The 57,671-nt window shown below is 67.2% G+C and carries 49 protein-coding genes and 5 pseudogenes (2 of these 54 cut by a window edge); 30 read left to right on the forward strand and 24 right to left on the reverse strand.

The annotated features are described in order from the left end of the window. The 7 genes and pseudogenes from gyrA to dnaA all read right to left on the reverse strand — a co-directional run. Positions 1-1,821 carry the 5' portion of a DNA gyrase subunit A gene (gene gyrA / locus NVV57_05565; GenBank protein MCR6712181.1) on the reverse strand. Its footprint begins 708 nt before the window's first position, so 1,821 of the gene's 2,529 nt are visible here — the first part of the coding sequence; it begins with the start codon at positions 1,819-1,821; its stop codon lies beyond the left edge, outside the window. Further along, entirely contained in the window at positions 1,811-3,916 is a 2,106-nt protein-coding gene (gyrB, locus tag NVV57_05570) for a DNA topoisomerase (ATP-hydrolyzing) subunit B (protein MCR6712182.1), read from the reverse strand. The genes gyrA and gyrB overlap by 11 nt, the downstream gene beginning before the upstream one ends. Before the next feature lie 66 nt (positions 3,917-3,982). Next, a complete protein-coding gene (locus NVV57_05575; GenBank protein MCR6712183.1) occupies positions 3,983-4,756 on the reverse strand; it encodes an aminoglycoside phosphotransferase family protein in 774 nt (257 codons plus the stop codon). A gap of 46 nt (positions 4,757-4,802) precedes the next feature. Next, on the reverse strand, positions 4,803-5,273 hold the full coding sequence (locus NVV57_05580) for a DciA family protein (GenBank protein ID MCR6712184.1): 471 nt from the start codon (positions 5,271-5,273) through the stop codon (positions 4,803-4,805). Beyond that, positions 5,266-6,406 (reverse strand): annotated as a pseudogene (recF, locus tag NVV57_05585) (DNA replication/repair protein RecF). Before recF ends, NVV57_05580 begins: the two are co-directional and overlap by 8 nt. 16 nt (positions 6,407-6,422) lie before the next feature. Beyond that, positions 6,423-7,551: pseudogene (gene dnaN, locus NVV57_05590) on the reverse strand (DNA polymerase III subunit beta). A 393-nt stretch (positions 7,552-7,944) separates the two neighbouring features. Further along, positions 7,945-9,333: a chromosomal replication initiator protein DnaA gene (gene dnaA, locus NVV57_05595; protein MCR6712185.1), complete on the reverse strand. Its 1,389-nt coding sequence runs from the start codon at positions 9,331-9,333 to the stop codon at positions 7,945-7,947. A 241-nt stretch (positions 9,334-9,574) separates the two neighbouring features. Here dnaA and rpmH point away from each other — a divergent pair, with 241 nt between their 5' ends. The 8 genes from rpmH (at position 9,575) to NVV57_05635 (ending at position 14,984) form a co-directional block, all read left to right on the forward strand. Next, complete coding sequence (gene rpmH / locus NVV57_05600; GenBank protein ID MCR6712186.1) at positions 9,575-9,712, forward strand: 50S ribosomal protein L34; 138 nt, start codon at positions 9,575-9,577, stop codon at positions 9,710-9,712. Positions 9,713-9,714: 2 nt separating this feature from the next. Then, positions 9,715-10,059: a ribonuclease P protein component gene (gene rnpA, locus NVV57_05605; GenBank protein ID MCR6712187.1), complete on the forward strand. Its 345-nt coding sequence runs from the start codon at positions 9,715-9,717 to the stop codon at positions 10,057-10,059. Beyond that, a complete protein-coding gene (gene yidD / locus NVV57_05610) occupies positions 10,056-10,358 on the forward strand; it encodes a membrane protein insertion efficiency factor YidD (GenBank protein ID MCR6712188.1) in 303 nt (100 codons plus the stop codon). Before rnpA ends, yidD begins: the two co-directional genes overlap by 4 nt. Before the next feature lie 14 nt (positions 10,359-10,372). Next, complete coding sequence (gene yidC, locus NVV57_05615) at positions 10,373-11,479, forward strand: membrane protein insertase YidC (protein ID MCR6712189.1); 1,107 nt, start codon at positions 10,373-10,375, stop codon at positions 11,477-11,479. An 8-nt stretch (positions 11,480-11,487) separates the two neighbouring features. Beyond that, positions 11,488-11,976, forward strand: coding sequence for a hypothetical protein (locus NVV57_05620; GenBank protein ID MCR6712190.1), 489 nt, complete (start codon positions 11,488-11,490; stop codon positions 11,974-11,976). Between the two features lie 15 nt (positions 11,977-11,991). Next, entirely contained in the window at positions 11,992-12,690 is a 699-nt protein-coding gene (gene rsmG, locus NVV57_05625; protein ID MCR6712191.1) for a 16S rRNA (guanine(527)-N(7))-methyltransferase RsmG, read from the forward strand. Between the two features lie 357 nt (positions 12,691-13,047). Next, positions 13,048-14,025, forward strand: a complete 978-nt coding sequence (locus NVV57_05630) for a ParA family protein (GenBank protein ID MCR6712192.1) — start codon at positions 13,048-13,050, stop codon at positions 14,023-14,025. Beyond that, entirely contained in the window at positions 14,022-14,984 is a 963-nt protein-coding gene (locus NVV57_05635; GenBank protein ID MCR6712193.1) for a ParB/RepB/Spo0J family partition protein, read from the forward strand. The genes NVV57_05630 and NVV57_05635 overlap by 4 nt, the downstream gene beginning before the upstream one ends. 36 nt (positions 14,985-15,020) lie before the next feature. Here the strand turns inward: NVV57_05635 and NVV57_05640 are convergent, their stop codons facing one another. The 3 genes from NVV57_05640 to NVV57_05650 all read right to left on the reverse strand — a co-directional run bounded on the left by NVV57_05640 (position 15,021) and on the right by NVV57_05650 (position 18,401). Continuing rightward, positions 15,021-15,956: a D-alanine--D-alanine ligase gene (locus tag NVV57_05640; protein ID MCR6712194.1), complete on the reverse strand. Its 936-nt coding sequence runs from the start codon at positions 15,954-15,956 to the stop codon at positions 15,021-15,023. 22 nt (positions 15,957-15,978) lie between these two features. Then, entirely contained in the window at positions 15,979-17,298 is a 1,320-nt protein-coding gene (locus tag NVV57_05645) for a PLP-dependent aminotransferase family protein (protein ID MCR6712195.1), read from the reverse strand. A 71-nt stretch (positions 17,299-17,369) separates the two neighbouring features. Beyond that, a complete protein-coding gene (locus NVV57_05650) occupies positions 17,370-18,401 on the reverse strand; it encodes a LacI family transcriptional regulator (protein ID MCR6712196.1) in 1,032 nt (343 codons plus the stop codon). A 425-nt stretch (positions 18,402-18,826) separates the two neighbouring features. On the opposite strand from NVV57_05650, the gene NVV57_05655 reads away from it, so the two are divergent. The 6 genes from NVV57_05655 (at position 18,827) to NVV57_05680 (ending at position 25,819) form a co-directional block, all read left to right on the forward strand. Next, entirely contained in the window at positions 18,827-20,143 is a 1,317-nt protein-coding gene (locus NVV57_05655; protein MCR6712197.1) for an extracellular solute-binding protein, read from the forward strand. Between the two features lie 139 nt (positions 20,144-20,282). Beyond that, on the forward strand, positions 20,283-21,038 hold the full coding sequence (locus tag NVV57_05660; protein ID MCR6712198.1) for a sugar ABC transporter permease: 756 nt from the start codon (positions 20,283-20,285) through the stop codon (positions 21,036-21,038). Beyond that, positions 21,035-21,178, forward strand: coding sequence for a hypothetical protein (locus tag NVV57_05665; protein MCR6712199.1), 144 nt, complete (start codon positions 21,035-21,037; stop codon positions 21,176-21,178). The genes NVV57_05660 and NVV57_05665 overlap by 4 nt, the downstream gene beginning before the upstream one ends. Next, positions 21,171-21,980 carry a carbohydrate ABC transporter permease gene (locus NVV57_05670; GenBank protein ID MCR6712200.1) on the forward strand — a complete coding sequence of 270 codons (810 nt, stop codon included), beginning with the start codon at positions 21,171-21,173 and terminating at the stop codon, positions 21,978-21,980. Before NVV57_05665 ends, NVV57_05670 begins: the two co-directional genes overlap by 8 nt. Next, positions 21,977-24,997, forward strand: coding sequence for a DUF4981 domain-containing protein (locus NVV57_05675; GenBank protein ID MCR6712201.1), 3,021 nt, complete (start codon positions 21,977-21,979; stop codon positions 24,995-24,997). Before NVV57_05670 ends, NVV57_05675 begins: the two co-directional genes overlap by 4 nt. Positions 24,998-25,054: 57 nt before the next feature. Next, entirely contained in the window at positions 25,055-25,819 is a 765-nt protein-coding gene (locus NVV57_05680; GenBank protein MCR6712202.1) for an SDR family oxidoreductase, read from the forward strand. On the opposite strand, the gene trxA is transcribed toward NVV57_05680, so the two are convergent. The 6 genes and pseudogenes from trxA to NVV57_05710 all read right to left on the reverse strand — a co-directional run bounded on the left by trxA (position 25,816) and on the right by NVV57_05710 (position 32,735). After that, entirely contained in the window at positions 25,816-26,172 is a 357-nt protein-coding gene (gene trxA, locus NVV57_05685; GenBank protein ID MCR6712203.1) for a thioredoxin, read from the reverse strand. The two genes, NVV57_05680 and trxA, sit on opposite strands and share 4 nt — an antisense overlap. A 54-nt stretch (positions 26,173-26,226) precedes the next feature. Next, positions 26,227-27,159 (reverse strand): annotated as a pseudogene (gene trxB, locus NVV57_05690) (thioredoxin-disulfide reductase). A 70-nt stretch (positions 27,160-27,229) separates the two neighbouring features. Continuing rightward, complete coding sequence (locus tag NVV57_05695) at positions 27,230-28,507, reverse strand: hypothetical protein (GenBank protein ID MCR6712204.1); 1,278 nt, start codon at positions 28,505-28,507, stop codon at positions 27,230-27,232. 34 nt (positions 28,508-28,541) lie between these two features. Further along, positions 28,542-30,269 (reverse strand): murein biosynthesis protein MurJ, encoded by a 1,728-nt coding sequence (locus NVV57_05700; protein MCR6712205.1) that lies wholly within the window; start codon positions 30,267-30,269, stop codon positions 28,542-28,544. Further along, positions 30,262-32,205, reverse strand: coding sequence for a DUF6049 family protein (locus NVV57_05705; GenBank protein MCR6712206.1), 1,944 nt, complete (start codon positions 32,203-32,205; stop codon positions 30,262-30,264). Before NVV57_05705 ends, NVV57_05700 begins: the two co-directional genes overlap by 8 nt. Continuing rightward, positions 32,202-32,735, reverse strand: a complete 534-nt coding sequence (locus NVV57_05710) for an NUDIX hydrolase (GenBank protein ID MCR6712207.1) — start codon at positions 32,733-32,735, stop codon at positions 32,202-32,204. The genes NVV57_05705 and NVV57_05710 overlap by 4 nt, the downstream gene beginning before the upstream one ends. Before the next feature lie 64 nt (positions 32,736-32,799). Here NVV57_05710 and NVV57_05715 point away from each other — a divergent pair, with 64 nt between their 5' ends. Further along, a complete protein-coding gene (locus NVV57_05715; GenBank protein MCR6712208.1) occupies positions 32,800-34,257 on the forward strand; it encodes a CCA tRNA nucleotidyltransferase in 1,458 nt (485 codons plus the stop codon). Positions 34,258-34,338: 81 nt separating this feature from the next. Here NVV57_05715 and NVV57_05720 read toward each other — a convergent pair whose 3' ends face one another. Beyond that, a complete protein-coding gene (locus tag NVV57_05720) occupies positions 34,339-35,253 on the reverse strand; it encodes an endonuclease domain-containing protein (protein MCR6712209.1) in 915 nt (304 codons plus the stop codon). 144 nt (positions 35,254-35,397) lie between these two features. Further along, positions 35,398-36,705: an MFS transporter gene (locus tag NVV57_05725; GenBank protein MCR6712210.1), complete on the reverse strand. Its 1,308-nt coding sequence runs from the start codon at positions 36,703-36,705 to the stop codon at positions 35,398-35,400. A 37-nt stretch (positions 36,706-36,742) separates the two neighbouring features. Between NVV57_05725 and NVV57_05730 the strand changes: the two genes are divergently transcribed. From NVV57_05730 to NVV57_05750, 5 genes are read left to right on the forward strand one after another with little or no spacing between them, the layout of a single operon-like run. Then, complete coding sequence (locus NVV57_05730) at positions 36,743-38,110, forward strand: acyltransferase (protein ID MCR6712211.1); 1,368 nt, start codon at positions 36,743-36,745, stop codon at positions 38,108-38,110. Further along, entirely contained in the window at positions 38,107-38,739 is a 633-nt protein-coding gene (locus NVV57_05735) for a DUF805 domain-containing protein (GenBank protein MCR6712212.1), read from the forward strand. The genes NVV57_05730 and NVV57_05735 overlap by 4 nt, the downstream gene beginning before the upstream one ends. A 29-nt stretch (positions 38,740-38,768) precedes the next feature. Then, a complete protein-coding gene (locus NVV57_05740) occupies positions 38,769-39,185 on the forward strand; it encodes a DUF805 domain-containing protein (protein ID MCR6712213.1) in 417 nt (138 codons plus the stop codon). A gap of 48 nt (positions 39,186-39,233) precedes the next feature. Next, a complete protein-coding gene (locus NVV57_05745; protein MCR6712214.1) occupies positions 39,234-39,785 on the forward strand; it encodes a sigma-70 family RNA polymerase sigma factor in 552 nt (183 codons plus the stop codon). Then, entirely contained in the window at positions 39,782-41,095 is a 1,314-nt protein-coding gene (locus NVV57_05750; GenBank protein ID MCR6712215.1) for a hypothetical protein, read from the forward strand. Before NVV57_05745 ends, NVV57_05750 begins: the two co-directional genes overlap by 4 nt. Before the next feature lie 200 nt (positions 41,096-41,295). Here the strand turns inward: NVV57_05750 and NVV57_05755 are convergent. Beyond that, a pseudogene (locus NVV57_05755) lies at positions 41,296-42,389 on the reverse strand (inositol-3-phosphate synthase). 392 nt (positions 42,390-42,781) lie between these two features. Further along, a pseudogene (locus NVV57_05760) lies at positions 42,782-42,943 on the reverse strand (PadR family transcriptional regulator). Between the two features lie 266 nt (positions 42,944-43,209). On the opposite strand from NVV57_05760, the gene NVV57_05765 reads away from it, so the two are divergent. Then, positions 43,210-45,405 (forward strand): penicillin-binding protein, encoded by a 2,196-nt coding sequence (locus NVV57_05765; protein MCR6712216.1) that lies wholly within the window; start codon positions 43,210-43,212, stop codon positions 45,403-45,405. Between the two features lie 394 nt (positions 45,406-45,799). Further along, positions 45,800-48,508, forward strand: coding sequence for a hypothetical protein (locus NVV57_05770; GenBank protein MCR6712217.1), 2,709 nt, complete (start codon positions 45,800-45,802; stop codon positions 48,506-48,508). Between the two features lie 39 nt (positions 48,509-48,547). Here NVV57_05770 and NVV57_05775 read toward each other — a convergent pair whose 3' ends face one another. The 3 genes from NVV57_05775 to NVV57_05785 are packed head-to-tail and all read right to left on the reverse strand — an operon-like array spanning position 48,548 to position 49,712. Next, positions 48,548-48,742 (reverse strand): IS3 family transposase, encoded by a 195-nt coding sequence (locus NVV57_05775; protein MCR6712218.1) that lies wholly within the window; start codon positions 48,740-48,742, stop codon positions 48,548-48,550. Beyond that, positions 48,742-49,419 carry an IS3 family transposase gene (locus tag NVV57_05780; protein MCR6712219.1) on the reverse strand — a complete coding sequence of 226 codons (678 nt, stop codon included), beginning with the start codon at positions 49,417-49,419 and terminating at the stop codon, positions 48,742-48,744. The genes NVV57_05775 and NVV57_05780 overlap by 1 nt, the downstream gene beginning before the upstream one ends. Continuing rightward, positions 49,419-49,712 carry a transposase gene (locus NVV57_05785; GenBank protein MCR6712220.1) on the reverse strand — a complete coding sequence of 98 codons (294 nt, stop codon included), beginning with the start codon at positions 49,710-49,712 and terminating at the stop codon, positions 49,419-49,421. The genes NVV57_05780 and NVV57_05785 overlap by 1 nt, the downstream gene beginning before the upstream one ends. A gap of 130 nt (positions 49,713-49,842) precedes the next feature. Here NVV57_05785 and NVV57_05790 point away from each other — a divergent pair, with 130 nt between their 5' ends. After that, a complete protein-coding gene (locus NVV57_05790; GenBank protein ID MCR6712221.1) occupies positions 49,843-50,568 on the forward strand; it encodes a hypothetical protein in 726 nt (241 codons plus the stop codon). A gap of 841 nt (positions 50,569-51,409) precedes the next feature. After that, positions 51,410-52,534, forward strand: a complete 1,125-nt coding sequence (locus NVV57_05795; GenBank protein ID MCR6712222.1) for a DegT/DnrJ/EryC1/StrS family aminotransferase — start codon at positions 51,410-51,412, stop codon at positions 52,532-52,534. Here NVV57_05795 and NVV57_05800 read toward each other — a convergent pair. Beyond that, complete coding sequence (locus tag NVV57_05800; protein MCR6712223.1) at positions 52,524-53,753, reverse strand: hypothetical protein; 1,230 nt, start codon at positions 53,751-53,753, stop codon at positions 52,524-52,526. The two genes, NVV57_05795 and NVV57_05800, sit on opposite strands and share 11 nt — an antisense overlap. A 41-nt stretch (positions 53,754-53,794) precedes the next feature. On the opposite strand from NVV57_05800, the gene NVV57_05805 reads away from it, so the two are divergent. The 6 genes from NVV57_05805 to dnaB form a co-directional block, all read left to right on the forward strand. After that, positions 53,795-54,721 carry a peptidoglycan bridge formation glycyltransferase FemA/FemB family protein gene (locus NVV57_05805; GenBank protein MCR6712224.1) on the forward strand — a complete coding sequence of 309 codons (927 nt, stop codon included), beginning with the start codon at positions 53,795-53,797 and terminating at the stop codon, positions 54,719-54,721. A 420-nt stretch (positions 54,722-55,141) separates the two neighbouring features. Next, positions 55,142-55,432, forward strand: a complete 291-nt coding sequence (gene rpsF / locus NVV57_05810) for a 30S ribosomal protein S6 (protein ID MCR6712225.1) — start codon at positions 55,142-55,144, stop codon at positions 55,430-55,432. 35 nt (positions 55,433-55,467) lie between these two features. Then, the gene (locus NVV57_05815; protein MCR6712226.1) at positions 55,468-55,953 is read left to right on the forward strand and encodes a single-stranded DNA-binding protein; all 486 of its coding nucleotides are present in this window, start codon (positions 55,468-55,470) and stop codon (positions 55,951-55,953) included. Between the two features lie 35 nt (positions 55,954-55,988). Continuing rightward, complete coding sequence (gene rpsR / locus NVV57_05820) at positions 55,989-56,225, forward strand: 30S ribosomal protein S18 (protein ID MCR6712227.1); 237 nt, start codon at positions 55,989-55,991, stop codon at positions 56,223-56,225. A gap of 13 nt (positions 56,226-56,238) precedes the next feature. Beyond that, the gene (rplI, locus tag NVV57_05825) at positions 56,239-56,685 is read left to right on the forward strand and encodes a 50S ribosomal protein L9 (GenBank protein ID MCR6712228.1); all 447 of its coding nucleotides are present in this window, start codon (positions 56,239-56,241) and stop codon (positions 56,683-56,685) included. A gap of 893 nt (positions 56,686-57,578) precedes the next feature. Beyond that, positions 57,579-57,671, forward strand: the start of a protein-coding gene (gene dnaB / locus NVV57_05830) for a replicative DNA helicase (GenBank protein ID MCR6712229.1). The gene runs 1,275 nt beyond the window's last position; only the first 93 of its 1,368 coding nucleotides appear in the window; its start codon is at positions 57,579-57,581; its stop codon lies beyond the right edge, outside the window.

The following is a 57,671-nucleotide window of genomic DNA, read 5'->3' on the forward strand; positions in this document are numbered from 1 at the left end:
AGCGATCTCCTCGCCCGGCTGGAACGCGAGCATGTTCGCCACGTGCTGGCCCTTGGAGTCGCGCCCGCCCTCGGGCAGTTCGTACGCCTTCGCGCGGTACACGCGGCCAAGGTTGGTGAAGAACAGCAGCCAGTGGTGCGTGGTGGTCACGAAGAAGTGGCTCACGACGTCATCCGACCGCAGTGTTGCGCCGCGCACGCCCTTGCCGCCGCGGCGCTGCGCCCGGTACTGGTCGGACCTGGTGCGCTTCGCGTACCCGCCGGAGGTGATCGTGACCACGACCTCCTCCTCGGCAATGAGGTCCTCGAAGTCCACCGAACCGTCAAAGGGCGAGATCTCGGTGCGCCGCTCGTCGCCGTACTTGCGCACGATCTCCGCAAGCTCCTCGGAGATGATGGTCCGCTGACGCGACTCGGAGGCGAGGATCGACTTGAGCTCCTCGATCTCCGCCATGAGCTTTGCGAAGTCGTCTTCGATCTTCTGCCGCTCGAGGGCCGCGAGGCGGCGGAGCTGCAGGTTGAGGATCGCGGTGGCCTGCACCTCGTCCACGTCGAGCAGCTTCATGAGCCCCTCGCGCGCCTCGTCCACGTTGGGCGAGCGCCGGATGAGCGCGATGACCTCGTCCAACAGGTCAAGCGCCTTCACATAGCCGCGAAGGATGTGGGCCTCGCGCTCGGCCTCGCGAAGGCGGTACTCGGTCCGACGCTGGATCACCTCGATCTGGTGCGTCACCCAGTGGCGCACGAAGGCATCGATGGAAAGCGTGCGCGGCACCTCGTCCACGAGCGCCACCATGTTGGCGCCGAAGGTCTCCTGCAGCTGGGTGTGCTTGTAGAGGTTGTTGAGCACCACCTTGGCAACCGCGTCGCGCTTGAGCACGATCACGAGGCGCTGGCCCGTGCGGCCGGAGGTCTCGTCGCGGATGTCCGCGATGCCCGTGACCTTTCCGTCCTTGACGAGCTCGGCGATCTTCAGCGCGAGGTTGTCCGGGTTCACCTGGTACGGCAGCTCGGTGACGACGAGGCACTGGCGTCCCTGCAGCTCTTCCACCGTGACAACCGAGCGCATCGTGATGGAGCCGCGACCGGTCCGGTACGCGTCCTCGATGCCGCGGCGGCCGAGGATCATCGCTCCCGTGGGGAAGTCCGGGCCCTGGATGCGCTCAATGAGCGCCTCGAGCAGCTCCTCGCGCGATGCCTTGGGGTGCTCGAGGTACCACTGCACGCCAGACGCGACCTCGCGCAGGTTGTGCGGAGGGATGTTCGTGGCCATGCCAACCGCGATGCCCGCGGAACCATTGACCAGGAGGTTGGGGAACCGAGCCGGCAACACCGTCGGCTCTTGGGTGCGGCCGTCGTAGTTGTCCTTGAAGTCCACCGTCTCTTTGTCGATGTCCCGCACCATCTCCATGGCGATGGGGGACATGCGCGACTCGGTGTAGCGGTGTGCGGCCGCGGGGTCGTTGCCCGGCGAGCCGAAGTTGCCCTGGCCATCCGCGAGCGGGTAGCGCAGGGACCAGTCCTGCACCATGCGCACCAAGGTGTCGTAGACTGCGCCGTCACCGTGCGGGTGATAGTTGCCCATCACCTCGCCGATGATGCGGGTGCACTTGGAGAACGCGCGGTCGGGCCGGTAGCCGCCGTCGTACATCGCGTAGATGACCCGACGGTGGACGGGCTTGAGCCCATCCCTCACGTCTGGCAGGGCGCGCCCCACGATGACGGACATGGCGTAGTCCAGGTAGGACTGCTGCATCTCCACATTGAGATCGACCTGCTCGATCGCTCCGTGGTTGTGCGGTTCGGTGATGTCAGATGTCAAGGAACCTCACGTCCTTCGCGTTTCGCTGGATGAAGTTGCGGCGGGACTCGACGTCGTCGCCCATGAGGACGGAGAAGGTCTCGTCCGCGAGGGCCGCGTCGTCCATCGTGATCTGGGACAGGGTGCGGGTCTCCGGGTTCATCGTGGTCTCCCACAGCTCGGAGTAGTCCATCTCGCCGAGGCCCTTGTACCGCTGGATGCCGTTCTCCTTGGGCAGCTTCTTGCCGTTGGACTTGCCCAGTTCGATCATCGCGTCGCGCTCGCGGTCGCTGAACGCGTAGTCGTGATCCGCGTTGGACCACTTGATGCGGTACAGCGGCGGGTTGGCGAGGTACACGTACCCGGCCTCGATGAGCGGGCGCATGTAGCGGAACAGGACCGTGAGCAGCAGGGTGCGGATGTGCTGGCCGTCGACATCGGCATCGGCCATCAGCACGATCTTGTGATACCTGGCCTTCTCGATGTCGAACTCGTCGCCGATGCCGGAGCCGAACGCGGTGAACAGCGCCTGGATCTCGGTGTTCGCGAGCGCGCGGTCGAGGCGCGCGCGTTCCACGTTGAGCACCTTGCCGCGCAGCGGCAGGATCGCCTGGGTCTCGGGGTTGCGGCCGCGCACGGCGGAGCCGCCGGCGGAGTCGCCCTCTACCAGGAAGATCTCCGAGATCGAGGGGTCCTTGGACGAGCAGTCGCGCAGTTTGCCCGGCATGCCGCCGGACTCGAGCAGGCCCTTGCGGCGCGTCGCCTCGCGGGCCTTGCGCGCGGCCTGGCGTGCCTGCGAAGCCTGCAGCGCCTTGCGGATCACGTCGCGACCCTCGTTGGGGTGGGAGTCGAACCAGTCGGTGAGGCGCTCGTTGACCACCTTCTGCACGAACGTCTTCGCGATGGTGTTGCCGAGCTTGGTCTTGGTCTGGCCCTCGAACTGCGGCTCGCCAAGCTTGACGGAGATGACCGCGGTGAGTCCCTCGCGGACGTCGTCGCCCGTGAGGTTCTCGTCCTTCTCCTTGAGCAGCCCCTTGTCGCGCGCGTACTTGTTGACCAGGGAGGTCAGCGCCGCGCGGAAGCCCTCCTCGTGGGTGCCGCCCTCCGTGGTCGAGATCGTGTTCGCGTAGGTGTAGACCCCCTCGCTGTAGCCGTTGGTCCACTGGAGCGCGAGCTCCACCGAGATCTTCGCCTCGGTGTCCTCGGCCTCGAGCGAGATCACCTCGGGGTGCACCACCTCGACCTTCTTGGCGGCGTTGAGGTGCTTCACGTAGTCGATCAGGCCGCCGTCGTATTTGTAGGTGACCGTGCGAGAAGCCGGCGCTTCATCGCCAGTGTCGTCAGCGTCGGGCGCAATGTGCTCGGGGCGCTCATCGGTGAGCGTGATGCTGAGGCCCTTGTTCAGGAACGCGTACTGCTGCAGGCGCGCGCGCAGGGTCTCGAAGTCGAAGACCGTGGTCTCGAAGATCGCGGGGTCGGGCCAGAAGGTCTGCTGCGTTCCGGTCTCGTCCGTCTTCTCGCCCTTGACCAGCGTGGTCTGCGGCTTGCCGCCGTCGGCGAAGCTCTGCCGCCACACGTGGCCCTGGCGCTTGACCTCGGTCTCGACCTTGTAGCTGAGCGCGTTCACGACCGAGATGCCGACGCCGTGCAGGCCGCCCGACACCGCGTATCCGCCGCCGCCGAACTTTCCGCCCGCGTGGAGGATCGTCATGACGACCTCTACCGTTGGCTTGCCCTCGGTGGGGTGGATGTCCACGGGGATGCCGCGGCCGTTGTCGGTGGTGCGGACGCCGCCGTCTGCCAGGAGCGTCACCGTGATCGTGTCGCAATAGCCCGCGAGCGCCTCATCGACCGAGTTGTCGACGACCTCGTAAACTAGGTGGTGCAGGCCGCGCTCGCCGGTGGAGCCGATGTACATGCCGGGTCGCTTGCGGACAGCTTCGAGGCCCTCAAGGACCGTGATGTTCTCCGCGCCGTAGGCAGGGGTCGTTTCCTTCTTGTCCTTCTGGGCCACGAATTCGCCTTCCAAGCGCGTGACGCGCGCCAATACGGCACGCGTGCTATCTCGCTCAATTCTAGCGCGTTCTGGCGGCGATTCTGGGCTATTGAGGGCTATCTGTGGACAGTTCCGCCATCCGCAGATTTTGGGGTCCCGGCCCGACGCTGTGGCTGGGCGCCGCTCCTACCGCCCCCAGCGCTCGAGGATCGCCTCCCGCTCGGCGTCGGGAATGTGTTCGTCTACCCTCGCCACGGCGATCACCCGGTCCCACTCCCGAGAAGCCCCAACCAGCCCCGGCGCCAGCTCCTCCGTGCGCGCGATGTACGCGGCGAGCGTCTCCGACATGATCCCGGCGTCCCCCGGCGTGTAGAACTGCTCGTTGCCCACGACAAGCCGGGTGCGCGCCACGTCCGCCTCCGCCGGAGCGGCCGAGGCGTTCATCCAGTCGATCACCACGGGGCCACCCGGCGACTTGATGACATTGTTGTCGTGCAGGTCCATGTGGCACAGCACGCGGTCGCCGTGGGAGGTGAGCCGCTCGAGGTCGCGCCGCGCGGCGTCCCGCAGCCGCTCGGGGACTTCCACTTGCGACAGCTGGAATCCGAGGAAGTCCTCCACCCGGATCACCTCCGGGTTCGGCACTTGGCGGATCTGGTGCTGCAACTCCGCGAGGATGCGGCCGATGAGCGCCGGCCCAACCTCGCGCGACTGCATCGCGTAGGTGCGCCCCTCCACAAACTCGAAGGTCAGGGTTGGCGGGTCGCCCTCAAGGTCTGCGGCCAGTAGGGCCGGCGCCGGCAGTCCCGCGGCCATCGCGGCGCGCGAGCCCGCCGCCTCGAGTGCCATCACAATCGCGGGCAGTTGCCGCGTCAGCGTCTTGACCACCGTGCCCGGCTCGCCGCGCGTGATGACGGCGGTCGCGCCCCGCGCGACCTCGGACCCCACTACCCAGCTCATCCGTACGTATCCCTCGGTCCGCGGCCCGGCACCGTGCGCGGACCCTTCACCCACGACCGCGCCGCCGGCCGAGCACCACGAGCTCGCCCACGATCTCGCGACCGAACTCCTCGTTGATGCGGTGCCGGATCTGCCCCGACATGATCGCCAGCTGCGTTGCCCACGCCGAGGACGACGCCCGCACCGTGAGCTTCCCGTCCTCGAAACCGAGCGGCTCGCAGTGGTCCGCGATCTGATCGCCGATCACCTCTCGCCACCGCGCGGTCACCGCCGCGACCTCCACCTGCTCGGTCCAGCCCATGCGGCTCAGCAGCGTCTCGACCGCGTCGGACATCGGCTGCGGATCGCGGCCGCTCGTGAACGGCTGGGTCGAGCGCTGGGCTTGCTTTTTCGCCGCGCGCCCCCGCGCCGCGGAGCTGCGGGTCGCGCCCCGCTGCCGGGCCGACGCTCTGGCTCGCTCCATCGCCTCCCTCGCCATGGCCTGGGGATCCTTGGGCGCCGCGCCTTCCTCAGTCACGTCGGGTGACCGTCCCATCCGCGACCTCGAAGACGGAGCCGGCCAGGGTGTCGGGCACGTCCGCGCCAACGGCTGCGGTGATGAGCACCTGGCTTGCGGTGCCGATCCGCGCGGCGAGAGCCGCGCGGCGGCCGGAATCGAGCTCGGCGAAGACGTCGTCCAGTATCAGCACGGGCTCGCCGTCCGCGTCCGAGTCGGGACCGCCGTCTGCCGTCAGCAGGTCATACGACGCGAGCCGCAGCGTGAGCGCACACGACCAGCTCTCGCCGTGGCTCGCGTAGCCCTTCGCCGGAAGGTCGCCGATCGCGATGTCGACGTCGTCGCGGTGCGGCCCCACGAGACACACACCGCGCTCTATCTCTTGGGCCCGACGCTCGCTCACCTTGGCGAGTATCTCGCCGGAGAGGGCCGCGGCCTCCGCGCTCGACGTGTCGAGCGCGGTCGAATATTGCAGCGAAAAGGGTGCACTGCCAGGGGGCGACGTCCTGGTACGCGATCTCCGCGAACGGGGAAAGCGCGGCGAGCGCAGCGAGCCGCGCGGCGACGATTTTGCCGCCGAGCTCGGCGAGCTTCTCGTCCCAGATGTCCAGCGTGGTCAGATCCACGCGCGCGTTCCTCGCCGTCTTGAGCAGCGATGTCCGCTGCCGCAACACGCGCTCGTAGTCCGCGAGCACGCCGGCATGCACGGGGGCAAGCGCCACGCACAGCTCATCGATGAACGCGCGCCGCCCGGACGGGTCCCCTTTGACGAGCGCCAGGTCCTCGGGAGCGAAGACCACCGTGCGCAAGATCCCCACGAGGTCCCGCGGCCGCGCGGCCGCCCTGCCTAGCCGCGCCGCCTTCGCCCTTCCCGGCTGGATCGTCACCTCGAGCGTGAGCGAGCGGCCGCCCTTGAGAACCTTGGCGCCCACGACCGCGCGCTCCGCTGTGACACCTCCAGCGCCCGCCCGGATGAGTGGAGCGTCGGAAGCGACCCGGTGAGAGGAGAGCGTTGACAGATAGCGGATCGCCTCGACGAGGTTCGTCTTGCCCTGGCCGTTGCGGCCCACGAACGTGGTGACGCCCGCGTCCAGCGCCAGGTCTAGCTCGGAATACGAACGGAAGTCGGCTAGTTGGAGATGGGCGACGTGCACGGCGAGACCGCGAGCATCACGACGTGATGCGGATGGGAACCAGCAGGTAGCGGAACTCGGCGGCGACGGTTCCGCCCGGCTTGTCGATACCGACGAACTCGACGGGCTTGGTCTCCTGCAGGAACCCGAACTGGACGTACTCGGTGGACAGCGCGCCCAGCCCGTCCAGGAGGTACTGCGGGTTGAAGGCCACCGTGATGGGGTCACCGTCGAGCGTGGCCTCGAGCGCCTCGGACGCCTGGGCGTCGTCGCTCTGACCGGCGTCGAGCACCACCTCACCCTCGGCGAAGCCCATGCGGACGGACGAGTTGCGCTCAGCCACCAACGACACGCGCCGCGTCGCGTCGATGAGGTCCTGCGTCCGCACCACCGCGGTGATCGGGTTCTCGTCGCGGAAGAGTCTGCGCACCGGTGGGTAGTCGCCGTCCATCAGCTGCGAGGTGGTGACGAGGCCGCCGGCGGAGAAGCCGATGAGGTCCACCCCTGTTCCCTCGCCGAGCGAAAGGTCAACATCGCCGGCGCCGAGTGCCTTGGCCGTGTCGCTGATCGTCTTCGCGCGCACGAGCGCGACTGTCGAAACATCGGACTTGGCAGGCTTCCAGGTCAACTCGCGAAGAGCCAAGCGGTAGCGGTCGGTCGCCAGCAGGGAGATCGTCGAGCCCTCGATCTCGAGGCGCACCGCCGTGAGGATCGGCAGGGTCTCGTCGCGTGAAGCGGCCGACGTGACCTGCGACACGGCCAGCTGCAGCGCGGAGCCGTCGACGACTCCCGCGCGCTCCGGCAGCTCGGGCAGGTTGGGGTACTGATCCACGGGCATGGTCGCCAGGGTGAACCGGGAGGCGCCGCACGTGACCGAGACCTTGGTGCCGTCGAGCACGAACTGCACCGGCTTGTGCGGAAGCGCGTTCGCGATCTCGCGCAGCAGGCGACCGGAGACGAGCGCCTCCCCCAGCAGACTCGACGTCGGCCGCGAACTCGCTGCGCGCCGCGACCTCATAGTCGAAGCTCGAGAGCGTCACGGTGCCGCCGTCGTCCACGACGATCCGAACTCCGGCCAAGACCGGGACCGGGGGACGAGCGGGGACGGCGCGCGAAACCCACGCCACAGCGTCGGCTAGAACATCGCGCTCGACGGAAAACTTCATTGCTCACTCCTCGCGTAACTGCGCCACAGACTACGCCAAGGAGGTGACGCGCGAGCAAGCGGCCGTCAGGCCGCGGCCGGGCGGACGTGATGAAGGTCCAGTGGATGAATGACTAGAGATGTAAGAAGTAGTCATAGGGGGCGTCAGATCTGTGGAGAGTCAACATCTACCCTGGTAAACGACAACTATTGGTTGTGATATTCGTGCGGATGAAAGCTGTGAACCACAGAATGAGCTGTGGGAACGGGATCGGCCGTCCCCAGCGTCGGCCCGTTTTTCACAACTGTTCCCCTGTGGACAAACCGTCCGTCCACGCAACTCCACAAAGTTATCCACAGGTGTGAACGGCGTGTCGCAGCGCGTGTCGTGTGAGGAATGTGACGGGAGTGACGATCAGCCGCGAGATCGCTGCTTGATGCGAGCGTGAATCTCATTGACCTGGTTGTAGGTCTGACGGCGCTGGCCCATCTGCTCTTCGATCTTCTTGACCGCGTACATGACCGTGGTGTGGTCCTTGCCGCCAAAGTGCTCGCCGATCTTGGGCAGCGAGAGATCCGTGAGCTGCCGGCACAGATACATCGCGATCTGGCGCGCCGTCACGTAGACGCGGCTGCGGCTGGTGCCGGTGAGCTCGTCCATGGTGATGCCGTAGTACTCGGCCGTGGTGCCGATGATCATCGACGCCGTGATCTCCGAGTCGTCGTCGCTGATGAGGTCCTTGAGCACCACCTGCGCGAGGCTGAGATCCACGGGCTGCTTATTCAGTGCGGCGAAGGCGGTGACGCGGATGAGCGCGCCCTCGAGCTCGCGAATGTTGCTCGTGATGTTCGAGGCGATGTACTCGAGCACATCGGAAGGCGCCTGAACCGCGTCGGCCGCGGCCTTCTTGCGGAGGATCGCGATGCGGGTCTCGAGGTCCGGCGGCTGCACGTCCGTCATGAGACCCCACTCGAAGCGCGTGCGCATGCGCTCCTCGATGCCGTCCAGGTTCTTGGGGCTGACGTCGGAGGTGATCACCACATGCTTGCCGGCGTTGTGCAGCGCATTGAAGGTGTGGAAGAACTCCTCGAGAGTCTGCTCCTTGCCCTGCAGGAACTGGATGTCGTCGATGAGCAGCACGTCCACCTCGCGATAGTGCCGCTTGAAACCGAGGCTGCGGTCGTCGCGAATGGAGTTGATGAAGTCGTTGGTGAACTCCTCCGAGTTCACGTACCGCACCTTCGCCTGCGGCTTGAAGCGGAGCGTGTAGTGGCCGATCGCGTGCAGCAGGTGCGTCTTGCCGAGCCCAGAGTCCCCGTAGATAAAGAGGGGGTTGTACGTCTTGCCCGGGCTCTCGGCCACGGCAAGGGCTGCGGCGTGGGCAAAGCGGTTCGAGGGTCCAATGACGAACGTGTCGAACGTGTAGCGCGGATTGAGATGGGGGTCATCGCTCGGCGTCGCGGCCGCCTGCCTGCCCGACGGCTTGGCTGGGGCCTCGTCGTGCGTCACCTCGGGCGCGGGAGGCGGGGTGATGGAGGCGTCAACGGTGACGGCGATCCGCACCTCGCGGCCGAGAACCGACGAGAGCGCCTCCGTGATGGAGCCGCGCATGGCTGTCTCGACATAGTTCTTGGTGAAGTCCTCCGCGACCGCGAGGAACACGTTGTCCTCAACCACGGCGAGCGGCTTGACGAGCCGCAGGAAGGAGCGGTGCTGCGGCGAGAGCTGGTCGTCACGCACCAGGTGCTGGACCGCTCGCGACCACACCTCATCGATGGGCAGGTCGCTGGCCGCGTCGGTCATGCCGTCCCCTCGTAGTCGAGTGTCTTCCACAGCGTTCTTCACAGGCGGTTGAGGCGCCGTCACCGGTTCGTAACTTGGCCCACTCGGCGTGTCGTACGCTTATATGCGCCGTGATGGTGGAGCCTAGCCTGTTCGCGGCGTACCACCAACGCGAGCGACAAGATTTGACCCAAGGCCCATTTTCGCGTAACGTTAATGCGCTGTTTGACCACCCCCCAATGATCGTTTCAGGAGCCATGCCGTGAGCAAGCGGACCTTCCAGCCGAACAACCGCAAGCGCGCCAAGACGCACGGCTTCCGCCTGCGCATGCGCACCCGTGCGGGCCGCTCCATCCTGGCGGCTCGTCGCCGCAAGGGACGCACCGAAATCTCGGCGTAGGGGTGCTGCCTGCAGCCTCGCGACTGACGTCATCCGACGAGTTCTCGACGGTGATGCGTCACGGATCGCGGGCGGGCAGGAACACTGTCGTAGTGCACGTGGCGTTGACCGGCGATGCGAAGAGCATGGCCGGTTTCGCTGTTTCTAAGGCTGTAGGAGGCGCAGTGGTGAGGAACCGCGTGAAGCGTCGCCTCCGCGCGATCATGGCCGACGTTCTCCCCACTCTCCCTGCAGGGTCGGCGGTCGTTGTGCGCGCCCTTCCCCCCTCAGCCGGCGCGAGCTTTGTTTCGCTGGGCGCGGACGTGCGCGGGGCCGTCGGGCAGGCACTGGCTAAGGTGAGCGCATGATCACCCAGCTGCCTCGCCAAGCGGTGATGGGCCTCATCCGTGGCTACCAACTCGTGATCTCGCCGATGACCGGTCCGAGCTGCAAGTACTACCCCTCGTGTTCCCACTACGGGATGGAGGCCGTACGAGTGCATGGCGCCTTCGTAGGGAGTGGACTGGCACTGTGGCGCATCGTGCGCTGCAACCCCTGGAGTGTTGGCGGTGTGGACGACGTCCCCGCCCGCGGAGAGCGCCTGTTCCGGCTGCACCGCAACAATCGTGCGGTGAACGCACCTGACCGCGAGCAGCAGCTCGCCTGACATCAAGGACGCTCGTGAACTTTCTGAACACCATCCTGGCCCCGCTCGAGTGGGTGGTCGCGGCGATCATGGTGATCTGGCACAGCATCTTCACGTTCTTTGGGCTGGATCCCGCGGGTGGCGCCGCGTGGTCGCTCGCGATCGTGGGACTCGTGGTGACGATCCGTGTGATGCTGATTCCGCTGTTTGTGCGGCAGATCAAGGCGAGCCGCGCCATGCAGATGATCGCCCCCGAGCTCAAGGCCGTGCAGGCCAAGTACAAGGGCAAGAAGGACCAGGCGTCGCGCGAGGCGATGAGCCGCGAGACGATGGAGCTCTACGCGAAGCACCGCACGAATCCGTTCTCTTCGTGCATGCCCATGCTCATCCAGGCGCCGATCTTCTTCGCCCTGTTCCGGGTGCTCAATCAGAAGCTCAAGACCGGTGGCATCGGGCTCCTGACCCCGGAGCTGGCGGAGCAGGCCGAGTCCGCGACCATCTTTGGCGCGAAGCTCTCCGAGTCGTTCACGACGTCCGTTGGCGCCGCCGCGAAGATCGTGTCCGCGGTGCTCATCATCGCGATGGTGGCGACCACGTTCACCACGCAGCGACAGCTCACGCGCAAGAACATGCCCAAGTCCGCGCTCGAGGGCCCCATGGCTCGCCAACAGCAGATGATCATGTACGCGCTGCCGTTCGTGTTCATCATCACCGGCCCCAACTTCCCCGTTGGTGTGCTGATCTACTGGACCACCACCAACCTGTGGACCATGGGCCAGCAGTACTACGTCATCAAGCGCAACCCCACGCCGGGCTCTGAGGCCGAAGCGCTCTACCTGGAGAAGAAGACCGCCAAGGAGCAGGCGCGAGCCATCAAGCGCGGCGAGACCACCCTGGAGCAGATCGAGGCGGAGAAGCAGGCGGAGATCGAGGCCGCCCGCGGTCAGCGTCAGCAGCCCAAGAAGGGCGCCCCGCGCGCCAAGCGGGCCGGTGGCCCCAAGCCCGCGGAGAGCACAGCAATCGTCCCCGAGCCCGAGGGTGAACTTGAGGCGAGCGCGGAATCCGAAGAGACCACTGGCCCGGCAGCGCCCACGCCCACCAAGGGCCCAGGGCAGCGGAACCAGCCGAAGAAGAAGAGGTAGAACCGACCATGACCGAAGAGACTTCGCGCGCCAAACTCGACGCCGAGGGCGATGCCGCCGCCGACTTCCTCGAGGAGCTGCTCGACATCCTTGATATGGACGGCGACATCGACATCTCGGTGGAGGCTGGGCGCGCCAAGGTGGCCATCGTGTCCGAGGGCCCCAACCAGAACCTCAAGCGCCTCGTTGGTCCCGACGGTGAGGTTCTCGACGCGCTGCAGGATCTGGCGCGCCTCGCGGTGCAGTCCGAGACCGGCGAGCTCAGCCGCCTCATGCTCGACATCGCGGACTTCCGCGCCGGCCGCCGCGAGCGTCTCGCGGAGCAGGCTCGCGAGGCGATCGCCGAGGTGAACGGCGGGGCGGAGCGCGTGGCCATGAAGCCGATGAACGCATACGAGCGCAAGGTGGTTCACGACGTCGTGCTCGAGTCCGGGCTTGCCTCCGAGTCCGAGGGCGAGGAGCCGAACCGCTACGTGGTCGTGCTCGCCAAGGCCTGACGTTTCACGTGAAACATGAGCGGTGACGGTGGCGTTGAGGGCAGCGGCGTTGGGGCCGGTGGTGTTGAAGCCGGCGGTGTTCGTGACCTCGGCACTGATCCGCTAGATGGAGCGCCAGAGGTCCGCGCGTACCTTGGCGACCGCTACGACGCCGTTAGGGCCTTCGGGTTGCTGCTCGCCGACCAGGGAGAACTCCGCGGACTGATCGGCCCACGCGAGCTAGGGCGCATATGGGAGCGACACCTCCTCAATTCTGCAGCCGTGGTCCCCTTCCTCGGCGATGGTGTGGTGGTCGATATCGGCTCGGGAGCCGGACTTCCTGGTCTTGTCATCGCGTCGATGGAGCCCGAGCGCCGTGTGGTGCTCGTGGAGCCCATGGACCGCCGCTGCGCCTGGCTGCGCGAGGCCGCGGAGACGCTCGGATTGAGGGGCGTGACGGTGCTGCGCGGTCGCGCCGAAGAGGTCCGGGATGCCGTCGAGGGTGACGTCGTGACGGCGCGCGCCGTCGCCTCGATCGACAAGCTCGTCAAGTGGTCGGCGCCGCTGCTGGCGCCCGGCGGGCGCATGGCGCTCCTCAAGGGCAGGAGCGCCGCCGAGGAGCTCGAGAAGGCCAAGTACGTGTTGCGCCGCGCCGGCCTCGTCGGTGAGGTTCACAGCGCTCCAACCGTGCCCGGCCTTGAGGCGACGACCGTCGTCACGCTAGCCCGCGCCTAGCGACGCCGCACCTGCGTCCCCAGCGCTGTCCACAGCGTTTTCGTGCGCAGATCGGAGTTATCCCCCGGGGTCTCCACAAGCGGGATCGGGCCGGTAGAGTCGGTCATCTATGTCACGGACGTTCGCCTTCGCGGCCAGGTTGCGGCGGCACCGTTTCACGTGAAACATTGTCTTGAAGGCAGGGAGGGCTCCTACGTGTCGGAACGCGAGAACGCGCATCACCGCGCCGAGATGCCCGCGTATTCCGTAGTCGCCACTGGCCTCACCGAGGACTCGGTGAACGAGCTCGTCGTCGCGGAGTTGGTCGATGAAGGCCCTGTCGAAGAGGGCCTCGCGGACGAACAGCCCTCCGATGGGCTGCCCGCCGAGCCCGGTGGCCGCGACCCACTACCCCCAGCCGACGTTTCACGTGAAACAGCGCCATCGCCGGGCGACGCGTTCGCCGGGCTCGGCGTGAGCGATGACAGCCCTCTCGCGGCCGAGATGATCGCCACGGAGCGCCTGCGCAGGGAGCTCGAGTCACGAGACTTCCCTAGACCAAAGCGGACCAGGGTCTTCGCGGTCTCCAACCAGAAGGGCGGCGTCGGGAAGACCACCACCTCGGTCAATCTCGCGGCGGCTCTCGCCCAGCACGGGGCCAACGTGCTCGTCATCGACGCGGACCCGCAGGGGAACGCGTCGACGGCGCTTGGCGTGTCCCACCACAGCGGCACCCCGTCGATCTACGACGTGCTGCTCGACGAGGTGCCACTCGCCCGCGTCGCGCAGCGATCTCCCCACGTCCGCACCCTGTGGTGCGTGCCGGCCACGATCGACCTGGCGGGCGCCGACATCGAACTGGTATCGATGGTGCGCCGCGAGTTCCGGCTTCACGATGCGCTCAAGGACCTTCTCGCAGGGGCGGGCAAGGATCTGGACTACGTCTTCATCGACTGTCCGCCGAGCCTGGGGCTGCTCACCCTCAACGCGATGGTCACCGCAGGGGAGGTGCTGATCCCGATCCAGTGCGAGTACTACGCGCTCGAGGGGTTGACCCAGCTCATGCGGACCGTGGAGATGGTCCAGAAGCATCTCAACAGGGACCTGCACGTCTCGACGATCGTGCTGACGATGTACGACGCTCGCACCAACCTCGCCCGCGACGTCGCCGACGAGGTCCGTACGCACTTTCCGGAGCAGACGCTGGAAACGACAATTCCGCGCTCAGTCCGGGTATCCGAGGCCCCAAGTTTCGGCCAAACCGTCATGACCCACGACCCTCACTCGCCGGGCGCTGTCGCCTATCTGGCGATAGCGTCGGACATCGCCTCTCGAGACCCAGGAGACAGCACGTGAGCACCAAGCGCGGATTGGGACGCGGGCTAGGCGCCCTCATACCTACTGAGGCCACAACGGAGACGGCGGAGGTGCGGGTAGACCGCCCCCGCGATGTCTTCTTCGGCGGTGACTCGCCGCGCACGAGCGAGGTGGAGCTCGTACCCGTGCCTGGCGCGCGCTTTGCGCAGCTCGACGTCGCGAGCATCATCCCGAACCCGCGGCAGCCGCGCGAGGTCTTCGACGAGGACGCACTCAGCGAGCTGATCGGATCCATCAAGGAGATCGGCGTCCTCCAGCCCGTTGTGGTGCGGCCGGCCGGCGACGGCTACGAGCTCATCATGGGCGAGCGCCGCCTGCGCGCCACCAAAGCCGCTGGTCTAGCCACCATTCCGGCGATCATCAGGGACACGGACGACACCAACCTGCTGCGCGATGCGCTCGTCGAGAACCTGCACCGTTCGCAGCTGAATCCGCTCGAAGAGGCCGCCGCGTACCAGCAGCTCATCGACGACTTCGCCCTCACCCACGAGCAGCTCGCCGAGCGCATCAGCCGCTCGCGGCCACAGATCTCGAACACCCTGCGCCTGCTCAAGCTCCCGCCCAAGGTGCAGACCCGCGTGGCCGCAGGCGTGCTCAGCGCGGGCCACGCTCGGGCGCTTCTTGGGCTCGACGACCCGGAGGCCATGGATCACCTGGCGCAGCGCATAGTCAACGAGGGCCTCTCCGTGCGCGCCACGGAGGAGGCCGTAGCGCTCGGGGTGGAGGCGCCGAAGGCAAAGAAGGGCTCCGTGCGCGCAGGCGGCCACACAGCGGCCCTCGACGACCTTGCAGCGCGACTCGGCGACCACCTCGACACGCGGGTGAAGGTCACGCTCGGCCGATCAAAGGGTGCGGTGGCGATCGAGTTCGCGACCGTGGAGGACCTCAACCGGATCATCGGGATCATCGACCCCGAAGACCCGGGGGTGTTCTCGTAGGTCCTGCGATCCGCCGCGCGGCCGCAGGTTGACCGTCTAGGCGCGCTCGGCAGCCGCGATGATGATCTCGCGGTAGAGCTCGCCTAGCTCCAAGCCCGCGGCGGCAACCGCCTGCGGGAACAGCGACACCTCGGTGAGCCCTGGCGCCACATTGATGTCGATCACGTTCGGCGTGCCGTCGGCGGCCACGATGATGTCGATGCGCGAGAGGTCGCGCAGCCCCATCACGCGGTGCGTCAGGAGCGCCGCGGCCTCCACGGCCTTCGCGGTGGCCTCGTCGAGGCGCGCAGGAGCGAAGTACTCGACGCGGCCGGGGTTGTAGCGGGCGTCGTAGTCGTAGGCGCCCTCGCACACGATCTCCACGGCGGGCAGTGCCCTTGCGGAGTCTCCCGTGCCGATCACGGACACGGCGACCTCAGTACCGGTCACGGCGCGCTCGATCAGCGCCATGTCTCCGTACGCGAAGCAGTGCACGAGCGCCTGTGGCAGCTGGCCGCGCTCGGTCACGAGGGATACGCCGAGCGCCGAGCCCCCGCGGGCGGGCTTGACGACCACCGGCAGTCCAAAGTTCGTGGCGAGCACGTCCATCACCTGCTCGGCCCCGACCTCGAGGAACAGCGACTGCGGCAGGGTGACGAAGTCGGGCGTCGTGATGCCGACTCGGCCGAGCACGGCCTTGGCAACCGACTTCACCCACGCCACGCGAGCCTCCTTGGCCGCGGTGCCCACGAACGGGAGCCCCAGGAGCTCGAGGAGGCCTTGGAGCGAGCCGTCCTCGCCCGAGGCGCCGTGAACGATGGGCCAGACCACCTGAGGCTTCTCCTCGCGCAAGGAGGGGATCAGGGACGGGTCAACGTCGTGCACGGTGACGGTGTCGCCGAGCGCACGCAGCGCCTCCTGCACGCGCCTGCCGGAGCGCAGCGACACATCGCGTTCGTGTGACAGGCCCCCTGCCAGGATCATCACGTCCATGCCAGCCTCCTTAGAATTCTGCCTAGGCCAAATCGGGTGAGGGGAAGTCCACGATCTCCGAGCGGGACCCGCCCGCTGTGCCGAAGATCCGCACGGTCTCGAGTTCGGCCTCCACCACGCCCGCGAGACGGCGAACCCCCTCGCGGATGCGCTCGGGCGTCGGATAGCAGTAGCTCAGCCTCATGAAGTCGGCGCCGGACCCGTCGGTGAAGAACGCGGTGCCCGCGACGTACGCCACGCGGGCCGTGACCGCGCGGGGGAGCATGGCCTTGGCGTCGAGCCCCTCGGGGAGCTTGACCCACACGTAGAAGCCGCCGTCCGGCACATTCCACGTTGCCTCGGGGATGAACTCCTGCAGCGACGAGATCATCGCGTCCCTGCGCTCGCGATACTGCTCGCGGAACGCCTTGATCTGCCCCTGCCAATCGAAGTGATCCAGGTAGGTCGAGATCGCCATCTGCGAGATGTTGGAGGGCGACAGGATGGCCGCCTCCGACGCGAGGACGAGCTTCTCGCGCACCGCGTGCGGCGCGACAGCCCACCCAACGCGATACCCCGGGGCGAAGGTCTTGGAGAAAGACCCCAGGTAAACGACCCCTTCGGGGCTCAGCGAGCGCAGAGCGGGGAGCGGCTCGCGATCGAAGCCGAGCAGCCCGTACGGGTTGTCCTCAAGAATCAGCACCCCAAAGCGGGCGCAGATATCGACGATCTGCGGCCGCCGCTCGAGGCTCAGCGTGACGCCCGCGGGGTTGTGATAGTTGGGCACCGTGTAGAGGAACTTGACCCGGCGCCCCGCGGCGGCGAGCGAGGCAAGCGTCTCCTCGAGCGCGGACGGGACAAGACCGTCGGCGTCCATGGGCACGTGCACCACCTCGGCCTCCCGAGCACGGAAGACGCCGAGCGCCCCAACGTACGACGGGGCCTCGGCGACCACGACGTCGCCCGGGTCGATGAAGATGTTGGTGACGAGGTCCAGGGCCTGCTGGGAACCCGTGGTGACCACAACGTCGTCTGGGTGCGCCGTGATGCCCTCGAGCGCCATCACGTGCGTGATCTGCTCGCGCAGCTGAGGGTCGCCCTGACCGGACCCGTACTGCAGCGCGACCTCGCCGCGCTCGCTCACGATGCGGTTCATCATCTCGCCGATGTCGGCAAGCGGAAGACCGCCGATGTACGGCATGCCACCGGCGAGCGAGACCACCTCTGGTCGGCTTGCGACGGCGAAGAGAGCGCGGATCTCCGAGGCGCGCATCTGGTGCGCGCGTGCTGCGTAGGAGTCGAACCAAGGGTCGAGGCGCGTGCCCTCGGTGGCCCGGGGCACGCGAGGCGTGCTCTCATTCATGCCCAGAATTGTCGCATGCGGCGCCTAGCAGGCCGGACGCTCTGGTCCGATGCCGTCGTCCGACGCCGTGGTCACCTGCGCGGCGAGGCGGTGGATCCGCGCAGGATCAGTTCGGTGGGGATCACGATATGCGGGGTGGTGTCGGGCGACTGGCCGCGCACCTGATCGAGCACGAGCCGTACGAGCTCGGCGCCCATGCGGTTGAAGTCCTGGCGAACCGTCGTGAGGGCAGGGCTGGCGAACCGCGCTAGCGCGATGTCGTCGAATCCCACGACCGACACGTCGTCGGGCACCGTTCGCCCCGCCGCTTGGAGGGCGGCCATCAGGCCGATGGCCATCTCGTCGTTTGCGCACACGACGGCGGTGACGCTCGGGTCGTCCGCGAGGATCTGGCCGGCGCGGTGGCCGGAGTCGACCGTCCAGTCGCCGACGATCGGCTTGGGTGGGGCGACGCCCGCCCGCTCGAGCGCGGCCCGCCACCCGACCGTTCGCAAGCGAGCGGGCTCGGAGTCCACCGGGCCGGCGACGAGGTGCACGGTGGCATGGCCAAGGGCGAGCAGGTGCTCAACCGCCGCACGCACGCTGGCGGCCTCGTCGGCCACCACGCAGGGGTAGAGGCCGGCCGCGCGCGAGTCCGAGACCGCGACGGGGAAGCGCGGCGGGAGCGCGATCAGGTCCGCCGATCCACCCTCCGCCCTGATGATGATGAGGCCGTCGACGGTCTGGTGCTGGAGGCGGGCGGCCGCCGGGGTCCAGTCGCCCGTGTCGGCCGTCGGCACGGTGAGCAGCGTCACCGTGTAGTCCTCGTCGTGGGCGGCGCGGAGCACGGCGTCGGTCGTGAGCGCCTCGCCGGTGCGCCGGAAGTCGTGTGCGAGCAGCCCGATGGTCCCGTAGTGGCCGTTGCGGAGCGCCCTCGCTGCACGGTTGGGGGAGTAGCCAAGCTGGTCCATCGCGCGCAGCACGCGGTCGCGGGTGTCCGGGCTGACGTACTCGGCGCCGGTCGCGGTCCGGGACACGGTCTGGGCCGAAACGCCAGCCAGGCGGGCGACGTCGGCAATGGTGGGGCCCCGCTTGCGGGCGCCGCGTGCTCCTGAGGCCGGCATGGTGGGAGTCTAGGCGCGCCCCGCCGTCGCCCGCACCGCCCCCGGGCCCGCGGGCTTCCGGCCCGACGCTGCAAACAGTCCCGTTTTCCGGCCCGTTTGCTCGCGGTTGAGTCGTGGTTCCGTCGCGGTTTGGCGTGCGCTAACACGCCTGCAAATGCCACATTTCCGGCGCCGAGCGGGCGTTTGGCGTGGCAGTCTCCCCAATGCCTGTTACCGGATTGTGACCAAACCGGGCTCGCACTCGCGCCGATCCTGACGCTATGTTGACGTTAACAGTTCGGCCTGTACCAATCCAGCGACAACGAAGTCTGCAGGGACTTTTCGTCAATGGTGACGTAAACGTGAACGAGCTGTTGATCCCCGGCGGGTGCTCGACGTGGAGCTCCCAGTGGTCCGGGTCATGGCGACTCAAAGGGGTACAACAAGTGAAGAGAATCCGAAAAGGCGCTGTGGTGGCGGCGACGGCCGTCGCGACCCTCGCGCTCGCCGCGTGCAGCGGCAACAGCACTGACGACGCGACCGGCGGCGGTGGCGGAAACGGCGAACCGGAAGGCAACGAGCTCACCGTGTGGGCGTGGGACCCGGCGTTCAACATCGCCGCGCTCCAGGAGGCCGAGAAGATCTACCAGCAGGACCACCCGGACTTCAAGCTCAACATCGTGGAGACCCCGTGGGATGACCTCCAGACCAAGCTCACCACGATCGCGCAGTCCCAGACGTACGACGAGCTCCCCGACATCTTCCTGGTGCAGAACAACGCCTTCCAGAAGAACGTCATCAACTACCCGGACCTGTTCTCCGACTTCTCGGGCTCGGACGTTGACTACAGCGAGTTCCCGGCTGGCGTGACGGCCTACTCGACCGTCGACGGCGCCAACTTCGGCGTTCCGTTCGATAACGGCACGGCGATCGACGCCCTCCGCACCGACGTCCTGCAGCAGGCCGGCTACACGGTCGACGACTTCACGGACATCACGTGGAGCGACTACATGACCAAGGCCAAGGACGTGCTCGCGAAGACGGGTCAGCCAATGCTGTCCGGCCAGGCAGGGTCCTCTGACATGGTCATGATGATGCTGCAGTCCGCTGGCGCGAGCCTGTTCGACGCGGACGGCAACCCGACCATCGCCAACAACGACGCGCTGACGAAGGCCGCTCAGGTCTACACGCAGATGGTCAAGGACGGCACGTTCCTCGAAGTCAACTCGTGGGACGAGTACATCGGCACGCTCGTGAACAGCAACGTCGCGGGCACCATCAACGGCGTGTGGATCGTCGGCTCCATCCAGTCCGCTGAGGACCAGTCGGGCAAGTGGGGAATGACCAACCTGCCGAGCCTCGACGGCGTGGCCGGTGCCACCAACTACTCGGCAAACGGCGGCTCGTCATGGGCCGTCAGCTCCACGGCAGACGTTGCGCTGGCTCAGGACTTCCTGAACGAGACGTTCGCCGGTTCCACCGAGTTCTACGACGCGATCCTCCCGTCCACGGGAGCGCTCGCCAACTGGCTGCCCGCCGGTGAGAGCGATGTGTACGCGCAGCCGCAGGAGTTCTGGGGTGGCGACGCCATCTTCCAGAAGGTCGTCGGCTTCGCGGGCAAGGTGCCCTCGAACAACACGGGCGTCTACTACTACGAGGCTCGCGACGCCGTCAGCGCCGCGCTGACCGAGATTGTGAACGGAGCGGATCCCGCTACCGCCTTCCAGAAGGCGCAGGAGACCGTCGAATTCGCAATGCAGTAACACCTGCTGAAAGGGGAGGGGGCTGGTCCGCCGCCCCCTCCCCCGCACAGGCCACTGCGAGTCAAGGGAGTAGGCAGTGTCAGAGCTGACACAAGACGTACTAGCACCGAGCGCGAAACCGGCACCAGCGTCGGGCCGCGTGCCAAAGCCAAAGATGTCCGCCATGGCGCGGCGCCGGAGCCTTACGGGCTGGGCGTTCATCGCCCCCGCGGCCATCCTGATCGCGCTCATGAACTTCTGGCCAATGATTCAGGCGTTCATCCTGTCGTTCAAGACGGGTCGCGGGAACAAGCTCTCGCTCGCTGACCCGCTCTGGTACAACTACGAGCGGCTGCTGCACGACGACATCTTCAAGCAGACGCTGCTGACCACGCTGATCTACCTGATCGTGCAGGTGCCGATCATGCTGGGTCTCGCGATGCTGCTCGCCAACATGCTCAACTCGCCGACGCTGCGGTTCCGCGGCATGTGGCGCACGGCGATCTTCCTTCCGGTCGCGACGTCGCTGGTGTCGTACGCGATCGTGTTCCGCACGATGTTCGCCAATGACGGCTTCATCAACGACCTGCTGACCAGGCTGCACATCATCGACGCGCCGGTGAATTGGCTCGGCCAGACCAACACGGCTCGCCTGGTCATCGTGCTCGGCCTGCTGTGGCGCTGGACGGGCTTCAACATGATCCTGTACTTGGCTGCGCTGCAGAACATCGAGCCGGGCACGCATGAGGCGGCCAAGCTCGACGGCGCCGGCCCCATCCGGACCTTCTGGTCGGTGACGATGCCGCAGATGCGCCCGATCATCCTGCTCACGGTCATCATCTCGACGAACGGCACTATTCAGCTCTTCGACGAGTCATACAACCTCACCGGCGGTGGGCGGCGTATACATCGATGACGATGTCGCACTACCTCTACGAGGTGTCGTTCCACCGGAACCCCAACTTCGGATATGGCGCCGCCATGTCCTACGTCATTCTCATTCTGGTGGCGATCTTCGCCGCCATTCAGGTACGACTGGGAGACAAGCGTGACTAGCGTGCTGCGGCCGATGGGCCGTTACGTATTCCTTGGCATCGCGGCGGTGCTGTCGGTGTTCCCGCTGTACTTCATGGCGGTCTCTGCCACGAATACCAGCCAGGATGTCCTGGCCTCCCAGCTCACGCCAGGTGGCCACCTGATTGACAACATCAAGGGCCTCTTCGCCATGCAGGACGTCGGCAGCGCCTTCTACCACTCCACGGTCAACGCGGTGGTGACCACGGTGTTCGCGCTGATCGTGAGCTCGATCGCGGGCTACGGGTTCGAGGTTTACCACTCGAAGGCCAAGGACCGCCTCATGTGGGTGCTGCTGCTGACGATCATGATCCCCTTCGCTGCCACGATGATCCCGCTGTTCCAGGTCTTCGCGAAGCTGGGGCTGGTGAACTCGACGCTCGCCGTGGTGCTGCCCGTGATCGCCACGCCGTTCCTGGTGCTCATGTTCCGCCAGACGGCACGCAGCTTCCCGCACGAGATCATCGAGGCCGCGCGCATGGACGGGCTCGGCGAGCTCAGCATCTTCTTCCGCATGTTCATCCCCACGATGCGCTCCGCCTACGTCGCGGCGACCGTCATCACCTTCCTCGCGGCCTGGAACAACTTCCTGTGGCCCAAGGTGATTCTGCTCAACAACGATTACCAGACCATGCCGATGCTCATCTCCAACCTGCTGTCCGGCTACGTGACGGACTACGGCGCGCTCATGCTCGCGGTGCTCATCGCGTCGCTCCCGACGATCATCCTGTTCCTGCTGCTCCAGCGGAGCTTCGTCCAGGGCTTCACGGGGGCTGTCAAGTGATCTTTGACGTTCGCCGCATCAGCGACCCGGAGTTCATCAACCACAACAGGCTTCCCGCTCATTCGGACCATCGCTGGTTCCGTGACCGCGGGGAGGCCGACGCCGGCACCAGCGGCTTTGAGCAGTCGCTGAACGGCGCGTGGAAGTTCCACTTCGCCGCGAACCCGGGCGCCACGGTGCCCGGCTTCGAGCGGCCGGGGTTCGACGTGGAGGCGTGGGAGGAGATCGCGGTCCCCGGGCACATTCAGCTCCAGGGCCACGACCGACCGCAGTACTCGAACGTCCAGTACCCGTGGGATGGCCTCGAGGAGGTCACTCCCGGCGAGGTGCCCCAGGTCTGGAATCCCGTCGGCAGCTATGTTCGTGACTTCGAGCTCGACGCGCCCCTGGGTGATGGCGAGCGCCTGTCCGTGATGTTCCACGGCGCCGAGAGCGGCATCGCCGTGTGGTGCAACGGCACGTACGTGGGATGGGCCACGGACTCTTTCACCCCGTCGGAATTCGACCTCACCCCGCACCTCTCGGAGGGCGCCAACCGCCTCGCCGCGCAGGTGTTCAAGTGGACCTCCGGCTCATGGCTCGAGGACCAGGACTTCTTCCGGTTCTCCGGGATCTTCCGCGACGTGGTCCTCTATCGCCGTCCCGCCGCGCACCTCGAGGACATCCGCGTGACGACCACCCTGAGCGACGACTTCGGCGGCGCCGAGGTCGCCATTGACCTGAGGCTCGCGGGCAGCGGCACGGTTCGCGCCACGCTTGAAGGAGTCGGGCAGCTGTCCGACGCTGGGGCGAGCAGGCTGGCCGTCCAGTTCGGCGCGCCTCACCTGTGGAGCGCGGAGGACCCGTTCCTGTACACGCTTGTGCTCGAGGTGATCGACGACAAGGGTGAGGTCACGGAGGTGGTGACCCAGTCCGTCGGGCTGCGGCGTGTGCAGATCGTGGACGGAATCTTCCTCGTGAACGGCAAGCGCGTGGTGTTCCACGGCGTGAACCGGCACGAGTTCGGCCGCAACGGGCGCGCGATGACCGCGGACGAGATCGAAGAGGACATCCGCATCATCAAGCGCGGAAACATCGACGCGGTGCGCACCAGCCACTACCCAAACTCGAGCGCGTTCTACGCACTGTGCGACCGCTACGGCCTCTACGTCATCGACGAGATGAATCTCGAGACCCACGCGATGTGGGACCGCATCGCGATGGGGGGCGCTCCGATCGAGGAGGCGCTTCCCGGCGACAGGCCGGAGTGGCGCGCGGCCCTGTTGGACCGCGCGGAGAGCATGGTCGAGCGGGACAAGAACCACCCGAGCGTGGTCATCTGGTCGTGCGGCAACGAGTCCTACGGGGGCGGGCTGCTGCTCGAGGTCTCCGAGTACTTCCACAAGGCCGATTCCTCGCGTCCCGTGCATTACGAGGGCGTTCAGTGGGACACGCGCTTTCCGCACACCTCGGACATCACGAGCCAGATGTACACGCCGGCCGCGGACATCGAGGCGCACCTGGCGGTGCACAGGGACAAGCCGTTCATCCTGTGCGAGTACGCGCACTCGATGGGCAACTCGTTCGGCGCCGTGGACAAGTACCTGGACCTCGCCGACCGGGAGCCGCACTTCCAGGGCGGCTTCATCTGGGACTTCGCGGACCAGGCGCTTCCCCTCGTTGACCGTTACGGAGTCCCCTTTGAGGGCTACGGCGGCGACTTCGGCGAGGCCCCCACCGACTACGACTTCAGCGCGAACGGCATCGTCTTCGCCGACCGCTCCACCAAGCCCGCCTACGAGGAGATGCGGTACCTCTACCAGCCCTTCCGCACGCGAATCGACTCGGAAGGCGTGACGATCGAGAACCGGCGCCTGTTCACCAGCACGGGTGACGTCGACCTGCGCGTAGAGCTGGCCCGGGAGGGCGAGTCGCTCGCGATCGTCGTGACCGACACCGCCGTGGCGGCGGGCAGCAGCGAGACCTATCCGCTTCCCTTCGCTCTGCCCACCGACGGCGGCGAGTTTACCGTGACGGCCGAGTATCGGCTGCGCGCGGCCACCGCCTGGGCGCCCGCTGGCTATGTGGTCGGCTGGCAGCAGGAGGTCTTCACGCCCGACGCCGCCTCGGCTCCCGTAGGCGCCTCACCGCCGCCGCGGGTCGCGAACGGGATTCACAACGTGGGCGTGCACGGCGAGAACTTCTCCGCCCTCTTCTCCCGCCTCTATGGCACCCTCGTCTCCTACCGCATTGGAAGCCCCGATGGGGGCGGTACGGAGCTGCTGCGGGATCGTCCCTTCCCCAGCTTCTGGCATGCCCCGACTTCTAATGAGCGCGGTTGGGGCATGCCAGCGCGGGACGGTCACTGGCTGCTGGCCTCGCGCTACGCACAACCGCGGCGCGGCGCCCAGTGGCCCACGGTGATGCAGCACGAGGACTCCGTTGAACTTGGCTTCGAGTACGACCTCCCGACGTCCCCGCCAAGCACCTCGACGGTCGCGTACCGAGTGTTCGGCGACGGCCGCGTAGAGGTGCACGTGACCCTGGATCCTGGCGAGGGGCTGCTCGCTCCGCCGGAGTTCGGGTTCCCCATCACCGTGGACGCGAGCGTGCGCCGTTGGCGCTGGTACGGCGACGGTCCGCATGAGTCCTACGCGGACCGTCGGGGCTCGGCGCGGCTCGGGGTGTGGGAGGCCGACGTGCACGATGCGCTCACGCCCTATGTCCGTCCGCAGGAATCGGGAAGCCGCACGGGCGTGCGGTGGGCCGAGGTCGTTGACGACCACGGCGTCGGCCTGCGTTTCGAGTGTGCCGAGGGGATGGAGTTCTCGGCGCTGCCCTGGACCCCGCACGAGGTCGAGAACGCGCTGCACCCCAACGAGCTGCCGCCGATTCACCGCACCACGGTGCGTCCCGCGCTCGCGCGCAGGGGAGTGGGCGGCGACAACTCGTGGGGCGCCATGACACACCCCGAGTTCGAGCTCCCGACGGGACCGCTGAGCTTCCGTTTCAGCTTCCAGGGGGTGCAGGGAAGGTAAGTCACCCTGCGCGTTGGTCGCCCTGCGACTCGCTCCGCTGTGTGCTTGGCTTGGCGCATGGGTGTTCTGGACAAGTTCTCGCTGGCCGGCAGGCGCGCTCTCGTGACCGGTGGAAACAGGGGCCTCGGATTCGAACAGGTGGTCGCGCTGCGCGAGGCGGGCGCGGACGTGATGTTCGTGTCGCGGGACGCCGAAGTCAATGCGCAGGCCATCGCGGAGATGGGCAGCCCCGCGGGGGTCACCGCGCTCGCGGCGGACATCACCGAGAGCGGGGCCCCGGAGCGCGTGGTCGCGGCCGCCGTCGAGGCGCTCGGCGGCCTCGACATCCTCGTCAACAACGCGGGCGCGTGCTTCCACAACGCGTCCGTAGACGTCACCGACGACGAGTGGGACACCGTCATGGACCTCAACGTCAAGGCGGTCTTCAAGCTGAGCGTCGCGGCGTACCCTCACCTGGCAGAGAGCGGTGTGGGCAGCATCGTCAACATCGGCTCAATGTCCGGAGCGATCGTCAACCGCCCGCAGTGGCAGCCCGCGTACAACGCGTCCAAGGCCGCCGTGCACCACCTGACGAGATCGCTGGCCGCGGAGTGGGCGCCGGCCGGCATCCGCGTGAATGCCGTGGCACCCGGCTACGTCGCCACCGAGATGACGCCGCTGCACAGGCCGGAGTTCAAGCGCTATTGGATCGAGGACGCGCCCATGCAGCGCGCGGCAACCGCCGACGAGATCGCGCCCACCGTGGTGTTTCTCGCGAGCCCCGCCGCGAGCTTCATCACCGGATCGGTGCTCACCGTGGACGGTGGCTACTCGGTCTTCTAGCTGAGGACCTCTTCGAACAGCGCCGTGAGCGCGGGCTTGGGTCGAGCACCGACGACCGACTTCACGAGCTCTCCCGACTTGAAGAAGTTCATGGTCGGAATCGACGTGACGCCATACGCCATGGCGAGGTTGGGGTTCTCGTCCGTGTCCACCTTCACGATCTTGAGCTTGCCCGCATACTCCTCGGCGAGCTCGTCAAGAATGGGCGCGACCGCGCGGCACGGGCCGCACCAGGTGGCCCAGAAGTCCACGACCACGGGAACGTCGGAGTGGATGACCTCCGCCTGGAAGGTGTCCTCGGTGGCGGTCACGGGCGACGTCGCCACCTCGGCGACCACCGCGGGGTCGGTCACCGCGCCGGTCTCGACCCCAGCGGCAGCCTCGTCGGCAACGGCAGCCGCCTCAGCGTCGGCCAGTTCGTCGAGGAAGTGCTGCGCGTCGAGCGCGGCGGCGCAACCGGACCCCGCCGCCGTGATGGCCTGGCGGTAGCGGCTGTCCACGAGGTCGCCGCACGCGAACACCCCGCGCACATTCGTGGCCGTCGTGCGCCCGTCGACGAGCACGTAGCCCGCCGCGTCGGTGTCGATCACGCCCTTCACGAGCTCGTTGCGCGGCTCGTGGCCGATGGCCACAAACAGGCCGGTAGCAGGAAGAACGCTCTCATCTCCCGTGACGCGGTTGCGGATCCGCACGCCAGCGAGCTTGATGTCGCCGTCGAGGCCGACGACCTCCGAGTTCCACACGAACTCGATCTTGGGGTCAGCGGCGGCGCGGTCGGCCATGATCTTGGACGCGCGCAGCTCATCGCGGCGGTGCACAAGGTAGACCTTGGACGCGAAGCGCGTGAGGAACGTCGCCTCCTCGACCGCGGAGTCACCGCCGCCAACGACAACGACCTCCTGGTCGCGGAAGAAGAAGCCGTCGCACGTGGCGCACCAGCTGACGCCCTTGCCGCTGAGTCGCTTCTCGTCCTCGAGGCCCAGCTCGCGATACGCGGAGCCCATGGCCAGGATCACGGACTTCGCCGAGAACTCCTTGCCGACGCCGGTCTTCACGGTCTTGATGTCGCCCTCGAGGGACGCCTCCACCACATCGTCAAGGAGCACCTCGGCGCCGAACCGCTGCGCCTGCGCCTGGAGCGTCTCCATGAGCTCGGGCCCCTGGATGCCCTCGACGAAGCCGGGGAAGTTCTCCACCTCCGTGGTGTTCATGAGCGCGCCACCGGCGGTGATGGAGCCGGCGATGACGAGCGGCTGAAGGCCCGCGCGCGCGGCGTAGATCGCCGCGGTGTAGCCGGCGGGTCCGGAGCCGATGATGATGACGTTGCGGGTGTCGCTCACTGATGCTTCCTCACGATTGGTGTGGCTTGGTAACAGATCGTAGGGGTCCGATGTTCCCGCGGCGAACCACTCACGGGCCGTAGGAGTACGTGGGGTACACGCCCGGATTCCCGGTGTTGCCGTCTTGGCCGAATCCCTGCGACAGCGTGGCGAACGCGATGAACGCGAGGGCGAAGAGCCCGCCGACCAGGAGCACCAGGAGGAAGGGCGTCGCGTTGATGGGTCCGCCGTTGATAGCTCGGTCCTGAGCCCGCTCAAGACGCCTGGTAATTCCCCTAGAACGGGGCCAGCGCGCGTGGAGGCGCCCGTAGATCAGCTCGGGGAGGGTCGGCTTGGCGACGGCGACCTGCTCATCGACCATCGCCTCGAATGTGAGTATGTCGTGGAGGTCCTCGAGCTCCTCCGCGGGCGCGGCGACGTCAACGGGCTCCCCAGCCACCACGAGAGGAATCGAGCCGCTCACCGCTTCGGCCTCGACCTCGGCCTTGACGAGCGTCTCGCGGGTGATGGTGAGGCCCGCGGTCACGCGCGGGCCGGTGAACGCCCTCTTGGCCGCCTCGACACGGTCCCTCTTGCGCTTCTTCTCCGCCTCCGCCGCCTTGGTGAGCGAGAGCGGAAGCGAGTCCACCCCCGCAGGGAGGTTGCGGAGCTTGCGAGTATCGAACGCGCCGAGCGTGTCGATGAGGTCGGTCAGAGTGCTGAAGCCCTTGCCGGCGATGACGCGCTCGCACAGGGCCCTGGCATCCGCGGAGGTCGCGGGAGGAATGTCGGCTTCGGTGGCGGCGTCGGCGTCCTTGCCCGTGATGCAGGCGAGGTAGACGCGCGACAGGGCGGTGGCGTCGGCCCCCTCACCCTTGCCGCGCCTGAGCCCGGCCTGGAGCGCGAGCTCCGAATCGACCCCGGTGCCGGTGAGCATCACGCGGCCCCTGCTGTCCACAGAGATGCACGCCGGCCGCACCCAGCCGTGGTGAACGCGAGCGGCGGCGGCGACGAGCAGGGCGCGCGCGGCCTCGCCGACCACGGCGCTCGCCTTCGCTTCATCGAGCCGACGCTTCGCGAGGATCGCATCCAGCGTCACCCCTTGCAGTGGCTCGGAGACGATGATGGTGGGCGCCCCAGCGGAGCCGCCCATGACGGCAACGACGCGCGCGAGCCGGGGGTCGCGCACGGACATGAAGCGCAGCGCCGCGCGACGCACGGCCGTGGGGGCCACGGACGTGACCTCGTCGATAAGAACTCGAGTGTTGAGCCGGGTGTCGACGCCGTTGTAACGGGTCACTCCGGGCAGGTCGTAGTCCGCTGCGTCGAGCGCCTCAAAGCGCCCGTCGAGCACCTCTCCGGTCAGCACGAATGTCCCCCACTCGAGATCGGGTCACGAGTTCCTATCGTACGTTGCGACGCAGTCGGCGAGTAACGGAACCGACCACCGCGTTGACCTCCTCGACGCGCAGCACCTTCATCACGGCGACGTACACGAGACCCATGATGAGGCCGATCGCCAGGCAGATCGCTCCGCCCTCGACCACCCTCGCAATGGTGTCGTTCGTGGACACGTCCGCGACGTCGGGGAGGACGAGGCGCAACGCGTAGCCCGCACCGGCGGCCACCACCGCGGCGACGGCGGCGAACCAGTGCACGCGGCCAACCCCACGCCCGCCGAGGCTCCCGAGCCGGCGCTTGAGGCCCCCGGATCGCAGTACGAGGCCAACGAGGTTCGACAGGCTCAGGCCCAGCGCCATGACGACCGTCCACCACTTCTCATCGAGAGTGAACTTGCCCAGGTACGCGACGCCGACGAGCGTGATCGTCATGGGGATGTGGATGAGGAAGATGCCCTTCGCGTCCTCGAGGACGAAGAGCGCCCGCTTCACGAGCACCATCGCGCCAAGGGGCACCATGCCGAGGGACAGCGCGATCAGCACCAGGGCTATCGAGTGGACCACGGGCACGGACAGCGTCGGGAACGCCGTGCGCGCGAGCATGGGGGCGAGGACGATCAGCGCGGCGGTCGCATAGAACGTGAAGGCGGCGGTGAGCCGCATGCCTCGCGCGACGTCCACGCGAGTGCCCTCGGCGTCGCCCCTGGTCCAGTTCTTCGCCATCGACGTGTTGAGTGCGGTGAGCAGCGAGACGGTGACGAGGGAGTGCGGCACCAGGTACAGCGTGAGGGCGAGGGTGTAGGCCGCGTTTCCAGGGATCGTGGGGTCCACGCCCTCCGGGTTGGCGGCCGACGCTACCCTCACCGCGAGCAGCAGGCCCACCTGTTCAATAATCACCGCGGCAAGCGCCCAGCCGGCCACCGTGCGAACCGTGGCGAGCTCCCCCTTGGGGCCGCGCAGCACGAAGGCGGGCCGATACCCGCCCTTGATGAGTGGCCACAGCAGGATTCCGGCCTGCGCCGCCATCGCGAGGGTGGCGGGCACCGCGAGCCACAGGATCCGCGCGGTGGACCACGTGCCGGGTCCGTCATTTTCCGGGGTGTACGAGCCGAAGACCACGAGGTACGCGGTGAGGCCCGCGATCCCGATCACATTGTTGAGCGCCGGCGCCCACATGTAGGGCCCGAACTGCTCGCGCGCGTTGAGCACCTCGCCGAGGATCGTGTACGCCGCGTAGAAGAACAGCTGCGGGATGACGAGGAAGGCGAACGCGGTCGCGAGGTCGCGCTGCGCGGCCGTCCACGTGCTGTCGGAGTACAGCCGCACCACGATGGGGGCGGCGATTGTGAACAGCGCCGTGACCCCGAGCGACAGCGCGAGGATGATCGTGACGATCCGGTCCACGGTGCGCTTGCCGTCCGGGCGGTGGAACGCCTTGACGATCTGCGGCACGAGCACCGCGTTGAACACGCCGGCGGCGAGCACCGCGTACAGCGCGTTGGGGATGCGGTTGGCAACGTCGTACGCGTTCGCGCCGAACGCGATGCCACCGACGGCGGCAGCGAGCAGGGCCGTGCGCACAAAGCCGAGCGCGCGCGAGACAAGGGTGCCCGACGCCATGATGGCCGTCGCGCGACCAAGAGAGGTGACGCGAACGCTTGGCCCGCCCTCCGCGTCGATGGCCTCGGACGCCTCCGGCACCTCAGGGATGCCTCGCGGCTCGTCAGCCATCGTCACCTCCGGCGTCAGTATCCCGCGGCTCATCGCCGGCGGGCGCCATGCGGGTGCTCCCGCGACCGCGCCTCACCGTACGGATCAGCCCGGCGATCAGCAGCAGCCCAAGGCCGATCGCGAAGACCACCGTGATCGCGTTGCCCCAATCCGCGCGCACCCGCACGCGCAGCGCCTGCGGCGCCGCCACCACGTCGCCGTCCCCGTTCTCGAGGGCCACCGTGGTGGTCACATTCGCGCTCTTCACGCCGCTGACCGGAATGTGCACGGTGAGGTCGCCGCCAGCAGGGATGGTCACCACCGGCTGGTCGTGGACGATGAGATTCGGGGAGCTCGAGCGCATCACGACCGTCACCGTCGCGTCGACGCCCAAGTCGTTGTGCAGGGTCACCGGCACGTTGCCCGACGCCGCGATGAGGTTGACATCCGAGCCGGCGGCCACGTGGAGCGAAGCGAGCAGCCCGCTCACCTGATCGCGCGACGCCTGGTAGGTGGCACCCCGGGCGGCGGGGTCCGCGCGCAGGTTCGACGCGAGTGGCTCCAGCAGCTTGCGGCCCCCTGGGAGGTAGATGCTCGACGGGTCCTCCGCGGTGGCGGAAAGCTGCTGGACGTCGGTGAGCTGGCGAGCGCTCGCGGCGATCAGGTCCGGGGCGAGGTCGTTGTCGGTTCCGGCGAGATCCGGGGCCGTCACCTGTGCCCTATGAGACCCGTCGATCACGGACCGCGCGGTGACCGGCTGCACCCACGGAGCGTCGAGCAGCGCCGTCACCGACGACGACGCGCCAAGCTCCGTCAGCTGCCACGCCGAGCCGGGGGCGACGACCACGGGAGTGGTGCCGTCGCCGTGAAGCGCAACGAGGGCCGCCTCCGCGACAAGGCGAGCCGGAGCGTCGGGCATGCCGGGGCGATAGGTGGCGAGCAGCCGCGAAAGCTTCAGGTTGGGGACCAGAACCGGGAGCGTGGCGCCGTCCGCCTGGACGTCCGCGACGGGGGCGGTCGCGCTGATGCGCGCACCGCCCGTGACGTCGAGCAGGCCGGCGACCGCGCCGTTGCTCGCGGCGAGCGCGATCGTGGGCGAATCGACGACGGGGATGGTCGCGAGCCACGGCAGGCCGCGCAGGGAGGGCTGCCCGTTGGTGGCGGCGTCGGTGATGGCGAAGTCGAGGAGGGTGCGGTCCTCCGAGTGCGCGATCGAGGTGAGGTCCGGGTTCTCCGAGGGCAGGCCAAAGAGCTCGTGGCTGGAGGCGAGCGCCTCCGCCTGCGCGGCGTCGGTCAGCGAGACGGGGTCGATGGCGAGCGTCGCGTCCGCGTCGCTCGCGGCCGCGACAACCTGCTGCACCCGCTCCTCGGAGCCCGACGCCGTGGCCACGAGGGCCAGGGGCAGGTTCGTGATTGGCGCGTCGTACCAGGTAACTGCTGCGGTCTGCTCGGTGACGGTGCCCATCGCGTCGGTGATGGCGATGACCACCCCGTACACGCCGGCGGAATCCGCGGGGAACCCAAGCGTGGTGGGGGTTGCCGCGAGCTCGACCTTGCCCATGCCTCCCGGCGGGAGAACGTTGGGGGCCGAGCCGACGGCGGAGGAGTTGACGATCGCGGTCGCGGCCGTGCGGGTGGTGAAGATCCCGGGGTTCGCGAGGAAGCTCTCGAGCGCCGCAGAGGTGGTGATGGGAGAGTCCGTGACCTTCAGCGCCACGTTGAGGCCGGCCTTGCCGAGCGCGGTCGGGTTCGAGACCGTCGCGGCCACCGCGAGGCTGCTTCCGGGGATGAGCACGGCCGGCCCGTACCCGGTGAGCGAGAGCGTGGCGGCTCCTGCGGCGTCGGCTGGTGCGGCTGGTGCGGTTAGCGCGGTTGGTGCGGGAGCGGCGGTCGCGGCGCCCGCGCCCGCGAGGCCCAGCAGCGCGACCGCAACAGCAGTGACGAGTCGGCGGATCACGTGTCGATCGACAGCAGCGCGGCCGCCGCCTGCGCCATCTTGCGCTCGTTCGGGAAGGCCAGCTCGCCCGCGAGGTGCGTCACCGCAATCCAGCGGGCCTCCTCCGCCTCCTGGTCGGGGTCCTGCGCGGTCGTGATGTCGCCCGACTTGGCCTCAAGGAGAAAGTGGTGCACAACCTTATGAACGCGCCGGTCGTCGCCCGTGAACCAATAGTCGATGGTGCCGAGTGGCTGGATGATCTCGGCCTCGATCCCCGTCTCCTCCGCAACCTCGCGGACCGCCGCCTGCTGCGGAGTCTCTCCCGCCTCGAGGTGACCCTTGGGAAGGCACCACTCGAGCCGGCCCGCGCGGTTGCGGCGGCCGATGCAGGCCGCATACGCGACGCCATCCTCGATGCGAATCGCGATCCCACCAGCGGAGATCTCGTTGCTCACGGGAAGCTGTGGTTGCCGCGCCGGCTCCGGCCGCTGCCCGCCGATCCCTGACAGCGGCGCGCTGCTCGGCGGCCGGGGCACGGGGGGCGTGGACATGGGGCCAGCCTAACGAGGGGCCCCGCTCACCTGGGTCACCGCCGCCCGTGGGATGCTTGTCGCCATGCCAAACCAGCCACCCGCACTGCCGAGCCTGGACGCCTTGCGCACGCGCAGCGTCGGGCTATGGACGGCGCTGCCCGACGATGTGGTGACCTTGGCGCGGCTGTTCGCCGACGCTGGGCATGAGTTCGCGCTCGTGGGTGGGCCGGTAAGGGACGCGTTTCTTGGGCGGTCCACGGCCGATCTGGACTTCACCACCTCGGCGCGCCCGGAGGAGACGGAGGCGCTGCTTGGCCAGTGGTCGCGCGCGACGTGGGACATGGGGCGCGAATTCGGAACCATTGGGGCGCGGCGCGGCGATGTGATCGTGGAGGTGACGACCTACCGCGCGGACGAGTACGACGGTGAGACGCGCAAGCCGGTCGTTGCCTTTGGTACCTCGCTGCATGACGACCTGGCCCGGCGGGATTTCACCGTCAACGCGATGGCCGTCCGCTTGCCGTCGCTGGAGTTCGTTGACCCCTTTGGCGGGCTCGAGGACCTCGCCGGCGGGCTGCTGCGGACGCCGATCTCGCCCGACATCTCCTTTGGCGATGACCCCTTGCGGATGATGCGCGCGGCGCGCTTCGTGTCGCAGTTGGGCTTCGAGGTGGAGCCCGCGACGTTCGCGGCGATGTCCGCGATGGCGTCGCGGCTGGCGATCGTGTCCGCGGAACGGTGCAGGGACGAGCTGGCGAAGCTACTGCTCGGGACCTGGGTGCGTGAGGGGCTGCGCGCGCTCGTGGACTCGGGGCTTGCTTCGGTCGTGCTGCCTGAGTTGCCGGCCCTGCAGCTTGAGGTGGACGAGCACCACCATCACAAGGACGTCTACGAGCACACGCTCACGGTGGTGGAGCAGGCGATCGCGCTCGAGACCGGGCCCGACGGGCCGGTGCCCGCGCCCGACCTGGTGCTGCGGCTCGCCTCGCTGCTCCACGACTGCGGCAAGCCGGCCACGCGGCGCCTGGAGCCGGGCGGGGGCGTGTCGTTTCACCACCACGAGGTCGTTGGCGCGAAGATCGCGGCGCGGAGGCTCAAGGCGCTGCGGTTCGAGAAGGACGTGGTGCGTGACGTCTCCACGCTCGTGGAGCTCCACCTGCGGTTCCACGGATACGTGGACGCTCGGTGGTCCGACTCCGCGGTGCGGCGCTATGTGACGGACGCGGGCCCGCTGCTCGAGCGGTTGCACCGGCTCACGCGCGCCGACGTGACGACGCGCAACCAGCGCAAGGCCGAGCGGTTGTCCTTTGCCTACGACGACCTCGAGGCCCGGATTGCGGAGCTGCGAGAGCGCGAGGAGATCGACGCGATCCGCCCGGACCTGGACGGCACGCAGATCATGGAGCTGTTGGGGATCGGGCCGGGACGCGAGGTGGGCGAGGCCTACCGGTTCCTGCTGGAACTGCGCATGGAACACGGCCCCCTGGGAGAAGAGCGCGCAAGCGCGGAGCTCAAGGAATGGTGGGCGAAGCGAGGCTGACGCCGCGCACCCGACCCCGCGCGCACCACTCCCCTTGGTTTAGGCAGACTGCGCATACCAAACGCACCACACTGCCCGCGTTTAGGCAATCCACGCATACTTTGAGCGATAGTCAATGGTCTCGAGCGCGATCTCCTGGCACCATTCCGGCTTCGCCAGCACGGTCTCGCGCGCGAATCGCACCGTCTGGACGCCGATCGTCGCCAACAGCGCATCCCGACGAATGTCGCGCTTGCGATCCTCCCGCTCGTCATGGGTCTCGTCGCCGTCGAATTCGAAGGCGGTCCTGGTCGCAAGGTGGAACGCGTCCACGCGGAAGCGCTCGCGGCCAACGCGCAGCTTGTGCTGCGGCACCATGTCTTCGAACTCCTTCCCGACGAACACGGTGGCCCACCCGCGCTCCTCGAGGTAGCTCTCGGCTCCGGCCTGGCTGGCTTTGAGCCGCGCGAGCAGCTCGCGCTTGACTGGGACTCGGGTCAGCACGCCCGCAAGGTCCGACGCTTCGCGGGCCGTGATGAGCCCCGTTCCTATGGCGCGGTACAGGAACGTCGCCCTCCGCCGCGGCGGCACTTGCCCGTAGCCCAAGACGAGCGCGAGTTCCGGAGATGTGAGTGGAGTTGCCGGGCTCCAAATGGTCGTGGGGAAGGGCATGGTGAGCGATCGCACGCGAATCCAGGGCGGCCCACTGCGGTGCCCACCGGCGGGCACCGCGACCTGGATCAGGTCGATGGGCACCGGCGCGTACCCATAGACGGCGAGTGCCGCGAGGCCCGTGAGCGCAGCACCGGGCCCAGCCCACTCCACTGCCGCGCGAGAGCGCATGAGCCAGGAGTCGGCGTGCATCGTCAGGCAGAACTGGTCCGGGACGAGTCGAGTCAGCGCGCCCGACTCAAGCGCGCGGGTGATGGTCTTGCGGCTCATGACCTCGCCCAATTGCTCGAAGGTCCGCGGCGCGACGTCACTCGCCATCTGGTGCGCCCAGGTGCTCAGATACATGAGGTCAGTGAAGCGTTGAGTGCCTCGGGCCGCTTCGGCCTCAGCGAATCTGTGGATAACTTCGGCGGCGCGATGCTCGCGGGCAAGGTATGCGTGAGCTGCCTAAACCGGGGCTCTATCTCGCATTTGGTATGCGCAGGCTGCCTAAACCGCGGGTGGAGGCGCCTGGGCCGGTAGGTGGCGGGGGGTTCGGCTGTAAATGAGCGCCACCAGGAGGTACGCCACCACCAGCCCGGCCATCACGGGCGCCGAGTACCCGGAGTCCGGAAGCGACCAGCCCGCAACCACGGCGGCCCCGATGAACGCCACGTTGTACAGCACGTCATAGAGCGTGAAGGCGCGCCCGCGCACGGAGTCGTCGGTGTCGCGCTGGATGATCGTGTCGATCGCGATCTTGGAGCCCTGCACCGCGAATGACACGACAACCGCCGCAGACAGCAGTGCCCACGTGGCCGTGGAGGCGGCAAGAAGTCCTTGGCCAACGGCACCGACGATCAGGCACCACACGATCCATCGGTGCCGGTCAATGCGCTCCCCGAAGATCGGCGTCACCACGGCGGCCACGCCAAATCCGACGGCCGCGAACCCCAGCACGATCGTGAAGTTCGCGAGCGCATCCGAACCGCCGGAGGACCCACCGAAGATGGACCGCGACATGAGGATCGCGGCCACGAACATCATCCCGTAGAGCAGGCGCTGGGCGGCCATGACTCCCAGGGCATGCAGCGGCGTGCGCCGAGCGGCGAGGTGCCGCACGCCGTCCATGAGCTCTGTCACGAGGGCGCGCGCCTGGGCAAAGAACTCGAGTTTCGCGAGCGGCACCACGGGCCCCAGGTCCGTACGACCAAGCCACGTGGTCAGCCACGACGACAGCCCAAACGCCACCGCAGCCCCAACCAGCGCCGCGAGCGCGATCGACGAGTCCGAAGAGGACGGCGCCACGAACGACATGATCGCCCCAAGCGCGCCGCCGAGCGCAGCGGACAGCGTCCCGAGCGTCGGGAGCACGGAGTTCGCGGCGAGCAGCTCGGAGGCCGGCACCACCTGGGGGATCCCGGCCGTGAGCGCCGCCAGCAGGAATCGGTTCACGGACAGGGCCAGCAGCGCGAGCGTGTACAGCGTCCACAGCGGCGCCCCGGCCGCGACACACGCGATGATCGCCCCCACGAGCACCAGGCGCACCAGGTTCCCCACGAGCACGATCCGCTGCCGCTGCCAGCGATCGGTCAGCGGCCCAACGAACGGCCCCACGATTGTGAACGGCGCAAGCAAGGTCGCGAACCCGATGGCGATCGACCGCCCGGACGTCGCGTGCGTCGGGTCAAAGAAGAAGGCCGTCGCGATGCCGACCTGGAACATCCCGTCGCCGCCTTGCGACATCAGCCGCGCGTACGTCAGCCGCCGAAACCCTCTCGCGCGCCACAACACCCGCAGGTCGGAAGCGAGGGACATAGGCCAAGACTAGGGGCGGTCGCGTAGCATCCCGGCCATGACCGTTGAAGGTTCCCCGGCCCGCGCCTCGCAGGCCGACGCCATCGTCGCCGCCACCCCTGCGAGCCGCGACCGCTTCGTCGACGCCGTCCGTGTGCTCGCCCTGGGTGGCGTCATCCTCGGCCACTACGTCATGGGCGTGGTGACGTGGGCGCCGGGTACGCCGGTGAGTTTCACCAACATTCTGGAGCTGGTGCCGTGGACCCGCTGGCTCACGCTCGTGTTCCAGGTCATGCCGCTGTTCTTTGCGGTGGGCGGGTTCGCGCATGCGGTCGGGTGGCGTTCAGTTGCCCGACGGGGTGGCGGCTACGCGGACTTCGTCGCCTCTCGCGTCGGTCGCCTCATTCGGCCCGCGCTGGTCTACGTAACGTTCTGGATGCTGGCCGGCCTCATCATCGCGGCGCTGTGGCGCGACCAGACGGCGCCGATCCTGCAGATCCTGGGCCAGTTGCTGTGGTTCATCGGCATCTACCTCATCGCGGCCGCGTTCGCGCCGGCCCTCCTCCGAGCGCACGAGCGATGGGGTGTCTGGGCGCTAGCGGCGCTCTTCGCGGCCGTGATCGCGGTGGACGTGATTCGCCTCGCGGGGGGCGTCGACGGGATCAAGTGGCTCAACTTCGCGTTCGTGTGGCTCGCGATCCACCAGCTTGGCTTCTTCTACGCGGACGGGTTGCACGAGCGCGTGGGCCCCCGCCGACTCGGCGCCGCGATGTTCGCCGCCGGCACCATCGCGTTCGTGCTACTCGTGACGCTGGGTCCCTACGGCATCTCGATGGTGAGCTACAGCGGCGAGGAGCTGTCCAACCTGACGCCTCCGACGGTCGCGCTGCTCGCTTTCGGCGTCGCGCAGGTAGGAATCGCGCTGCTCGTCCGCGACTGGGCCACCCGCAAGCTTCAGGCGCCGCGAACGTGGAAGGCGGTCGTCGTCGCGGGCTCCATGGCCATGACCGCGTTCCTGTGGCACTTCACCGCGCTCGTTGGCGTCAACGCCCTGTGGTGGTGGCTAGGCCCGGCGACCGCGCCAGCCGGAGGTACGGCCGCCTGGTGGTGGTCGAAGCTCCTGCTGCTGGTGCCGTACCTCGCGCTGGTGATGGGATTGGTGCTGGTATTCCGCCGCTTTGAGCGCATGAAGACGCCCCCGGTCGCGGGGCCGAAGCTTTGGCGGACGCTCGTGGCGGCCGTTGGCGTCGCCTGCGGCATCGTCGGCATGCTCGGCTTCGCGGTGATCGGGTTCCGCGGGATAACCGAACTCACGACCGTCGCGGTTGTGGGAGTGCCTCTGAGCTCCGTGACCTCGTTCGTGCTCGTGTGCGCCTCGGCGCTTCTGACCACGCTCGCCGTCCGCCGCGCTAGCGTTGCCTCATGACGTTCGGACAGTCGATCAAGACGGTATTCGCCAACCTCACCAACTTTCAGGGTCGCGCCCGCCGCAGCGAGTTCTGGTGGTTCTACCTCTTCATCTTCCTGGTCAGCCTCCCCCTGAGTTTTCTGGCGATGATCCCGATGTTCGGGGGCATCTCGGCGCTCGTGGCCGCCACGAACCCGGACGGCACCGTCGATGACGGCGCCTGGGGCGCCTACCTCGCCAGCCTCGCCGCCACGTTCGGCATCTCGCTCGTTCTTGGGCTCATCACCTTCCTGCTGACGCTCGCCGTGTGGGTTCGCCGCCTGCACGACGGTGGCTACAGCGGTCACCTGCTGTGGCTGAGTCTCATCGGGCTGAGCATCATCCCGCTCATCTTCGCGATTCTCGAGGGGAACAACGGCCCCAACAAGTACGGCCCGGACCCCAAGGCGGTCGAGGGTGGCGTGTGGCCGCACTTGCAGCAGACGAGCCCCAACTACGCGCAGCCACCCGCGGCGTACGGTCAGCCGCCCGCCGCTCCGGCTCCCCCCGCATACCAACCGCCACCACTCGATCCGGGACCCGACATGATTCCCCCGACCACAGCGTCGGGCAATACTGATGACCCGTTCGCGGCGCCGCCGCGCTGACCCGCCTCACGGACAACAAGGAGCACAGCATGCCCGGTGGTTACTTCTTCAAGGCACTCGGTCAGTGGACCGACTACTCCACTCGCGCGCGGCGCACGGAGTTCTGGCTCTACACGCTCGTCGCGTGGCTGATCGAGGTGTTCGCGCTGGCGATCACGGCGATGGTCGTGAACTCGGCGTTCGACTCGGACACGTTGAAGCTCGACGTGGGCGCGGTGACGCTCGTCGGCTGGATCTGCATCACGGTGACGTTCGCGATCGCGGTGTTCCTGTTCTTCCCGTTCCTCGCCGTGGCCGTTCGGCGCATGCATGACATAGGGCGCGGCAAGTGGTGGGTGCTGTTCTTCTTCCTTGGCCCGCTTGCAATCATTGGCTGGATCCTGGCGCTCATCGACGGCCAGCCGATCACGAACAAGTACGGCCCCGACCCCAAGGGTCGCGGCTAACCCCCAACCGAACCGGCAATGGCTCCGGTCTCACTGCATGGAGGGGCCGTGGTGAGCACCGCAGTGAAGTGGGACGAGGCGCTGAGCGTTCTCGCCAGCGAGCGCTATCCGCGACTGCTTGGCCGCGCCATGCTGCTGTGCGGGGACCGTGCAGCAGCGGAGGATCTGGTGCAGGAGGCGCTGGTCTCCGCGCTCAAGACCAGGCGCTCGTTCGAGTCGCTCAACCAGGCCGAGCAGTACGTGCGGCGAGCCATCGCCTCGCGCTACGTGGACGCGGTGCGTTCCGACTCCGCGGCGAGGCGGCGCGAGCGGTCGCTCCCCGGCGAGCCCAACGTTCCCGACCCCGCCGGTGCCGTCGACGCCGCCCTTGACGTGGCGTCGGGCCTGCGCAGCCTGCCGCCGCGGGAGCGTGCGTGCGTGGCGCTGCGCTACCTGGACGGGCTCAGCACTCGCGAGACCGCGGACGCGCTCGCGATCAGCGAGGGCGCGGTGAAGCGCTATCTCGCGGATGGGATCGCGGCGCTGAATGCCCTCCTCGGAACCAGCGACTCGGCCGAGGACTTCGGCCGCGTCGTGACCCCAAAGGGAGGTGCGCGATGAGCGGGCTTGGAGATCTGTTTGGCGGGGCCGAGGCCCGGGCGGTGGGGGCTGCCGAGGGGGCGCGGCTCGCTGGCTCGTCACTGGAGGATGTGCACGGTCGCGTGCGCCGGGCGCACGCGCGCAGGGCTGCGCTGCGGACTGGGCTCGCGGCGGTCGCCGTCGTCATCGTGGGTGCTGGGGTTGTGTACGGGCTGAGCCTGCGCGGGACCCCGCCGGTTGCGGACTCGCCTTCGAGTTCGGCGTCGCCGTCGGTTTCGTCGTCACCGTCGTCGTCGCCTTCACACTCTGGCATCGCATGGCCGGGTTTCACCGGAAGCCTCACCACAGACCCGCACCTGCCCGACGCTGCCGTCATCACGCGCGATGTGTGGGCTTCAGCTGGGCCGGGTTGGGCACTGGTGTCATACCGCGAGGCGTGGACAAAGGACGGGGTAGACGACATGGGCCCGCAAGTCATTTACCTGGTATCTCCCACCGGCGATCGCTACGAGCTGGTGAATGTGCCCGGCGACACGGTGAGCGTGCTGGCGTGGGCGGCGGGCTCCACGCTCGTTCCGGTCTCGGTGACCTTGCCGAGCGGCGAGCAGAACTACATGATGCTCGATCTGGTGACGGGTGGCACCTACCAGGCGGGCGGATACGCGCCCTACCTGTGGTCGCTTGCGTTCCTCGACGCGGACGGCAACCCTGTGTGGCGCGGCGACGACGCGACGGCCGCGTTTGTGTCGATCGCGCCCGACGGGCTGCAATCGGACTACCAGATTCCGGCTGTGCTTGGCGCGGCAGAGCTGGCCGAGCAGGAGTTCGGTCCATCGACGTGCACCGTTGATGCACCCTTTGACGCCGAGTCTTCGCTGGTGCGCTGTGGGGGCAACGACTATCCCGATCTGGGCCCAAAGTACGTGGCGAGGGTCTCGACCTCGGCCGGGTCTGTTGACCTTCTCTATCAAACGGACGGCCAAAACGGTGTTGGAACTCCCTTCCGCGTAGCGACGCGGGTGGTGGCTCCCATAGGCGGTGTCGACTGCGTCCCGACGCTTGCAACTCTCGTGGACGGCGGCTACGCACCAATTCCGGGCGCGACAGATCAGCTACACCCGTACGAGTCGATCGCCCAGGCATACGGTGCGACTGGGCCCGCGCTCGTCTGGGGCACGACCAGTGGCTGCTCCGGTGACGTCTCGCCGATCGTGGTGGTGCAGTCCAATCTCTCTACGGGCGAGTACGCCGTCCTCATGCCCTACCCGGATGGGCGCCCGGTCGGTGAGGAGCCGAACCAGAGCGTCACCGGGGTGGCCGTGGCGCGCTGAGCCGGCCCCAGCGTCGGGCCGGGTGCCTGAAATGGATGCCTAGGTTCACGAAAACCGAATTTGGTGAACCTGAGAGCCCATTTGGGGGCTGCGGGAACGGCACAGAAGGCACAGCACCGCCAGGCAAAGCAAAGAGGCCGGGTTCCCCCCTCAGAGGAACCCGGCCCCAGCCTTGCCGCGGGTCAAGCGGCGAGGAGCGCTTAGCGCTCGCGCGTGCCCGCGATGAACTCCTCCAGGTGCGTGCGCCCGAGGGTGTCCTCGGTCTGCACGGGCGGCGACTTCATGAAGTACGTCGCCGCTGAGAGGATGGGTCCGCCAACGCCACGGTCCTTCGCGATCTTCGCCGCGCGGATGGCGTCGATGATGATGCCGGCCGAGTTGGGGAGTCCCAGACCTCGAGCTTGTACTCGAGGCTCAGGGGCACCTCGCCGAAGGCCGAGCCCTCGAGGCGCACGTACGCCCACTTGCGGTCGTCAAGCCAGGCGACGTAGTCGGACGGGCCGATGTGCACGTCGCGCGAGTCCTTGAGGCCGGCGAGCGGGCCGGAGTTCAGGTTGGACGTGACGGCCTGGGTCTTGGAGACCTTCTTGGACTCGAGGCGCTCGCGCTCGAGCATGTTCTTGAAGTCCATGTTGCCGCCCACGTTGAGCTGGTAGGTGCGGTCCAGGCGAACGCCGCGGTCCTCGAAGAGCTTCGCGAGCACGCGGTGCGTGATCGTGGCGCCCACCTGGGACTTGATGTCGTCGCCCACGATCGGCACGCCGGCCTCGGTGAACTTGGCAGCCCACTCGGGGTCGGAGGCGATGAACACGGGAAGCGCGTTCACGAACGCGACCTTGGCGTCGAGCGCGCACTGCGCGTAGAACTTCGCCGCGTCCTCGGAGCCGACGGGGAGGTAGCAGACCATGACGTCGGCCTCGGTCTCGCGCAGCACCTTGACCACGTCAACGGGCGTCTCGTCGGACTCGACGATGGTCTGGCGGTAGTACTTGCCGAGCCCGTCGTAGGTGTGGCCGCGAAGCACCTGGATGTCCGTCTTGGGGACGTCGCAGATCTTGATGGTGTTGTTCTCGGAGGACTGCGTGGCCTCAACGAGTTCCTTGCCAACCTTGAGCGAGTCCACGTCAAAGGCCGCCACGAACTCGATGTCCGAGATGTGGTAGTCCCCGAACTGGACGTGCATGAGGCCGGGCACGGTGTCTCCAGCGGTCGCGTTCTTGTAGAACTCGACGCCCTGGATGAGCGACGTGGCACAGTTGCCGACGCCGACAATGGCAACGCGCAGCTTCGCCATGGTTTTCTCCTTAGTTGTTGTCCGCAGCCGCGGACGGGGGGTGTTGGGCCGCTATTCGCGGATCGTTCGTTCTCGATGAGCTGATCCAGCCAGGCGACCTCGCGCTCCACCTGCTCCAGCCCGTGCCGCTGCAGTTCAGCGGTGTAGGCGTCGTAGCGGTCGCGCTGGCGGCGCGCCGCTGCAGACACCTCGTCGAGCCTCTCGGCCAGGCGGGTGCGGCGACCCTCGAGGATGCGCAGCCGCGTCGCCGAGTCGGTCTTGCCGAACATCGAGAAGCGGACGTCGAACGCATCGTCGTCCCACGAGTGGGCGCCGGCCGATGCGAGTTCCGCATCGAGCGCCGCCTTGCCTGCGGGCGTGAGGGCGTAGGCGATGCGGGAGCGGCGCGAGCCGCGACCGTCGCCATCGTCCTCGGCGAGGGTGATGAGGCCCTCTGCCTCCATGCGTCGAAGGCATGGGTACAGGGAGCCGTAGCTGAGGGCACGGAACGGGCCCAGTTCGGCACCAAGGAGCTTGCGCACTTGGTAGCCGTGCAGGGGCTGTTCCGCGAGCATGCCGAGGATCGCGAGGCTCAGAACGTCGGTCTTTGCCATGGTCACTCCTCTCGGCACGTTGTAACGCCTAGTTGTATCGCGTCGATACATCGAATAAGATAGAGGGTAGTTGGGGGGCGCGCAAATCGGGGGGAAGATTCCTCGCCCGCGCAGGCCCGACGCTGCGGCTGGCTGGCACTTTTCGCCCGCCTCGCGCGTTAGGCCACCAGACCTCCCCCGCACTGGCGCGGAACCATCCACACCACGAACATCGAGGGATCACACACGTGAACGACCAGCCGAAGGCACCGCAGCGCGTTTCGACGCGCCCTGCAGCGACCGCCAAGCAGGCCTCAAACCCTGTGCGCACCTCGGTGAGGCCCGCGCCAAAGCCGGCCACCCCGTCGGGCAGCTTCACTACGGGTGGCGGCGGCAAGAAGCCCCCCACCAAGAACGGCAAGAAGCAGCCGGAGGGACCGCGCTGGAAGCGCGTCACCAAGCGCGTTGGTCTTGGCGTGCTCATCGCGGGATGCGCGGCGGTCATCCTGGGCTTCCTTGGCCTCGCGTTCCAGTACTCGCGGTTGAGCGTGCCGGAGCCCGCCGACTTCGCCAAGGCGCAGTCGTCGACCATCTATTACGCGGACGGCAAGACCCTCATGGGACGCCTCGGCGTTGCGGACCGCAAGATCGTGGACATCTCCACGCTTCCGGAGTACGTGCCCCAGGCGTTCGTCGCCTCGGAGGACAAGACCTTCTACACGAACCACGGCATCGACTTCATGGGCACGGCCCGCGCGCTGTTCAAGACCGTGGTGCTTGGCCACAAGCAGGGTGGATCCACGATCACCCAGCAGTACGTTGAGCGCTACTACGTTGGCGAGACCACCACGTCCATCAAGGGCAAGATCAACGAGGCGCTGCTCGCGTACAAGATCGACAACCAGCAGGAGAAGAACGAGGTCCTCGGCAACTACATGAACACCATCTACTTCGGTAGGGGTGCGTATGGCATCGAGGCCGCCGCGCGACAGTACTTTGGCGAGTCCGCCGCCCAGCTGACCGTTGACCAGGTGGCGATGCTCGTGGGGATCGTGCCCGCTCCGTCGGCCTGGGATCCTCGCCTCGACCCCGAGCGCGCCGAGGTCCGCTGGAACTACGTGCTGGACTCGATGCTGCAGGAGGGCTACATCACGCAGGCGCAGCGCACTGCGGCGGTGTTCCCTGAGACCATCGAGTACAAGAACAAGGACACCTACGCGGGCACGCAGGGCTACCTGCTGACCACCGCGCTCGCCGAGGTGGCGGAAGAGACCGGCATCACCCAGGACCAGATCGAGTCCATGGGCTACACCGTCATCACCACCATCAACAAGAAGGATCAGGTGGCCACGGTCAAGGCTGTGAGCAAGATCCCCAAGGGTCACTCTCCCAACCTGCAGGTGGGTGCGGTGACTCTGGATCCCAAGACGGGCGCGATCCTGTCGATGTACGGCGGCCACGACTACCTGGAGCGCCAGCGCAACGCGGTGACCCAGGACATCGCGCAGGCGGGCTCCACGTTCAAGCCGTTCGCGCTGATCGCGGCGCTTGAGAACGACATCTCGCTCAAGAGCACGTACTCCGGCAAGAACCTCATGACCATCCCCGGCTTTGAGCGCAAGGTGCGCAACTTCAACAACGAGAGCTTCAGCAAGATCTCGCTCGCAGACGCGACCGCCTATTCGGTGAACACCGTCTACGCGCAGGTTGGGCAGCAGGTGGGGCCCGACGCTGTGATGGAGACCGCGATCAAGGCCGGTTTGCCTGAGGACACCGCTGGTTTGACGGACAACGCCGCCAACGTGCTGGGCACTGCGTCTCCGCACGTGCTGGACATGGCGCGCGCCTACGCGACCATCGCCAACAACGGCGTGCGCACGGAGCCGTACATCGTCTCCGAGGTGATCGACGCCGACGGCAAGACCATCTACAAGCACGAGGTCGAGTCCACCCCGGTGTTCGCCTCCGACGTGATGGCGGACACCACGTACGCCATGACCCAGGTGGTCCAGAAGGGCTCCGGAACGTACGTGAAGGAACTCGGCCGCCCGATCGCCGGCAAGACCGGTACGTCGAACGACAACAAGTCGGCGTGGTTCGTTGGCTTCACCCCCTCCGTGGTTGGCGCCGTGGCGCTTTACCAGGTGGGCGAGGACGGGTCCGCTGAGAACATCACCAAGTTCGGCGGCTTCGACCAGATCACCGGTGGCACCATTCCCGCCCGCGTGTTCACGTGGATGATGGCGCCGATTCTCAAGGGCACGGACATCGAGAAGTTCCCGCCGCGCGCCAACATTGGCGTCGCCGCGTCGCCGACGCCGACCCCCAAGGTGACCGAGACGCCCAAGCCGACCAAGACGAGCGAGCCAGTGGTGACGCCGTCAGTGACGCCGACGCCGGATCCCGTGCCGACCGACGTGCCGACGGTGGCTCCGACGCCGTAAGGGCTCAACGTCATGCCGTGCGCAGGCGCGGCACCTGACACCGTGCGCGCAGTCGTCGGGTCCGGCGTTCCGTTTGCGTGCTTTGTCCCTTAGCGCTACGTTCGTCCCACCTTGCATCGCGGCCAGGGGGACTTTGGGTGGGGTTCACGTGGCTGCTCGGCGTTTGTCGTTGGTGGTTTCGGGTGTGTGTGTTGGGGTCATGCTCGCTGGGTTGGCTACGCCCGCGTCGGGGGTGTCGCCGTCGCCTGAGCCGAGCGTGAGTGCTTCGCCGGATCCTGGAGTTGAGCCTTCGGTGGAGCCGTCGCCTGGCCCTAGCCCGAGCACCGTTCCCTCGCCGAAACCGTCTGTTTCGCCGACACCGTCGCCGGAGGCGCCGGATCCGGTCCACAATGATATGCCTGGTATTTCGGCGACCGTGCAGCATCCGAGCCCTGCGGCGCCGTCTGGGGAGCAGCTGGTGGTGACCAGCCCAACGGTAGAACTTCCGGAAGCGTCCGTGTCGTCTGAGGTGGTGGCTCCGGAGGAGTCGGTGATGGCGCCGGACACCCCGGATGCGTTGGAGCCGGACGACGGGTTGGGGCTCACGGAGCCGGTCACCGCGGAACTCGTTCAGACCGCATTCGGTGATGAGCCGTGGGCGACCAACGCTGGGACGGGCCGCCCGGACTTGGCGCTCGCCACCGTCGACCCGGCAGACGAGGGCGACCACGTGTCGGTGCAGGTGATTCCGCGTGAGGGGGAGGAGTTCATTCCGGGTGCCGTGGTTGCGTACAGGTTGCGGGACTTCAGCGGCACCACCGGCGCCGACGGCGAGGTGCCGTCGTGGGCTGGGTTCACTGTCGACTACAGCACCTTTGGTGACGCGTATGGGGGTGACTACGGTGGCCGGCTGCAGCTCATGGTGTTCCCTGAGTGTGCGCTCACGACCCCGGAGATCCCCGCCTGCGTCACCGGGCTTCCTCTCACGACCACGCACCATGACGACGAGCAGACCCTGTCCGCGATCGTCCCGTACGAGTCCCCTCAGGCTGCGGGTGAGGTTGGTTCGATCGGCTCCAGGGTCGCCGGCGGAGCCTCCAGCATCCGCGATCTCCTGTCTGGGCTTGGTGAGTCTGGGCTCGCAGCTGATGGGTCGTTCGGGGGTGGCAGCATCGTCGCGGCCGTGTCTGGTGCCTCGAGCGACACCGGGACATACACCGCGACGAAGATGGAGGCGGATGGTTCCTGGGGGGTGTCGGAGCAGTCCGGGGCTTTCACCTACTCGGTGCCGATCGACACGGTGCCCTCGTCGGCCGGTGCGGCACCGCAGCTGGCACTGACCTACAACTCGGGCGCTGTCGACGGCGCGAACTTGGAGACGAATTCGCAGTCGGGGTGGGCGGGGTCAGGGTGGTCGTTGCAGATGCCCTACATCGAACGGTTGTATCGCAATTGTGGGAAGGACGGGTTCACGGCGCACGCCACGGAACTGTGCTGGCAGTCGACGTATTCGGGAGATGACGCGCATGCGGGGTATGTGATCTTCTTCAATGGTGTTACCCAGGAACTGATTTGGGATGCCGACTGGGACACGTACCGGTTGTCGGAGGATGACGGCACCAGGGTCACGGTCAAGACCACCGGCTCCAATGATGACAACAACAACGAGTACTTCTGGGTGCAGACCCCGGACGGGTCGATCTACATGTTCGGGTACGGGTTGGATGCACCGAACGGGAGTCCCACAAACTCGGTCGCCACGGTGCCGGTGTATGGGGATGATGCGGGTGAGCCGCGCTGTGGTGGGACCGCGCAGGGCGATTACTGCAATCAGGGGTACCGGTGGATGCTTGACCGGGTCATTGATCCCAGCGAGAACGCGTCCGCGTACTACTACACCAGGGAGCAGAACCGGTACGCCCGGGCGGGGAACCCGTCGGCGACGGGGTACTACACGGCGGCGATCTACCCCAACCAGATCCGGTATGACTACACGAACGAAGCCGGTCCCACGACCGCGAACGCGCGCGTGGTGTTCGACACGCAGGCGCGATGCATTGGCAGGGCGAAGGACACCATCAGCCCGTTCGCGACCACCCCCGTGCTCGGGTCGTGCCCAGACCGCACGGTCGCGAACGCCGCCCAATACCCGGACACCCCATTGGATTTGTGGTGCCAGTCGACGTGCACGTCGGCGCAGAACACGCCCGCGTTTTTCACCACCCAACGCCTGGACACCGTCACGACGCAATACATTGTGACCACCTCGGGGTCCAGGGCGTGGGCGACAGCTCAGACGTTCCAGCCGAGGTTCCTGCTTCCAGACCCCACGGATATCGCGCCCAGGATGTTGTGGCTGAAGGACGTCCAAACCAAAGCGTTCGGATCGCCCACCACCAGCAGTGACGACCAACTGAGTTTTGTGACCGCCTTCGACGCGATCTCCCTGAAGAACAGGGTCGACTGGGACAGTGACACGAAAGCCTTCCGGCACTTGAGGGTCTCGAGGGTCACGACCAGCCTTGGGGCGACCGTTGACGTGACCTACAAGGGGTCCGGCACACCGAACAAATGTCCCGAGACGGGCACGTCCTGGTCCGGCTGGGCTGCGTGGTTTGCCGACATTGATGGGCATTGGGACACCAACACCAAAGAGTGCTACAAGGTCAAGTTCGACCCCGACGGGGCAGGGTCCCAACCCGCCGAATGGGGGATCTTCCACAAGTACCTGGTCGAGAAGATCACCGTGGGCAACATCGGGGGCGGCGCACCCGCCAGGGTCACGACCTATGACTATGTGGGCACACCGGCGTGGGCGTATCAGAACAGTTTCGTCTTCGCCCGCGGCACCGGGGAGCAGCACTGGAACTCGTGGCGCGGGTACGGGAAAGTGAAAGTCACCACCGGCACCGGCGCTGACCGCAGCATTACGACGAACCAGTATTTCCGGGGACTCAACGGCGACTACCGCCAAGTCGGTGACCCCGCTTCGGTGAGTATCACCCCCATGGTGGGTTCGAGCGCGACCGTGACGGACACGCCGGCCCTTCAAGGACAACTGCTTGCGTCGATCACGACCGGTGCGGACGGGTCCACCCAGTCCGGGGTGCGGAACTACTACTGACGTGTCCCCACTTTGGTGGAGTGGTTTCTTCTGTTGTGATCATGCCGCTACCGCGGCTTGGTTGTGAAGGGCTTCGTATTGGTTTGGGCTGAGGTAGCCCAGGGACGAGTGGCGTCTGCGGGGGTTGTAGAACGCTTCGATCCATTCGAAGATCGCTTGTCCCAGTTCTGTCTTGGTGGTCCAGGAGCGGCGGTCCAGGAGTTCGAGTTGCATGGAGCCCCAGAACGATTCCATCAGCGCGTTGTCATACGCGGAGGCGACTTTGCCCATCGAGCCCATGAGACCCAGTTGGCGCAGCCTGGCTCGAACAGCCACGACGTGAATTGGGTGCCGCGGTCCGAGTGCACGATCGTGCCGTTCGGGTTGCGGCGCAGGCGGGCCATCTCGAGCGCGTCCAGCACCAGTTCGGTGCGCAGGTGGTTGGCGATGGACCAGCCCACGCAGCGCCGCGAGAACACGTCAACGACGGCCGCGCAATACACCCAGCCCTGACCGGTGGGATGCTGCGTGATGTCGGTGACCCACAACTGGTCAGGACGCTCCGCGCTGAAGCGGCGCTGCACGTGATCCTCGAACACGGCGGGCAGCCGATAGGGCTTGCCTCGCCGGTACTTGCGGTGGTGAACACCCTGGATACACGCGTTTCGCATGACCCGTTCGATCCGTTTGTGGTTCACGATGAGGTCATGACCCAGGCGCAGCTCCGCATGGACTCGGCGCACCCCATAGGTGCCCCGCGACGCCGCATGGATCGCCCGAACCACCGCCGTGAGCTCACGGTCAGCACGGTCACGCCTCGACGGTCCACGCGAGCGCCAAGCATGGAATCCCGACACCGACACACCCAACGTGCGGCAACTGACCGTAATGGGGATTCCCTGCCCGGCCAGTGTCTCCACCAGCCGGAACATCATTTTGGGAGGACGTTCTCCTTCGCGAAGAACGCTGCCGCTTTCTTCAAGATCTCGTTCTCCATCTCCAGGCGGCGGATCTCTTTGCGCAACGCGACAACCTCGGCATGCTCTTGGCTGGTCACCCCCGGCGCCTCGCCCGCATCAATCGCGGCCTGCCGCGCCCAGTTGCCCAACGTGGTCGGTGACACCCCGACCTGGCGGGCAGCATTCTCAATCGACAGCCCACTCGAGCGATACAACTCCACTGCCCGGACCCTGAACTCCGTCGGATATGCCGGCACCTTCGCCATCAGGACTCCAATCCTCAGGCCTCAACCCGATGCTAGGACTCCACCCAACGGGGGACACGTCAGACTGAACCCCGGGTGTGTGGGGATGACGGGCCTTGCCGCGGATCGGTGCTGGTCCAGTTACGCGTCCGTGAACGCCACCGATCCGGAGACGAAGGCCGCGCACGCCCTAATCGTGCAGAACGCCAAGGGCACGATCAACAAGCCCCAAGGCACTAACTGCTGGTACATGGGAACCACATGCCGCGCCATCGACATCTGGAACACCACCATGCCTTTCACGCACATCAATGTGGGCCAAGCAGTCGGTTACAACAGGCTCCTCGCTGTCCTCAACACCCCAGAGATCCACGTCGAGAGCGTGCTGGAAAGTGTTGGCGCGACCTTCGGCATCACCGCCAACGAGTTCTTCTTCGGAGACATCGAACGATGCGTCGGAGGCGACCGCGGCTCCTGTGCATGGGCCGTGGTGGGCATCGCGCCAGGCGTTGGGAAGCTACCGAAACTGGGTAAGGCCGTTGAGGTAGCGACAGGTGCAAGCAAGTTTGGTGAACTCACCCACGCGGCGGAAGGAATTGCCCCGTACAGCACCCAGCGGCTTGTAACGGCTGGGCATGGTGGGGAGATTCAGGCACACCACCTTATTGAGAAGCGATTCGCTGATGTCATGGGGGGCAACACGTCGGATTGGGCAAGCATTGTCGTGACACGTTCCGAGCACCAGGCATTCACGAACGCGTGGCGTCAAGCCATACCGTACGGAACTCGAAACGTCACACCAGCTATGGTCAACAATGCCGCGAGGGACATTTATGGCTACTATCCCGAGGTTGGACAAGCGTTGGGAGTCGGATGACCAAGTACGTTGAGATCACCCTCCGCCGCAATCGCGGGTGGCCATGGCCGGAAGACTCGTGGGGTCTCACTCCAATGTTCGGCGAGGACGGATGGTGCCATTCCTGCGGCGTGCCCAACCGACCACAAATAGGACCTCTTGTTCTCCAGCGCAAGGGACTCACATTCGAGGGTGCATGGGTTCCCAATTGGCGGTTTGACGTCTACTGTGCGGTGCAGTCCATCTCCGAAGACGCCCATCGACGGTTTGGCATTGGACTACGGCCCGTAGTCTCGGTCCGTCGGGAGGTGCTCCCAGCCAGCCAGCTCATGATCGACTCATCGCATTCGTCGTGGTTTGATGCTTCGGAGGTCGGCCCGATCATTCACGCCATACACGGCGCCTCTGCCGAAACATGTGGCGAGTGCGGGGTCACCCGCTGGTTGCCGGTCGGAATGGACGCACTACCGGCCCCGCCCCCATCGATCTTCGAACTGAATCCTCCCGTTGTAGCCAGTCCTGAGTGGTTCGGTGCGGGGAAGCGTTCCTTTCATCAGATCCTCTGGCGTACCGATGTCGCTGACTTCCTAGTGGCTAGCAGTCCGAAGGACTTCAGAATCCAAGACCTCACGAGGTGACCAGGGTTCACGGACCATGTCGCGCTGACGCGTCTCTCCATTGGTGAGGTGGTCGAGGTTGCTAAGGCTGCGAGCTGGCCTCGTGATGCCTCGCTGGCCGGTCAGCTATAGCCGCTCTGAAGCGCGCTACACGCGGGCCCGAAGTGCAGGAATTGGCTCGCTGAATGCCGGGCCGGGGAGTAGTGCGATTGCCCGTCCCAGAGTGTGCCCCGCAATAATGCACTATGACCAGCGCCACCCTCCGGGACTCGCTCGCCGCCCACACCGGCACCGGCGCCCGGGACTGGTTCCCGGTCTTCAAGGCCCGCTACGGCATGCTCGCGGTGTTCCGCGCGCTCGCAGCCGCCCGCCCCGACCGCGCCGACGTCGTCACCCAAACCCTCACCTGCTCCACCGCGGTTGACCCCATCCTGGTCGCCGGCCTCACCCCGGATTACGCGGAGATCGATCCGGCAACCTTCGCCATCGACCCCGCTCACCTCCTCCTGCCCGACGCTGCCGCCGCCCTGGTCATCCAGCACACCCTTGGCTTGATTGACCCTGGTGCCTCGCAAGCACTCGCGGAGGCCGCCCGAGCGGGCGGCGCCGTGGTTGTCGAGGACTCGGCCCACAGCGTGGCGCGCATGGCTCGCGACCCACAGGGTGAGCCGCTCGCGGACGTCTCCATCCACTCCTTTGGAGCGGAGAAGATGCTCCCCACCAAGTTCGGCGGGGCGGTGTGGGTGAACCCCGCGTTGGACGCCGGAATCCGGGAAGCGATCGTCGCCGAACTCAGAGCCCTCCCCGCACCCGGCCCGCGTCTCGCGCTCGCGGCGCGCTCGTATCGCTGGACCCGCAGGGTGGTGAGCCGAGTGCCCGGGGGAGACAGCGTCGGGCGGGGGCTGGAGAAGGCAAGGCTGTATTCGCCCCCCGTTGCCCAGTCCGAGCGCGAGGGGCGCCTGGCCCACAACGCCGTGGGTGCCACCAACTGGATTGCAGCGCAGGCAGCGGGAGCGCTCGCGACCCTGCCCGTAGTCGAGGCCCAGCGAAGGGCGGCCACCGATGCCTACGCGGATGCGCTCGGGGGCGGCCCGCAGGGCCAGCCGCTGCTGCGCTACCCCGTGCTCGTTCCGCCTGGTGCGGACGCCATGCACGTCTTCACAGAGCTCAGGGCGCAGGGCATCTACGCGGGCCACTGGTACCGGCCGGCCCTCTTCCCTGGCGTCGATGACCCGGCTGCCTACGGCTACGAGCCAGGCACGCTGCCGATCACCGAGGACGTCATCGCCCGGATCGTGAACCTGCCGACCGACGTGAGCCCGGAGCGCGCCCGCGAGATCGCCGGCGCGTACCGGTCACTTACGAGTTGAGCGCTTTGCGCTGGTACTTGATCGTCGAGAGCGCGTAGCGAAGGTCAACGCGCAGCACGTTGAGGATGCGCCGCAGAGACATGTCCGGCCGGTACCACAGCGTGTGCTTCCACCCGGCCTTGGCGGCGGCGCGCACGCGGCCCTTGAGAGACGGGGGCGCGTACCACCGCGCCAAGGGCAGCGGCAGGTTGATCCAGAGGCGCTCTTCCGTCGTGACCGTGTACTCGGGCTCCTCGCCGTGGATCCAGTCGGTGACGAAGCACTCCACGATGTTCCCGCCGGCCGCGCGCACGTAGAAGCTGGTGGCGCCCTGGCGGAGGTTGAGCTCGAGCACCCGCCCAATCCCCTCCGAGTCCACCATCACGTCGAAGTTGGCCGTGCCCACATACCCAACCGCGTCCAGAAGGTGACGGAGAGACTCGGCGAGCTGGCCGTCGTCCACCGAGAGGATGGCGTTGTTGTTGCCCACCATGGTGGGGTCGTGATCGGCGAGCACCACCTGGCCAACGGACGCGAAGCGCATGCGGCCGTTGCGGTCCGAGTACGTGTTGGCCACACGCATGACCTCCTCGCCGCCGTCGATGTACTCCTGGATTATGAGGTCGTCGTCGTAGCCAGCTCCAAAGATGCGAGCGGCGACGTTCCGGACCTCCGCCGCCGTGTCCAGCAGGTAGACCTTCTGCTTTCCCGCGAAGCTCAGGCGCGGGTAGATGTCCGTGTTGGACGGCTTGAGGATCACGGGGAACGCGAAGGGGAGGTCGTCACCCCAGATCGCGTCGCCAGCGTCGGCGGGGGTCATGACGCGCGTGACCGGGTGCGGCACGCCCAGCTGCTCGCACGTCCGGTAGAAGTCGGTCTTGTTGATGAGGCGGTCCGCGAGCGCGCGGTCAACGAGCGGCACGATGAACCGGGCATCCAACTGCGAACGGTGATCTATCAGGACGTTCGTGTAGAACTCGATGGTCGCGAACAGCAGCAGCTTGGGCTGCGGCAGCTCGGCGGCGAGCTCGTTGAGGATGCGGACGATGCCCTCGGGGTCGTTGAACTCGCGATACGCGCGGACGTCGAGGATGCGCGAGTGCGACGTCTCCCGTAGCGCCACCCGGCCCAGCGCGAGCGACCGGATCCCGTGCACCTCGTGCAGGCAGCGCGCGATGTTGTACGCGTTGACGCCCGTGCCCAGCAGGATCGGCGCGAACTCATCGTTCCCGTACTTCATGGCCCGAAGTCTACGGAGCGCCGCCGGATAGACTCGCCCCGATGGAAACCTCCGCCGTCCCAATCCTCCAATCGCCCGCCTGGGCCGCGGTCCAGCGCGCCCTCGGCCGCACCGTGTACGAGCGCTCCGGCGACGGCTGGCAGTACCTCGCTGTTGTTGAACGTGGGCGGCTCGGTTCGCGTCTGTACACGCCGCTTGGGCCCGCGGTCTCGTCTCTTGGGGCGTTGGCCGACGCCGTAGCAGACCTTCGTGCCCTCGCGGCCGACGCTGGGGTTGACTTTGTGCGCATCGAGCCGACGGCTCCCGTGACGGCTGGGGATATGCCCGGGTTGGGTGCGCGGCTGGCCTCGCGTACGGTGCAGCCGGACTGCACCGTTCTCAATGATGTGACCCTCTCCGAGGACGACATCGTTGCCGCGTTTGGCTCCTCTGCCAGGCGTAACTGGCGCAACGGGCTCAAGAAGGGGCTCGAGGTGGAGCACACCACAGACCCCGCCGCAATCGAGATCCTGCTGAGCCACCTCAACGAGGTGGCCGCCCGCACGGGAATGAAGCCCCACAGCGACGACTACTTGCGGACCGTGTCCCGCGTGTTGCTCGAGGAGGGCGCCGCCGGGTTCATCATCGTGCGGCACGAGGGCGAGCCGGTTGGGTCCTTGCTGTACTACCAGGGCAATGAGCAGATGATGTTCGCGCACTCGGCGTCGCTGACGTCCGCGAGGGCGCTCAACCCCACGTACACGCTCGCGTCCGAGGCGCTGCTGCTTGCTCACCGGTTGGGTGACAAGTGGTTCGACTTCTGCGGTGCTGCCCCGGAAGGCGCGCCTGAGACGCACCCGTGGTTCGGGTTCACCGACTTCAAACTGCGATTCGGCGGCGAGCGCGTCGAGCGCGCGGGCACGTGGGAGATCCCGGTCCGCGGGCTTCGCTACCGGGCGTACCGGCTCGCGCTACGCGTAGCCGGCTGACTGCCCCCTTCCAACACGCCCCCAGTGGTTTAGGCACGTCACGCATACCGATCGGGCGCTTTGAGCCCGGTTTAGGCAGCTCACGCGTACTTTGCGCGACCGGCGTTGCCGCCTCGCCCACGCCGCGCTACGCCGCGCCACGCCGCCGCCACCGCGTGCAAGGTATGCGTGAGCTGCCTAAACCCGGCGGGGATTCGCGATTCGGTATGCGTGGGCTGCCTAAACCAGCGGGAGTGGGTCAGAGAGCCAACCCGCGTCCCCAGGCGAGGCTCGTGCGGGAGTTGTCCACAGCGTCGGGCCTGCGCCATTCGCTTATGTCGCCGCCGCCCGGTACCCTTGTTCGGTGGCAATTGCCACATGACGACACCCTCCTGCCACGGAAAGTCCGTGGCCGCTTGAGTCCAGAGGAGGTGGGTATCAATGCGTCAGTACGAAATGATGGTCATTCTTGACCCTGAGGTAGAGGAGCGCACGGTTCAGCCGTCGCTCGAGAAGTACCTGACGGTGGTCACGGGGGACAGCGGCACTGTCGACAAGCTCGACATTTGGGGCCGCCGCCGCCTCGCCTACCCGATCAAGAAGAAGGCAGACGGCATCTACGCGGTGATCAACTTCACCTCGGAGTCCGCCACGGCCAAGGAGCTCGAGCGTCAGCTGGGGCTCAATGAGTCGATTCTTCGCACCAAGCTGCTGCGTCCGGACGCTCACTAAGTCCGGTCTCAACCCACAACCGACAGGGAACTCACATGGCAGGCGACACTCAGATCACCGTGGTTGGCAACCTCACGGGCGACCCCGAACTGCGATTCATCCAGTCCGGTGCGGCCGTGGTGAACTTCACGGTGGCGTCCACTCCGCGCACGTTCGACCGTCAGTCGAACGAGTGGAAGGACGGCGAGACGCTGTTCATGCGCTGCTCCCTGTGGCGCGAGGCCGCGGAGAACGTGGCCGAGTCGTTGACGAAGGGCATGCGCGTCATCGTGACGGGCCGCCTGGTGTCGCGGTCGTGGGAGGCCAATGGTGAGAAGCGCACCGTTACCGAAATGCAGGTCGACGAGGTCGGTCCCTCGCTCCGTTACGCCACCGCCAAGGTGAACCGTACGCAGCGATCTGGTGGGCCCGGCGGCGGAGACGGCGGCTTCGGTGGTGGTGGCTCCTCGCAGGCCCCAGCGGGTGGATCGGCGAACGACCCGTGGGCATCCGCCCCGGCGTCGGACGAGCCTCCGTTCTAAATCTTTCTCTCTCATCTTCTTCAGGAGTTTTCAACATGGCTAAGAACGACATTCGCAAGCCGCGCAAGAAGGTCAATCCTCTGAAGGCCGCCAAGGTCTCCACGATCGACTACAAGGACACCGCGCTGCTTCGCAAGTTCATCTCCGACCGCGGCAAGATCCGTTCTCGTCGCGTCACCGGTGTCTCCGTCCAGGAGCAGCGTGACATCGCACGTGCCATCAAGGTGGCGCGTGAGATGGCGCTTCTCCCCTACGCCGGCTCCGGCCGCTGATCGGGGGTTTGGCATGGCTAAGGTCATTCTGACCCACGAGGTCAACGGTCTCGGTGCTGCCGGGGACGTCGTCGACGTCAAGGACGGTTACGCCCGCAACTACCTCGTCCCCCGCAAGCTGGCCACGCCGTGGTCTGCGGGTGCCGAGAAGTCCATCGAGGCGATGCGCAAGGCGCGCCGCGCTCGCGAGCTCGCCTCCATCGAGGACGCTCAGGCCGCGCGTGCCGCTCTGCAGAGCGCGCCCGTGGTGGTCTCCGCGAAGGCGGGCGACTCCGGTCGCCTCTTCGGCGCCGTCACCACCACGGACATCGCCTCGGCGATCGGTTCGCGTGCCGCGGTGGACAAGCGTCGCATCCAGATCGCCCAGCCCATCAAGGCGCTCGGCGACTACCAGGTCACGGTCTCGCTGCACGATGGTGTAGTCGCGACGGTTGACGTCCAGGTGGTCGCGGCCAAGTAGGGCTGACTGACTGCTGGCCGGGCCGGGTTCCCCGATAGGGGGACCCGGCCCTGCTGCGTCTGGGTGTGGGCGTGTCCGGCTCAAGCCGGCCGCAGCGTCGGGCTCGCAGCGTTTAGGCAACTCAGTCCTGCGTGCGAGCCCAAACACCGCCGGTCTAGGCAGCTCAGTCCTGTCCGCGCCGCCGCACCAGGACCGGTGCTGGCACCAGGAGCTCTGGAATGGGTCGGAGGGTCACCAAACTTCACTTTCGTGACCCTCAAGACCCGAGCTACGCGCCCGCCCGACGCTACGGCGGGGTGGAGCGTGAGTTCCGGCTATTTCGCGGTGCCGGGTGCCAGTGGAGCATGCGTTCCGGGCACGACCGGGCGCTTGGAACTCAGACTCCACTGCGTTGGGCTCAGTCGCCCGGGACGGAACTGAGGCTCCACTTGGGCGCTGGGAGAGACCACCGCGCACGTAGCCCCCGGTCCCCTGCGCACCCAACCCCGGCCCCCAACCAGGGGCGATGCGCGCCACCATGGGCACGCACAATTCGCTCCCCGACGCAAGTCGCGACACGCCCGACGCGCGACACGCCGAGAACTTGCAACCCCAGGTTTATCCCCATGAAGGCGGTTCGCATCATGCCTGGTAGATTCGCAAAAGACCAGTAATCCTCGAAGTAATTCACACGGGTTTCCACAGCGCCCACGGCGCCCCCCGCACAGTCATCCACGCGCTGTCCACGCCCTGTCCACGGGAAACAGTGAGTAACTCACAGGGCGGTAACCGGCCCGATTGTGAGCCGGTGCCGCAGCCGATAGCCTCGCGTGTCAGACCCCAGGGGCAGACTCGTGGCAGCGAGTAGCGAGAGCCCACGGGCTGAGGGAGAAACGATGCGAAAGGGGTGGCCCATGTCGGTCGATGAGTTGGCTGCGGCCTATGGCAGCCGCCCAGCCACCTACGACCGTCTGCCCCCGCAGAATGTCGATGCGGAGCAGTCCGTC

Source organism: Demequina sp., from assembly GCA_024707205.1.
Classification (GTDB): Bacteria; Actinomycetota; Actinomycetes; order Actinomycetales; family Demequinaceae; genus Demequina.

Coding starts and splice junctions, on each gene's coding strand:
- NVV57_05575 (MCR6712183.1), bottom strand. CDS start 4,756: ATGAGCTGGGTAGTGGGGTCCGAGGTCGCGCGGGGCGCGACCGCCGTC.
- dnaA (MCR6712185.1), bottom strand. CDS start 9,333: ATGACCGACGCGGCCAGCGACCTGCCCATCGATGAGGTGTGGTCGCGA.
- yidD (MCR6712188.1), top strand. CDS start 10,056: ATGATCACCCAGCTGCCTCGCCAAGCGGTGATGGGCCTCATCCGTGGC.
- NVV57_05620 (MCR6712190.1), top strand. CDS start 11,488: ATGACCGAAGAGACTTCGCGCGCCAAACTCGACGCCGAGGGCGATGCC.
- rsmG (MCR6712191.1), top strand. CDS start 11,992: ATGAGCGGTGACGGTGGCGTTGAGGGCAGCGGCGTTGGGGCCGGTGGT.
- NVV57_05640 (MCR6712194.1), bottom strand. CDS start 15,956: ATGGACGTGATGATCCTGGCAGGGGGCCTGTCACACGAACGCGATGTG.
- NVV57_05645 (MCR6712195.1), bottom strand. CDS start 17,298: ATGAATGAGAGCACGCCTCGCGTGCCCCGGGCCACCGAGGGCACGCGC.
- NVV57_05650 (MCR6712196.1), bottom strand. CDS start 18,401: ATGCCGGCCTCAGGAGCACGCGGCGCCCGCAAGCGGGGCCCCACCATT.
- NVV57_05665 (MCR6712199.1), top strand. CDS start 21,035: ATGACGATGTCGCACTACCTCTACGAGGTGTCGTTCCACCGGAACCCC.
- NVV57_05680 (MCR6712202.1), top strand. CDS start 25,055: ATGGGTGTTCTGGACAAGTTCTCGCTGGCCGGCAGGCGCGCTCTCGTG.
- NVV57_05700 (MCR6712205.1), bottom strand. CDS start 30,269: ATGGCTGACGAGCCGCGAGGCATCCCTGAGGTGCCGGAGGCGTCCGAG.
- NVV57_05710 (MCR6712207.1), bottom strand. CDS start 32,735: ATGTCCACGCCCCCCGTGCCCCGGCCGCCGAGCAGCGCGCCGCTGTCA.
- NVV57_05715 (MCR6712208.1), top strand. CDS start 32,800: ATGCCAAACCAGCCACCCGCACTGCCGAGCCTGGACGCCTTGCGCACG.
- NVV57_05720 (MCR6712209.1), bottom strand. CDS start 35,253: ATGTATCTGAGCACCTGGGCGCACCAGATGGCGAGTGACGTCGCGCCG.
- NVV57_05725 (MCR6712210.1), bottom strand. CDS start 36,705: ATGTCCCTCGCTTCCGACCTGCGGGTGTTGTGGCGCGCGAGAGGGTTT.
- NVV57_05730 (MCR6712211.1), top strand. CDS start 36,743: ATGACCGTTGAAGGTTCCCCGGCCCGCGCCTCGCAGGCCGACGCCATC.
- NVV57_05735 (MCR6712212.1), top strand. CDS start 38,107: ATGACGTTCGGACAGTCGATCAAGACGGTATTCGCCAACCTCACCAAC.
- NVV57_05740 (MCR6712213.1), top strand. CDS start 38,769: ATGCCCGGTGGTTACTTCTTCAAGGCACTCGGTCAGTGGACCGACTAC.
- NVV57_05750 (MCR6712215.1), top strand. CDS start 39,782: ATGAGCGGGCTTGGAGATCTGTTTGGCGGGGCCGAGGCCCGGGCGGTG.
- NVV57_05770 (MCR6712217.1), top strand. CDS start 45,800: ATGCCTGGTATTTCGGCGACCGTGCAGCATCCGAGCCCTGCGGCGCCG.
- NVV57_05775 (MCR6712218.1), bottom strand. CDS start 48,742: ATGGAATCGTTCTGGGGCTCCATGCAACTCGAACTCCTGGACCGCCGC.
- NVV57_05780 (MCR6712219.1), bottom strand. CDS start 49,419: ATGTTCCGGCTGGTGGAGACACTGGCCGGGCAGGGAATCCCCATTACG.
- NVV57_05785 (MCR6712220.1), bottom strand. CDS start 49,712: ATGGCGAAGGTGCCGGCATATCCGACGGAGTTCAGGGTCCGGGCAGTG.
- NVV57_05795 (MCR6712222.1), top strand. CDS start 51,410: ATGACCAGCGCCACCCTCCGGGACTCGCTCGCCGCCCACACCGGCACC.
- NVV57_05800 (MCR6712223.1), bottom strand. CDS start 53,753: ATGAAGTACGGGAACGATGAGTTCGCGCCGATCCTGCTGGGCACGGGC.
- NVV57_05805 (MCR6712224.1), top strand. CDS start 53,795: ATGGAAACCTCCGCCGTCCCAATCCTCCAATCGCCCGCCTGGGCCGCG.
- rpsF (MCR6712225.1), top strand. CDS start 55,142: ATGCGTCAGTACGAAATGATGGTCATTCTTGACCCTGAGGTAGAGGAG.
- NVV57_05815 (MCR6712226.1), top strand. CDS start 55,468: ATGGCAGGCGACACTCAGATCACCGTGGTTGGCAACCTCACGGGCGAC.
- rpsR (MCR6712227.1), top strand. CDS start 55,989: ATGGCTAAGAACGACATTCGCAAGCCGCGCAAGAAGGTCAATCCTCTG.
- rplI (MCR6712228.1), top strand. CDS start 56,239: ATGGCTAAGGTCATTCTGACCCACGAGGTCAACGGTCTCGGTGCTGCC.